The sequence below is a fragment of the Burkholderia sp. S-53 genome, from assembly GCF_025560745.1.
Taxonomy (GTDB): Bacteria; Pseudomonadota; Gammaproteobacteria; order Burkholderiales; family Burkholderiaceae; genus Burkholderia; species Burkholderia pyrrocinia.
In genome coordinates this window covers 112,909-170,579 of sequence record NZ_CP090483.1, presented here as the reverse complement: position 1 = coordinate 170,579, position 57,671 = coordinate 112,909, and the positions used below count along the sequence as shown (strand labels likewise).

At 66.4% G+C, this 57,671-nt stretch carries 45 protein-coding genes (2 of these 45 only partly in view); 9 read left to right on the top strand and 36 right to left on the bottom strand.

Translation table 11 applies throughout. From position 1 onward, the window contains the following. Positions 1 to 730 carry the 3' portion of an RNA-guided endonuclease InsQ/TnpB family protein gene (locus tag LXM88_RS05785; protein WP_262539423.1) on the top strand. It extends 458 nt beyond the left edge of the window, so the window shows 730 of its 1,188 coding nt (coding positions 459-1,188); its start codon lies beyond the left edge, outside the window; the stop codon is at positions 728 to 730. Positions 731 to 875: 145 nt separating this feature from the next. Here LXM88_RS05785 and LXM88_RS05780 read toward each other — a convergent pair whose 3' ends face one another. Then, positions 876 to 2,339, bottom strand: a complete 1,464-nt coding sequence (locus LXM88_RS05780) for a mechanosensitive ion channel (RefSeq protein WP_262539422.1) — start codon at positions 2,337 to 2,339, stop codon at positions 876 to 878. Positions 2,340 to 2,615: 276 nt separating this feature from the next. Between LXM88_RS05780 and LXM88_RS05775 the strand changes: the two genes are divergently transcribed. Beyond that, positions 2,616 to 3,494 carry an AraC family transcriptional regulator gene (locus LXM88_RS05775; protein WP_262539421.1) on the top strand — a complete coding sequence of 293 codons (879 nt, stop codon included), beginning with the start codon at positions 2,616 to 2,618 and terminating at the stop codon, positions 3,492 to 3,494. Positions 3,495 to 3,574: 80 nt separating this feature from the next. On the opposite strand, the gene LXM88_RS05770 is transcribed toward LXM88_RS05775, so the two are convergent. Continuing rightward, the gene (locus LXM88_RS05770; RefSeq protein WP_262539419.1) at positions 3,575 to 3,946 is read right to left on the bottom strand and encodes a zinc ribbon domain-containing protein; all 372 of its coding nucleotides are present in this window, start codon (positions 3,944 to 3,946) and stop codon (positions 3,575 to 3,577) included. A gap of 10 nt (positions 3,947 to 3,956) precedes the next feature. Next, on the bottom strand, positions 3,957 to 6,626 hold the full coding sequence (locus LXM88_RS05765; protein ID WP_441301337.1) for a heavy metal translocating P-type ATPase: 2,670 nt from the start codon (positions 6,624 to 6,626) through the stop codon (positions 3,957 to 3,959). A gap of 81 nt (positions 6,627 to 6,707) precedes the next feature. Here LXM88_RS05765 and cadR point away from each other — a divergent pair, with 81 nt between their 5' ends. Further along, positions 6,708 to 7,139 (top strand): Cd(II)/Pb(II)-responsive transcriptional regulator, encoded by a 432-nt coding sequence (gene cadR / locus LXM88_RS05755; protein WP_011546785.1) that lies wholly within the window; start codon positions 6,708 to 6,710, stop codon positions 7,137 to 7,139. A gap of 68 nt (positions 7,140 to 7,207) precedes the next feature. Beyond that, positions 7,208 to 7,780, top strand: a complete 573-nt coding sequence (locus LXM88_RS05750; protein WP_262539414.1) for a PadR family transcriptional regulator — start codon at positions 7,208 to 7,210, stop codon at positions 7,778 to 7,780. A gap of 45 nt (positions 7,781 to 7,825) precedes the next feature. Here LXM88_RS05750 and LXM88_RS05745 read toward each other — a convergent pair whose 3' ends face one another. The 4 genes from LXM88_RS05745 to LXM88_RS05730 form a co-directional block, all read right to left on the bottom strand. Further along, entirely contained in the window at positions 7,826 to 9,256 is a 1,431-nt protein-coding gene (locus tag LXM88_RS05745) for an FAD-binding oxidoreductase (RefSeq protein ID WP_262539413.1), read from the bottom strand. A gap of 15 nt (positions 9,257 to 9,271) precedes the next feature. After that, positions 9,272 to 10,060 carry an ABC transporter substrate-binding protein gene (locus LXM88_RS05740; protein WP_262539412.1) on the bottom strand — a complete coding sequence of 263 codons (789 nt, stop codon included), beginning with the start codon at positions 10,058 to 10,060 and terminating at the stop codon, positions 9,272 to 9,274. Between the two features lie 54 nt (positions 10,061 to 10,114). Then, positions 10,115 to 11,269, bottom strand: a complete 1,155-nt coding sequence (locus LXM88_RS05735) for a pyridoxal phosphate-dependent aminotransferase (protein ID WP_262539410.1) — start codon at positions 11,267 to 11,269, stop codon at positions 10,115 to 10,117. A 211-nt stretch (positions 11,270 to 11,480) separates the two neighbouring features. Further along, positions 11,481 to 12,149, bottom strand: coding sequence for a TetR/AcrR family transcriptional regulator (locus LXM88_RS05730; protein ID WP_262539409.1), 669 nt, complete (start codon positions 12,147 to 12,149; stop codon positions 11,481 to 11,483). A 120-nt stretch (positions 12,150 to 12,269) separates the two neighbouring features. Here LXM88_RS05730 and LXM88_RS05725 point away from each other — a divergent pair, with 120 nt between their 5' ends. The 3 genes from LXM88_RS05725 to LXM88_RS05715 all read left to right on the top strand — a co-directional run bounded on the left by LXM88_RS05725 (position 12,270) and on the right by LXM88_RS05715 (position 16,638). Next, entirely contained in the window at positions 12,270 to 13,922 is a 1,653-nt protein-coding gene (locus tag LXM88_RS05725) for an acyl-CoA dehydrogenase family protein (RefSeq protein ID WP_262539407.1), read from the top strand. A gap of 41 nt (positions 13,923 to 13,963) precedes the next feature. Then, positions 13,964 to 15,475, top strand: a complete 1,512-nt coding sequence (locus LXM88_RS05720) for a class I adenylate-forming enzyme family protein (RefSeq protein WP_262539405.1) — start codon at positions 13,964 to 13,966, stop codon at positions 15,473 to 15,475. 71 nt (positions 15,476 to 15,546) lie between these two features. Continuing rightward, complete coding sequence (locus LXM88_RS05715) at positions 15,547 to 16,638, top strand: IS630 family transposase (protein WP_262530515.1); 1,092 nt, start codon at positions 15,547 to 15,549, stop codon at positions 16,636 to 16,638. Positions 16,639 to 16,746: 108 nt separating this feature from the next. Here the strand turns inward: LXM88_RS05715 and LXM88_RS05710 are convergent, their stop codons facing one another. The 4 genes from LXM88_RS05710 to hemE form a co-directional block, all read right to left on the bottom strand. Further along, the gene (locus tag LXM88_RS05710) at positions 16,747 to 17,886 is read right to left on the bottom strand and encodes a branched-chain amino acid ABC transporter substrate-binding protein (protein ID WP_034183844.1); all 1,140 of its coding nucleotides are present in this window, start codon (positions 17,884 to 17,886) and stop codon (positions 16,747 to 16,749) included. Between the two features lie 84 nt (positions 17,887 to 17,970). Further along, the gene (putA, locus tag LXM88_RS05705) at positions 17,971 to 21,903 is read right to left on the bottom strand and encodes a trifunctional transcriptional regulator/proline dehydrogenase/L-glutamate gamma-semialdehyde dehydrogenase (protein WP_262539404.1); all 3,933 of its coding nucleotides are present in this window, start codon (positions 21,901 to 21,903) and stop codon (positions 17,971 to 17,973) included. A 377-nt stretch (positions 21,904 to 22,280) separates the two neighbouring features. Next, positions 22,281 to 24,542, bottom strand: a complete 2,262-nt coding sequence (locus tag LXM88_RS05700; protein ID WP_262539402.1) for a primosomal protein N' — start codon at positions 24,540 to 24,542, stop codon at positions 22,281 to 22,283. Between the two features lie 448 nt (positions 24,543 to 24,990). Continuing rightward, complete coding sequence (gene hemE / locus LXM88_RS05695) at positions 24,991 to 26,085, bottom strand: uroporphyrinogen decarboxylase (RefSeq protein ID WP_262539401.1); 1,095 nt, start codon at positions 26,083 to 26,085, stop codon at positions 24,991 to 24,993. Between the two features lie 149 nt (positions 26,086 to 26,234). On the opposite strand from hemE, the gene LXM88_RS05690 reads away from it, so the two are divergent. Further along, the gene (locus LXM88_RS05690; protein ID WP_262539399.1) at positions 26,235 to 27,035 is read left to right on the top strand and encodes a transporter substrate-binding domain-containing protein; all 801 of its coding nucleotides are present in this window, start codon (positions 26,235 to 26,237) and stop codon (positions 27,033 to 27,035) included. Between the two features lie 717 nt (positions 27,036 to 27,752). On the opposite strand, the gene LXM88_RS05685 is transcribed toward LXM88_RS05690, so the two are convergent. From LXM88_RS05685 to LXM88_RS05565, 25 genes are all read right to left on the bottom strand, one after another. Beyond that, positions 27,753 to 29,480, bottom strand: coding sequence for an AMP-binding protein (locus LXM88_RS05685; RefSeq protein WP_262539396.1), 1,728 nt, complete (start codon positions 29,478 to 29,480; stop codon positions 27,753 to 27,755). Positions 29,481 to 29,721: 241 nt separating this feature from the next. Continuing rightward, on the bottom strand, positions 29,722 to 30,147 hold the full coding sequence (locus LXM88_RS05680) for a F0F1 ATP synthase subunit epsilon (RefSeq protein WP_006477288.1): 426 nt from the start codon (positions 30,145 to 30,147) through the stop codon (positions 29,722 to 29,724). A gap of 148 nt (positions 30,148 to 30,295) precedes the next feature. Further along, the gene (atpD, locus tag LXM88_RS05675; protein ID WP_047899458.1) at positions 30,296 to 31,690 is read right to left on the bottom strand and encodes a F0F1 ATP synthase subunit beta; all 1,395 of its coding nucleotides are present in this window, start codon (positions 31,688 to 31,690) and stop codon (positions 30,296 to 30,298) included. A gap of 65 nt (positions 31,691 to 31,755) precedes the next feature. Next, complete coding sequence (gene atpG / locus LXM88_RS05670; RefSeq protein ID WP_047899457.1) at positions 31,756 to 32,631, bottom strand: F0F1 ATP synthase subunit gamma; 876 nt, start codon at positions 32,629 to 32,631, stop codon at positions 31,756 to 31,758. Between the two features lie 69 nt (positions 32,632 to 32,700). Then, positions 32,701 to 34,242, bottom strand: coding sequence for a F0F1 ATP synthase subunit alpha (gene atpA, locus LXM88_RS05665; protein WP_262539389.1), 1,542 nt, complete (start codon positions 34,240 to 34,242; stop codon positions 32,701 to 32,703). A gap of 44 nt (positions 34,243 to 34,286) precedes the next feature. Next, positions 34,287 to 34,826 carry a F0F1 ATP synthase subunit delta gene (locus LXM88_RS05660; RefSeq protein ID WP_014895498.1) on the bottom strand — a complete coding sequence of 180 codons (540 nt, stop codon included), beginning with the start codon at positions 34,824 to 34,826 and terminating at the stop codon, positions 34,287 to 34,289. Positions 34,827 to 34,828: 2 nt separating this feature from the next. After that, complete coding sequence (locus tag LXM88_RS05655) at positions 34,829 to 35,299, bottom strand: F0F1 ATP synthase subunit B (protein WP_006751767.1); 471 nt, start codon at positions 35,297 to 35,299, stop codon at positions 34,829 to 34,831. Between the two features lie 129 nt (positions 35,300 to 35,428). Next, complete coding sequence (gene atpE, locus LXM88_RS05650; RefSeq protein ID WP_006482730.1) at positions 35,429 to 35,698, bottom strand: F0F1 ATP synthase subunit C; 270 nt, start codon at positions 35,696 to 35,698, stop codon at positions 35,429 to 35,431. Positions 35,699 to 35,773: 75 nt separating this feature from the next. Then, complete coding sequence (gene atpB, locus LXM88_RS05645) at positions 35,774 to 36,625, bottom strand: F0F1 ATP synthase subunit A (protein ID WP_047899456.1); 852 nt, start codon at positions 36,623 to 36,625, stop codon at positions 35,774 to 35,776. Between the two features lie 109 nt (positions 36,626 to 36,734). Next, on the bottom strand, positions 36,735 to 37,259 hold the full coding sequence (locus tag LXM88_RS05640) for an ATP synthase subunit I (protein ID WP_262539379.1): 525 nt from the start codon (positions 37,257 to 37,259) through the stop codon (positions 36,735 to 36,737). A 568-nt stretch (positions 37,260 to 37,827) separates the two neighbouring features. Beyond that, positions 37,828 to 38,958 carry an SLC13 family permease gene (locus LXM88_RS05635; protein WP_262539378.1) on the bottom strand — a complete coding sequence of 377 codons (1,131 nt, stop codon included), beginning with the start codon at positions 38,956 to 38,958 and terminating at the stop codon, positions 37,828 to 37,830. A 10-nt stretch (positions 38,959 to 38,968) separates the two neighbouring features. Further along, positions 38,969 to 39,862, bottom strand: a complete 894-nt coding sequence (locus LXM88_RS05630) for a ParB/RepB/Spo0J family partition protein (protein WP_262539376.1) — start codon at positions 39,860 to 39,862, stop codon at positions 38,969 to 38,971. Between the two features lie 31 nt (positions 39,863 to 39,893). After that, the gene (locus tag LXM88_RS05625) at positions 39,894 to 40,673 is read right to left on the bottom strand and encodes a ParA family protein (protein ID WP_262539375.1); all 780 of its coding nucleotides are present in this window, start codon (positions 40,671 to 40,673) and stop codon (positions 39,894 to 39,896) included. Positions 40,674 to 40,724: 51 nt separating this feature from the next. Then, on the bottom strand, positions 40,725 to 41,411 hold the full coding sequence (gene rsmG, locus LXM88_RS05620; RefSeq protein WP_262539373.1) for a 16S rRNA (guanine(527)-N(7))-methyltransferase RsmG: 687 nt from the start codon (positions 41,409 to 41,411) through the stop codon (positions 40,725 to 40,727). Beyond that, positions 41,408 to 43,378 carry a tRNA uridine-5-carboxymethylaminomethyl(34) synthesis enzyme MnmG gene (mnmG, locus tag LXM88_RS05615; protein WP_262539371.1) on the bottom strand — a complete coding sequence of 657 codons (1,971 nt, stop codon included), beginning with the start codon at positions 43,376 to 43,378 and terminating at the stop codon, positions 41,408 to 41,410. The genes rsmG and mnmG overlap by 4 nt, the downstream gene beginning before the upstream one ends. 628 nt (positions 43,379 to 44,006) lie before the next feature. Further along, complete coding sequence (locus LXM88_RS05610; RefSeq protein ID WP_262539369.1) at positions 44,007 to 44,762, bottom strand: ABC transporter ATP-binding protein; 756 nt, start codon at positions 44,760 to 44,762, stop codon at positions 44,007 to 44,009. Next, positions 44,762 to 46,546, bottom strand: coding sequence for a branched-chain amino acid ABC transporter ATP-binding protein/permease (locus tag LXM88_RS05605; RefSeq protein ID WP_262539368.1), 1,785 nt, complete (start codon positions 46,544 to 46,546; stop codon positions 44,762 to 44,764). Before LXM88_RS05605 ends, LXM88_RS05610 begins: the two co-directional genes overlap by 1 nt. Before the next feature lie 4 nt (positions 46,547 to 46,550). After that, positions 46,551 to 47,606, bottom strand: a complete 1,056-nt coding sequence (locus tag LXM88_RS05600) for a branched-chain amino acid ABC transporter permease (RefSeq protein ID WP_174380335.1) — start codon at positions 47,604 to 47,606, stop codon at positions 46,551 to 46,553. Between the two features lie 200 nt (positions 47,607 to 47,806). Next, on the bottom strand, positions 47,807 to 48,964 hold the full coding sequence (locus tag LXM88_RS05595; RefSeq protein ID WP_174380334.1) for an ABC transporter substrate-binding protein: 1,158 nt from the start codon (positions 48,962 to 48,964) through the stop codon (positions 47,807 to 47,809). 1,121 nt (positions 48,965 to 50,085) lie between these two features. Further along, the gene (locus tag LXM88_RS05590; RefSeq protein WP_262539365.1) at positions 50,086 to 51,060 is read right to left on the bottom strand and encodes a branched-chain amino acid ABC transporter permease; all 975 of its coding nucleotides are present in this window, start codon (positions 51,058 to 51,060) and stop codon (positions 50,086 to 50,088) included. After that, a complete protein-coding gene (locus tag LXM88_RS05585) occupies positions 51,060 to 51,944 on the bottom strand; it encodes a branched-chain amino acid ABC transporter permease (protein ID WP_262539363.1) in 885 nt (294 codons plus the stop codon). The genes LXM88_RS05590 and LXM88_RS05585 overlap by 1 nt, the downstream gene beginning before the upstream one ends. Positions 51,945 to 52,072: 128 nt before the next feature. After that, positions 52,073 to 53,272, bottom strand: a complete 1,200-nt coding sequence (locus LXM88_RS05580) for an ABC transporter substrate-binding protein (RefSeq protein WP_262539362.1) — start codon at positions 53,270 to 53,272, stop codon at positions 52,073 to 52,075. Positions 53,273 to 53,348: 76 nt separating this feature from the next. Further along, positions 53,349 to 54,104: an ABC transporter ATP-binding protein gene (locus LXM88_RS05575; protein ID WP_047899444.1), complete on the bottom strand. Its 756-nt coding sequence runs from the start codon at positions 54,102 to 54,104 to the stop codon at positions 53,349 to 53,351. After that, positions 54,101 to 54,880, bottom strand: coding sequence for an ABC transporter ATP-binding protein (locus LXM88_RS05570; protein ID WP_085041272.1), 780 nt, complete (start codon positions 54,878 to 54,880; stop codon positions 54,101 to 54,103). Before LXM88_RS05570 ends, LXM88_RS05575 begins: the two co-directional genes overlap by 4 nt. Before the next feature lie 449 nt (positions 54,881 to 55,329). After that, entirely contained in the window at positions 55,330 to 57,015 is a 1,686-nt protein-coding gene (locus LXM88_RS05565) for a GMC family oxidoreductase (RefSeq protein WP_262539360.1), read from the bottom strand. A 215-nt stretch (positions 57,016 to 57,230) separates the two neighbouring features. Here LXM88_RS05565 and LXM88_RS05560 point away from each other — a divergent pair, with 215 nt between their 5' ends. Beyond that, positions 57,231 to 57,671 carry the 5' portion of a LysR family transcriptional regulator gene (locus LXM88_RS05560; protein WP_262539359.1) on the top strand. It continues 459 nt past the right edge of the window, so the window shows 441 of its 900 coding nt (coding positions 1-441); its start codon is at positions 57,231 to 57,233; the stop codon falls past the right edge of the window.

The following is a 57,671-nucleotide window of genomic DNA, read 5'->3' as shown; positions in this document are numbered from 1 at the left end:
GGTATCGGCCAGCAACGGCAAGTGGCATGTGAGCATCCAGACCGAACGCACAGTCGAACGGCCTGTTCCCAACGGCGGCGCGGTCGGCATCGACCTGGGCATCGTCCGCTTTGCCACCCTCTCGGATGGCACGTTCTACGCGCCGCTGAACAGCTTCAGACGGCACGAGGCGGTATTGCGCCGTGCGCAGCAGGCGATGAGCCGCAAGTTGAAGTTCAGCAGCAACTGGAAGAAAGCGAAAAACCGCGTCCAGCGTATCCATGCCCGGATCGGCAACGCCCGCCGCGACTACTTGCACAAAGCCACGACCACAATCAGCCAAAACCACGCGATGGTGTGCATCGAGGATTTGCAGGTTCGGAACATGTCCAAATCGACGGCGGGTAGTGTCGTGCGACCGGGAAAGAACATTCGAGCCAAGTCCAGCTTGAATAAATCCATCCTCGATCAGGGCTGGTTCGAGTTCCGGCGCCAACTCGATTACAAGCTGGCGTGGAACGGCGGACATCTCATCGCCGTGCCACCGCAGAACACGAGCCGCACCTGCCCGCGGTGCAGACACGTGTCGGCGGGCAACCGGCGGAGCCAAGCACGATTCGAGTGCATGGATTGTGGTTTCGAGGAAAACGCCGATTTGGTCGGCGCGATCAATGTGCTCAGGGCGGGACACGCCCGTTGCGCCTGTGAAGTGAGCGACGCAGCAGGATCGCCAGCAGCAGGAACCCACTGAAGCGAGCTGTCTGCATAGGCAGTCAGACGCCGTAGGAATCCCCCGCCCTCAGGCGGGCGAGGATGTCAAATTTCGCTTACGGAAACGCCAGCTGCGGCTATTGCGAGCGCCATCCGGCCGCGCGAAGCGGCCGGTTCACCGATGCTTACTGGCCGCCGCTGCGCTGGTTGAACCAGCGGTCGAGCAGCTTGCCGGCCGCTTCGCGGCCGCCGAGGCCGAACGACAGCGCGACGGCCACCGCGATCGCGCCAAGCACGAGGCCGAACGCGAGCTGGACGATCTCGTTCGCGATGCCCATCGCGCGCAGCCCCATCGCGAACACGAGGCCGAGGATCGCGAATTGCGCGATGCGCGCGAACAGCACGCTGTGCTCGCGATCGGCCTGCTCGATCACGCGGCGCGCGAGGCCCGCGAGCCACACGCCGATCACGAGGATCACGCCGCCCATCAGCACGTGGCCGCCGAATTCGATGAACAGCGTGACGACGTCGCGCACCTGCGAGAAGCCGAGCCGGTTCGCGGCTTCGACCGACGCGAACAGCATCGCGAAGAACACGATCAGCCGCGCGACCAGCACCGACGGCTGCAGGATCCCCGAGAACACGCGTTCGACGCCGAGCACGGCCGGCAGCCCGTCGGCGCCGGCGGCTTCCAGCAGCTTCTGCGCGAGCGACGCGACGAAGCGCGCGAAGTAGAACGTGACGAGCACGATCACGATCGCCGCGACGATGTCCGGCACCGCGCCGAGGAACTGGTTCAGCATGTTGGTCGCGGGGCCCGAGATCGCGTCGATCTTCAGCGCGTCGAGCGCGGAGATCAGCGTCGGCACGAACACGAACACGTAGACCATCGTGCCGATCAGGCTCGACACGCGCACCGGCGTCGGGCTGTCGAGACGCTGCGTGAGGCGGTCGGCGCCGGCGGCGACGAGCAGGTTCGTCACGAGGCCGCGCAGCACGCGCGCGACGACCCAGCCGACGAAGCCGATCACCGCGGCCGCGAACAGGTTCGGCACGATCGCGAGCAGCTTGTCGACCATCCCCTGCACCGGCGACAGCAGCCCCGACAGCGCGAACGACGCGAGGATCGCCGGCAGGAACATCAGGATCACGAGCCAGAACAGCACGTCGCCGAGATAGCCGCTCATCGGCTGCATGCCCGCGCCTTCGGACAGCTTGTCGTCGATCTTGCTCGCCTTCAGCGCGCGGTTCGCGAGGCTGCGCAGCAGCGACGCGATAAGCCACGCGATCAGCGTCAGCGCCGCGCCGCCGATCAGGTTCGGCAGGTAGTTGACGATGTGCGTGACGAGCAGCGAGAACGGATTGGAGACCGCGTACAGGTTGAGCACGTTGAAGATGCCCACCGCGGTGACGAGCAGCACGAGCCAGAACAGGCCGCCGGCGATGATCCGCTCGACGTATGCGCCCTGGCCGGTGCTTTCGTTGATCCGCTGATCGACCTTCAGCGCGTTGAGCAGGCGCAGCGCGCCGGCCCGCACCACCACCGCGATCAGCCAGCCGATCACCAGGATGCCGATCGCGCCGGCGATCTTCGGCAGATATCCGCCTAGCGTGGTCTGCAGCGACGTGATGAAGCTGGAAGCATCCATTTCTTGTTCTCCCGAAAAGCGTGGCGTTGCGATTGAACATCGACGAACTACCTGCGTACTCCGAAAAACATATGTTGCCGCTCGAGCAACTTACCCGAGAAAAATGACGCCTTCACCCGATTTCACCGTCTTTAACTTTAGTTGTTGATCGCAGGGGGGCAAGACCCCATTTCGATGAAATAAAAAGGGCCCGATTTATCGGCCGCTACGCATTTCCGCAAGATTTATCCATTCGGGCCGTGCTACCGTGGCGTCGGTTCTTGCCCGGACACGTCGATGACAGTCGAAACGAAAACCGACAAACCCGCGTGGATCCGCTATGCGGCCAGCGTGGCACGCGTCCACGAGTACATCCGCGCGCACCTCGACGGCCCGCTCGACCTGAACCGGCTCGCCGAAGTCGCGTGCCTGTCGCCGTATCACTGGCAGCGCGTCTACCGGGCGCTGTACGGCGAGTCGATCGTGCTGACGGTGCGGCGGATGCGGATCGTTCGCGCGTCCGAGGATCTCGTGTGCACGGCGCGGCCGATCGACGAGATCGCGCGGCGCGCGGGCTACGGTTCGACGCACGCGTTCGCCCGAGCGTTTCGCGACGCCTACGGCGTACTGCCCGCGCAGCACCGGCGCACGGGCGTTCACCGGCCCATCTATCCGCTACAGAGAGGAGAGGAAGACATGTTCAAGCATGAAGTCGAGATCCGGCGCCTGCCGGAACTGCACGGCTACGCGGTGGCGCACACCGGCGCGTACATGAAGGTCGGCGACGCGTTCGCGCAGATCGGCGCGTGGGTCGGACAACACGGGCTGATCGGCCCGGGCGCGAAGATGATCGGCATTTTCTACGACGATCCGGACACGACGCCGGAAGCGCAGTTGCGCGCGAAGGCCTGCTTCACGCCGGCCGACGGTGCGCCGGACGTCGAGCCCGTGCCGCCCGTCGAACGCGCGACGGTAGCGGGCGGCGAATACGCGGTGCTGCTGCATACGGGGCCGTATGCGGACCTGAAGACGGCCTACCAGTGGCTCTACGGCGACTGGCTGCGTCACTCGGGCCGCGAAGCCGCCGACGCGCCGCCGTTCGAGCTGTACCTCAACACGCCGATGGATGCGGCGCCGGCCGACCTGCGCACCGAGATTTACCTGCCGCTGCGCTGATCGAAGGGCCGGTGCGCCGGCCCTGAAACGAAACGCGCCGGCCGGCGTTCACCCGCCGCCGGCCCGGATGGCAGGCACGCTCAGGCGGCCTGCGTCCCGCACCCTGGGCAGAAACGCGCGTCGGCTGCCAGCGCTGCGTGGCAGCGGCTGCAAGCCTTGCCGCGCTGCGACGCGCCGCACTGCGTACAGAAACGCGCATCCGCCGCATTGAGCGCGCCGCAGCCCGCGCACGCAAGCTGGCTCAGCGGCACGTTGCCGCCCTGGCCGCCATTACCGTCGGCTGGCGCCTGCCAGCCCCAGCCGTAACGATCGCGGCCGCGCGCGTCGTGGCCGCCGTGCCCGTCCCGGCGCTGCCCGCCGTGATGCCCGCCTCCGCTGCCGCTACCGCTGTTGCCGTGCCCGCCACCATGACCACCGCCGTGGCCGCCCAGGATTCGTTTCAGAAAACTCATCGCACGCTCCTCAACGCGTGGCCTGCGCGCCGCCGAACGCCCCGGAGGACGACAGCAGCCGCAAGCCGTTGGCGACGACGATCAGGCTCGCGCCCGCGTCCGCGAATACCGCCATCCACATCGTGCCGAGCCCCGCGACCGTGAGGCCGAGGAACACGATCTTCACGCCGAGCGCGAAGCCGATGTTCTGCACCAGCACGCGGTGCGTCGCGCGCGACAGCCGCACGAACGCGGGAATCTTGCGCAGGTCGTCGTCCATCAGCGCGACGTCGGCCGTCTCGATCGCCGTGTCGGTGCCCATCGCGCCCATCGCGAAACCGATGTCGGCCCGCGCGAGCGCCGGCGCATCGTTGATCCCGTCGCCGACCATCCCGACCGCGCCCGCGCCGCCGGCCGACAGTTCCTCGACCGCCGCGAGCTTGTCTTCGGGCAGCTGGTTGCCGCGCGCGTCGTCGATGCCGGCCTGCTGCGCGATCGCCTGCGCGGTGTGCGGGTTGTCGCCCGTCAGCATCGCGGTGCGGATGCCGAGCGCATGCAGGTCGGCGATCGCGGCGCGGCTCGTGTCCTTGATCGTGTCGGCCACCGCGAAGATGCCGAGCACGCGCGCGTCGTCGACCAGCACCACGACGCTCTTGCCCTGCCGCTCGAGCGCGTCGAGCTTCGTTTCGAGAGCCGGCGAGCAGCGCTCGAGCTCCTCGACGAGCCGGTGGTTGCCGAGCCAGTAGCGCGCGCCGTCGATCGTGCCGCGCACGCCGCGCCCGACCAGCGCTTCGAAGTCCTGCACATCGGCGAACGCCGCCGTTCCGGCGTCGCGCGCCGCGGCCGCGATCGCCTGCGACACCGGGTGATCCGAGCGCGCGGCAAGGCTCGCGCCGAGGTGCCGGACACGCTCGGCAGCGACGTCGGTCGCATGCGCGTCGAAGTCGGTCTGCACCGGCTTGCCGTGCGTGATCGTGCCGGTCTTGTCGAGCGCGAGCCACGCGAGCTTGCGCCCTTCTTCCAGATAGACGCCGCCCTTCACGAGAATCCCGCGCCGCGCCGCGGCCGCGAGCCCCGACACGATCGTCACCGGCGTCGAGATCACCAGTGCACACGGGCACGCGATCACGAGCAGCACCAGCGCGCGATAGATCCAGTCGTGCCACGCGCCGCCCATCACGAGCGGCGGCACCACGGCGACCAGCAGCGCGACCGCGAACACGATCGGCGTGTAGACGCGCGCGAACTGGTCGACGAAGCGCTGCGTCGGCGCCTTCGCGCCCTGCGCCTCCTCGACCGCGTGGATGATCCGCGCGAGCGTCGAGTTGGCCGCGACGGCCGTCACGCGGTATTCGAACGAACCCGCTTCGTTGATCGTGCCCGCGTACACGGCATCGCCGGCCGTCTTTTCGACGGGCAGGCTCTCGCCGGTGATCGGTGCCTGGTTGACCGTCGAGCGGCCCGCGACGACTTCGCCGTCCAGCCCGATCCGCTCGCCCGGCTTCACGCGCACGACCGCACCGAGCGCGACCTGCGCGGCCTCGATCGTGCGCCACGAACCGTCGGCATCCTGCACGGTCGCGGTGTCCGGCGCGAGCTGCATCAGGCCCTGGATCGCATTGCGTGCGCGGTCGAGCGACTTCGCCTCGATCAGTTCGGCGATCGTGAACAGCACCATCACCATCGCGGCTTCCGGCCACTGGCCGATCGCCATCGCGCCCGTCACCGCGATGCTCATCAGCGCGTTGATGTTCAGGTTGCCGTTGCGAATCGCGATCCAGCCCTTCTTGTACGTGGTGAGCCCGCACGCGAGCACCGCGACGAGCGCGAGCGCCGCCGACAGCCACACCGGCAGGCCGGCCCAGGTCGCCCCCTCGGACGCGATCGCGGCGACGCCCGCCAGCGCCAGCGGCCACCACGGCTTCGCGGGCGCGTCGGCGACGCGCGCCGCCGGTGCGCCGGCCGATGCGGCTTCGGGCGTCATCCCGAGCGTGCGGATCGCGCTTTCGATCGCCGGCTGGGCGCCCGGCACGTGCTCGACGGTCAGCATCCGCTGCATCAGGTTGAATTCGAGCGCCGACACCTCGCTCATCCCGCCGAGCTTCTTGCGGATCAGCGTTTCCTCGGTCGGGCAGTCCATCTGCATGATCCGGAACGCGGAGCGCACGTGGCCCGACGCGGTCGCCTGCGCGACCGGCAGCGGTGCGAGCGTCAGCGCGGCAGGCGCGCAGCAGTCTCCGGCCGCGTGGTCGTGGTCGTGGTCGTGCGCGGCGTGGTCGTGCGAGCACGACGTGCCGTGCACATGCGCGTCGCCGTGCGCATGATCGTGATCGTGGCCGTGATCCGCATCGTCATGCGCGGCATGGTCGTGGGAGCACGCGGCGCCGTGCCGATGCTCATCGCCGTGCGCATGATCGTGGTCGTGGCCCGCATCGCCGCGCGCAGCATCGTCGTGCGAACACGCGGCACCGTGCCGATGCGCGTCGCCGTGTGCATGGTCGTGATCGTGCCCCTCACCGCCGCCGTGGCTGTGATCATGGTCGTGGCCGCGCGATGCGGCGTCGCCGTGCGCGTGCTCGCCGGCCTCCGGCGCCGCGTCGGCAATGGTCGCCGCATGCGTGTCGCGCGTGTCGGCGCAGCACGTATCGGCGCCACCGGCATGACGGTGTCGTGGGTCGTGGGTACGCTGGGCGTCGGTCATGACAACCTCCTTTGTGGCTTGACGGTGTAGAGTTAACACCCTGAAGCCACTACAAGGTCAACCCTTACACGGGAGAAAGGCATGAAGATTGGCGAACTGGCCAAAGCGGCCCGCTGCACGCCCGAGACGATCCGTTTCTACGAGAAAGAGGGGCTGATGCCGGACGCGGAGCGCACCGACTCGAACTACCGCAACTACACCGACGTGCACGTCGAACGGCTGCGCTTCATCCGCAACTGCCGCGCGCTCGACATGGCGCACGACGAGATCCGAGCGCTGCTGCAGCTCACCGATACGCCGGCCGACCGCTGCGATTCGATCAATTCGCTGCTCGACGACCACATCGGACACGTCGACGCGCGCCTCGCGGAACTCACGCATCTGCGCGACCAGCTCACCGAATTGCGCCGCCAGTGTGTCGGCGAGCATTCGGTCGAGGATTGCGGAATCGTGCACGGTCTCGCCACGATGGAAACCGTCGCGCCGGCCGCGAAGCGCTCGCACCTGGGCTGAAACCCTTGTCAAATATGATAGTCTGATTGAGAATAGTTATATTCTTACTAGATATTGAATAACTATTCATGTCAACGAGTCGCCCGTCCCCGCTAGCGCTCGCGGTCCTCGCGACGCTCACCGAAGCACCGATGCATCCGTACGGGATGCTTCAGCAACTGAAGGCCCGCGGGTACGACGAAGTCGTCAACGTGCGGCAGCGCACGAGCCTCTACCAGACGATCGACCGGCTGCTGCGCGACGGCCTGATCGCCGTGCACGACACCGAGCGCGACGGCGCCTTTCCGGAGCGCACGCTGTATGCGCTGACCGAGGCCGGACACACGGCGGGCCAGACGTGGCTGCATGCGCTGCTCGCGGAGCCCGCGCGTGAATTTCCGGTGTTCGGCGCCGGCCTCGCGTTCCTGCCGCTGCTCGACGCAGAAGATGCGCGGCACCAGCTCGAACTCCGGATTGCCCGGCTCGACGCCGAGCGCGAGCGCCTGGAAGCGCTGCGCAACGCCGCGCAGGCCGACCAGGTGCCGCGCCTGTTCCTGCTGCAGAACGAACACGCGCTCGTGCTGCTCAATGCGGAACTCGACTGGGCGCGCAGCGTCGTCGAACACCTGAAGATCGGCGCGCTGCGCTGGGTGGACGGCTGACAAGTCACGAAGGCCGACTCCCGTCATAAACGGGAATCGCCCAGGTCAAAGCACCTTGCCGGGATTCAGGATGCCGCGCGGGTCCAGCGCGGCCTTCAGGCGTCGCATCAGCCCGATTTCCGCGTCGCTGCGCGTGTGCGCGAGATAGGGACGCTTGAGCACGCCGATCCCGTGCTCGGCCGACACCGAGCCGCCCATATCCCGCACCACCGCGTACACGCAGTGATCGAGCGCGTCGGCGTCCGCGTCGGTCATCCCGGCCAGCGACACGCCGATATGCACGTTGCCGTCGCCGACATGGCCGAAGAACAGGCACGTGAGCGCCGGCCAGCGCGCCCGCAACGCCGCCTCGCAGCGCTCGGCGAACGCGCCGAGTTCGCCCGTCGGCAAACTCACGTCGAAGTTGACGAGCTGCGGCAGCGCATCGATCGCGAGGCCTTCGCGCAGCGTCCACAGGTCGCGCGCCTGCCGCTCCGACGTCGCGAGCACCGCATCGTCGACGAGCCCCGCATCGATCCCCGCCGCGAGGCCGGTTTCCAGTGCCTCGTGCGCATCGCCGCCCGGCGCGCTCGTCGCGCACTCGATCAGCACCGCGAACCCGCCGTCGCCCGCGAACGGCGCAGTGACGCCCGGCGTATGACGCGCGACGTAGTCGTAGAACGCCGGCCACATCGCCTCGAAGCTGACGACCTCCGGCAGCATGCGCACGCGGTTCCACAATCCGACCACCGCGTCGTAGTCGCGCACGCGGCAGAGCGCGGTGGCCGGCGCGGCGAGCAACGGGTGCAGCCGCAGCACCGCGCGCGTGACGACGCCGAGCGTCCCCTCGCTGCCGATGAACAGCTGCTTCAGGTCGTAGCCCGCGTTGTTCTTCAGCATCCGGTTCAGCGACGACACGACCGTGCCGTCCGCGAGCACGGCCTCGAGCCCGAGCACCTGCTCGCGCATCATCCCGTAGCGGATCGCGCGCGTGCCGCCCGCATTGGTTGCGAGCATGCCGCCGATCTGGCACGAGCCGCGCGCGCCGAGATCGACGCCGAACGTGAAGCCCGCCGCGTCCGCGGCCTCCTGCACCGTCTGCAGCGGCGTCCCGGCGCGCACGGTCATCGTGCCGGCCGCCGCGTCGAGCGCTTCGATGCCCGCGAAGCGTTCCATCGACAGCACGACCTCGCCGCCGAGCGCGACCGCGCCGCGTGCGAGCCCCGTCAGCCCGCCTTGCGGCACAACCGGCTGGCCGAGCCGCGCGCACAGCGCGAGCGTGCGCGACACGTCGTCGACGCTGCGCGGGCGCACCAGCGCACGCGGCCGCACGCCGGCCGGTTCGTTGTACGCGGTGAAGTAACGCGGATCGATGTCGGCTGCGCGCGTGACGAGCGCGTCGCCCAGTTCGGCGACGAGCGCGGCGCCGAGCGCATCGTCGGACAGCGGCGCGCCGTCCTGTTCGCCGCTCACGGCGGCCGGGTTCGGGTTCGGCATCGCGCGCGGCCCCGCTTACTTCGTCGAGATGTCGATATCGCCGAAATACTTCAGGCCGAGCGACTTCACCGTGCCGTCCGCCTTCAGCTTGTCGATCGCCGCGTCGAGCTTCGCCTTCAGCGCGTCGTCGCCCTTGCGCAGGCCGAACGCGATGCCGCTGCCGAGGATCCGGTCGTCGTGCACGGGCTGGCCGACGAACGAGAAGCCCTTGCCGTCCGGGCGCGACAGGAAGCCGCGCTGGCCGGACGGTGCGAGCACGAGCGTCGCGTCGAGGCGGCCCGCCACGAGGTCCGCATACGCCTGGTTCTGGTCCTGGTACGCGACGACCGCGACGCCGGCCGGTTCCCAGTGCGCCTTCGCGAAGGTTTCCTGGATCGACGCCTGCAGCACGCCGACGCGCTTGCCCTTCAGCGCTTCGGGCGTCGGCAGCAGGCCGCTGCCGGTGCGCGCGATCAGCTGGGTCGGTACGCGATAGATGATCGTCGTGAAGTCGATCGCCTGGCGCCGCTGCTCGGTCGCGTTCATCGCCGAGTTGATCGCGTCGAACTTGCGGCCCTTCAGCGCGGGAATCAGGCCGTCGAACGAAGTCTCGACCCATTTGCACGACAGCTTCGCCGTCTGGCAGACGGCATTGCCGACGTCGATGTCGAAGCCCTGCAGGTCGCCGTTCGGCGCTTTCGATTCGAACGGCGGGTATTGCGCCTCGAGGCCGAAGCGCAGCGTTTGCGCGTCGGCGAGCGCCGCGCCGGAGCCGATTGCGCACGCGAGTGCGAATGCGAGTTTCAGGGTTGCCGTGTGCTTCATCGTGATCTCCTGGGTCGGGTCGATGCGACGTCCTCGTCGCCGGTTTCCGTACGGTTACAGCGAACGCAGCCGCCGCGCGCCTTCGACCAGCGTCGCGTCGTCCTTCGAAAAACTGAGCCGGATCACGCCGGCGTCGGTGCCGTCGGTATAGAACGCCGACAGCGGAATCGTCGCGACACGCGCGTCGCGGATCAGGCGCAGCACGAAATCGCTGTCGCTTTCGTCCGAGAAGTGCCGGAAGCGCGCGAGCATGAAGAACGAGCCTTCGCTCGGCAACAGCTCGAAACGCGAATCGGCCAGCTCGCGCGCGAGCAGGTCGCGCTTGGCCTGGTAGAACGCGGACAGGCCGAGATAGCTGTCCGGCCGCGCGAGGATCTCCGCGAACGCGACCTGCATCGGCGTGTCGGCCGCGAACACCATGAACTGGTGCACCTTGCGGATCTCGTCCATCAGCTCGGCCGGCGCGAGGCAATGGCCGACCCGCCAGCCGGTCACGTGGAACGACTTGCCGAACGACGACACGATCACGCTGCGCTCGGCCAGCTCGCGGTGGCGCGCCACGCTCTGGTGCTGCGCGCCGTCGAATACCACGTGCTCGTAGACCTCGTCGGACAGGATCACGATGCCGGTGTCGCGCGTGAGCTGCGCGAGCCGCTCGAGATCGTCGGCGGAGAACACGGTCGCGGTCGGGTTGTGCGGCGTGTTCACGATGATCATCCGCGTGCGCGGCGTGATCGCGGCAGCCACCTCGTCCCAGTTCACGCGGAAATGCTCGGGCGACAGCTTGATCGCGACCGGCGTCGCGCCCTGCAGCCGCACGATCGGCGCATAGCTGTCGAACGACGGCTCGAAATAGATCACCTCGTCGCCCGGATGCACGAGCGCGCTGATCGCCGCGTACAACCCTTCGCTCGCGCTCGCGATCACCGTGATCTCGGTCGCCGGGTCGTAGCGCGCGCCGTACAGCGCCTCGGTCTTCTCGGCGAGCCGCTCGCGCAGCGCCATCACGCCGGCCATCGGCGAGTACTGGTTGTGCCCGTCGCGCATCGCACGCGCGACGCCTTCGACGAGCGCCGGATCGGGCGCGAAATTCGGCGCGCCCTGCGACAGGTTCAACGCATCGTGTTGCGCGGCCAGCTGGCCGATCACCGTGAAGATCGTCGTGCCGACGTCGGGCAGTTTCGAACGGGGCGCGGTGGCGCTTCGCATGACTCCTCCTTCTGATGTCCTTCGAGCTGGCCCGCGCGACGCGCGCGGCCCTGCATCTGCCGCATGATTTAGCCCCAGCCAATATCGGCGGACAATCGAAAGTTCGTCATGGCGGCCATGCATTTTCCTCATGGCCCAAGGTATGAAGCATGCAGCGACAAGGCCGGCCTGCCGGCCTGACATGCGAATCAGGCATTACCCGTAGGGGATGCTACGCGCCCGCCGCCGCCAGATACGCGAGCAGCACGGCCCGCAGCTCGCCGCGCAACGCGGCGAAGTCGAGCGCGGGCCCGAGCGTCAGCAATGCCTGCGACAGGCCGCCGTAGCAGACCGTGTGCGCCATCCGCGCGAGCCCGTCGAGCCGCGCGGCCGGCGGCGGATCGGCCGCGTGCGCGAGCGCGTCGCGCCACAGCGCGACATACGCGTCGTAATGCCGGCGGTATGCGGCGAGCGGCGACACCTGCCGCTCCAGCGCGAACAGCGCGCCCCACAGCGCCGCGTCGGCGCCGATCGCGTCGACCTGCAGGTCGACGAGCGCCACGGCGAGTTCTGCCCGCGGCGCGCCGCGCAGCCGCTCTGCCGCATCGCGCAGCCGGTCGGCCATCGCCTGCACGTGCCGGTGGATGCAGAGCGCCGCGAGGCTCTGCTTGTCGCCGAAATACTCGTAGAAGGTGCCGATGCTCACGCCCGCGACGGCCGCGATCTCGCGGATCGTCGCCTTCGCGTAGCCGCGTTCGAGCAAAAGCTGAACGAACGCCTGCTGCAGCGCGTCGGAGCTCGCCTGCGCGCGCGACTGGCGCGGCCGGCGGCGCAACGCGGGCGCGGGTTGCGCCGCCGGCTGGCCGGGCGGCGCCGGAACCTGAACATGTCGCGGCGGCATATTTGCTACTCTGGAATTCAGCAGGGAATGCGTTTACCGGGAGCCGGAACCTGCGCCGAAGCGCCACCCGTGCTGCATGACGCCGGCCGCCCGCGAAGCCTGAGACCGGAGACCCTCTCGATGACCGAATCGACTCACGCCGTCACGAACCAGTTCGACGAACTGGTCGACTATAACCTCTTCGCGACGGATATCGCGCTGCGCGACGCGCTCGCCCGAGCGGGCGCCGACTGGGCCGTGCCGCAGCTCGACGCGTACGGCGCGCGGCTCGGCAGCGCCGACACCGCGCAACTCGCCGATGAAGCGAACCAGCACACGCCGGAACTGCACACGTTCGACCGGCGCGGCCGGCGCATCGACCGCGTCGATTTCCACCCGGCATGGCACACGCTGCTCGGCCAGTACCGCCATGAAGGCTTCGTGTCGCTCGCGTTCCGCGACACACGCCGCGGCCGCTGGGCCGCGACCGCGGCCGGCTTCTACCTGCACGGCCAGATCGAGGCCGGCACGCTGTGCCCGGCGACGATGACGCAGGCCGCGATTCCCGTGCTGCAGAAGGAGCCCGCGCTGTGGAACCTGCTGCACGACAAGCTCTACAGCGACGACTATGATCCGCGCGACGTGCCGGTCGCCGACAAGCGCTCGATCTGGTTCGGCATGGGGATGACCGAGAAACAGGGCGGCTCCGACGTGCGCGCGAACACGACGCTCGCGACGGCCGTCGGCGCGGGCGGGCGCGGCGGCGAATACCTGCTGCGCGGCCACAAGTGGTTCTTCTCCGCGCCGATGTGCGATGCGCACCTCGTCGTCGCGCACACCGAAGGCGGCAGCCCGTCGTGCTTCTACGTGCCGCGCTGGCGGCCGGACGGCACGAAAAACGCGGTCGAGATCCAGCGGCTGAAGAACAAGGTCGGCAACCGCAGCAATTCGAGCAGCGAGATCGAGCTGAACGACGCGTGGGGGATCATGCTCGGCGACGAAGGCCGCGGCATTCCGACCATCATCGAGATGGCCACCTACACGCGGCTGAACTGCGTGCTCGGCAGCGCGGCAATGCTGCGCCAGGGCGTCGTGCAGGCGATCGCGTATGCGCGGCAGCGCCACGCGTTCGGCCGCGCGCTCGCGGAACAGCCGCTGATGCGCACCGTGCTCGCCGATCTCGCGCTCGAAAGCGAAGCTGCGCTTGCGCTCGCGATGCGTCTCGCCGACGCGTTCGAACGCGACGACTCGCCGCGCGAACGCGCATGGAAGCGGATCGTCACGCCCGCCGCGAAATTCTGGGTCTGCAAGCGCGCGGTCGAGCTGACCGGCGAGGTGATGGAAGTGTTCGGCGGCAACGGTTATGTCGACGACGGCCCGATCGCGCGGCTGTTCCGCGAGGCGCCCGTCAACTCGATCTGGGAAGGCTCGGGCAACGTGATGTGCCTCGACGTGCTGCGCGCGGTGTCGCGCGAGCCCGACTCGGCCGCCGCGCTGTTCGCCGAACTCGCCGACCTCGGCGCGGGCGAACCGCGCATCCGTGCGGCGCTCGACGCGCTGCGCGCGATGCTCGCCGCGCCGGCCGACACGCTCGAAGCGTCGGGCCGCGTGTTCGCGCAGCGGCTGGCGCTCGTCGCGCAGGCGTGCCTGCTGCGCCGCGATGCGCCGGCGGCCGTCGCCGACGCGTTCGTCGCGACGCGGCTTGCCGCGCCCGACTGGGGCCGCATCGCGGGCGGCTTCGATCCGCACGCGATCGATGTCGCCGCGCTGCTGCAGCGCGCGTACCCGGCCTGACGCGCCCGCCTTCGCCTTCGTTCGCCCCGCCCGGAGCCCTGATGAACCTCGTCGCCGCCCTCGACCGCGCCGCCCGCGCGACGCCCGACAAGCCGTTCCTCGTCAGCGAATCCGCGACGATCACCTATGCCGCCGCGCGCGAGCGCTCGCATCGCGCGGCGGCCGTGCTGAGCGCGCTCGGCATTGCAGCCGGCGACCGCGTCGCCGCGATGTGCTTCAACACGCCGGCCTTCGTCGACCTGATGTTCGGCGTGTGGCGGCTCGGCGCGACGTTCGTGCCGGTCAACCACAAGCTGCAGGCGCCGGAAGTCGACTACGTGCTCGAACACAGCCGCAGCAAGGCGCTCCTGTTCGACGTCGCGCTCGCGCCGGTGGTCGAACGCCTCGTGCATCCGGCGCGGCGGCTCGTGACCGAAGGCGAACTCGACGGCATCCCGTGCTTCGACACGATGTGCGCGACGATGGACGGCCTCGCGGGCATCGAGCCCGCCGACGGCGACATCGCGCAGATCCTCTATACGTCCGGCACGACCGGCCGCCCGAAAGGCTGCGTGCACAGCCACCGCACCGTGACGCTCGCCGCGATGTCGGCGGCGCTCGCGACCGGCATCGGCCGCAATGAGCGCACGCTGATGGCGATGCCGATCTGGCATTCGTCGCCGCTCAACAACTGGTTCGGCGGCACGCTGTACGCGGGCGGCACCGTCGTGCTGCTGCGCGAATACCATCCGCTGCGCTTCCTGCAGGCCGTCGAGCGCGAGCGCGTGACGCTGTATTTCGGTGCGCCGGTGTCGTACACGCTGCCGCTCGACACGATCGACGGCTTCGCGGCGTACGACCTGTCGAGCGTGCGCGCGTGGCTGTACGGCGGCGGCCCGATCGGCGCCGCGCAGGCCGAACGGCTCGCGCGTGCATATCGCAGCGACGCATTCTTCCAGGTGTACGGGATGACGGAAACGGGGCCGGCCGGCACGACGCTGTATCCGGACGAGCAGATCGCGAAGGCCGGTTCGATCGGCCGCCACGGCGGCCCGGGCGTCGACCTGCGCGTGGTGCGGATGGACGGCGTCGATGCGCAGCCGGGCGAGACCGGCGAAATCTGGCTGAAGGCCGACAGCATGATGCTCGGCTATCTCGACGACGCGGCCGCGACGCGCGCCGCATTCGCGCCGGGCGGCTGGTATCGCAGCGGCGACATCGCGCGAATCGATCAGGATGGCTACCTGTTCATCGTCGACCGGCTGAAGGACATGATCGTGACCGGCGGCGAGAACGTCTATTCGAAGGAAGTGGAGGACGTGCTCGGCGCGCATCCGGACATCGTCGAAGCGGCCGTCGTCGGCGTCCCGCATCCCGACTGGGGCGAGACGGTCGTCGCGCACGTCGTGATGCGCGCGGGCGCGGTGCCCGACGCGGACGCGCTGCGCGCGTTCTGCGGCGAGCGGCTCGCCGCGTACAAGATCCCGCGCGAGTTCGCGTTCGCGCAGGCGCTGCCGCGCACGCCGACCGGCAAGCTGCAGAAGTTCCTGCTGCGCGTGCGCAAGGACGACTAGTGTCCTGTTCTGTTGTTAACTGATCTATGTTCACGTAGCATGTTGACGTCAACGGAACGGGAGACGTCAGCATGGCGATGGGACGACCGAAGGCGGAACTGGTGCTGAGCGAAGACGAGCGCTCTCAGCTGATGTCGATAGCACGTTCTCGTTCGATTTCGGCTGCGCTGGTCGCGCGGGCGCGCATCGTGCTGGCGGCTGCTGACGGCGAACCCAACAGCGCGATCGCGCAACGCCTGCAACTCACGCGTGCCACGGTGGGCAAGTGGCGTCTGCGGTTTCTGGAGCAGCGAATCAACGGACTCTATGACGAAGTACGCCCCGGCAAGCCACGCACGATCGACGACGAGCGGCTGGCTCAACTGATTCATAAGACCCTGCACACGAAGCCAGCAGATGGCTCCACTCACTGGAGCGTGCGCACGATTGCCGCCGAAACTGCCATCTCGCCAACGAGCGTGCACCGTTACTTCAAGCTGCTGGGTCTGCAACCGCATCGCAGCGAAAGCTTCAAGCTCTCGACCGATCAGTTCTTCATCGAGAAGCTGCGCGATGTGGTCGGCTTGTACTTGAGCCCACCGGAGAACGCCCTGGTGCTGTGCGTGGACGAGAAGAGCCAGTGTCAGGCGCTCGAGCGCACGCAACCGATGCTGCCGATGGGTTTCGGCTACGTCGAAGGCGTCACGCACGACTATGTTCGTCACGGTACCACCACGCTGTTTGCTGCACTGAACGTGCTCAATGGCGCCGTGCTCGCGACCTGCAAGCCACGTCATCGACACCAGGAATTCCTGTCGTTCCTGCGTGAAATCGACAAGGCTGTCCCGGCTGATCTCGACGTGCACTGCATCGTGGACAACTACGGCAGTCACAAGCATCCGAAGGTCAAGGCGTGGCTGGCAGCCCGCCCCCGCTGGCACATGCATTTCATCCCCACCTACAGTTCGTGGCTTAACCAGGTCGAACGCTTCTTTGCGCTGATCACTGACAAAGCGATCCGCAGAGGCTCGTTCAGCTCGGTCAAACAACTGATCAACCGTATCGATCAATTCGTCTCCCACTACAACGAAAACTGCAAACCGTTCGTCTGGACCGCGTCAGCCGATTCCATCCTCGAAAAGCTGCACAGACTTTGTTCGCGAATCAGCGGAACAGGACACTAGCGCCCGCCCGCGCAGATGAAAAAAGCCACCGAGCCGTCGGGCCCGGTGGCTTTTTCGCTTGATCGACCGGGCAGCGACACGCGCCGCCGCCCGCGATTCAAAGGCTGCTTACTTGCCGCCGATGCTCTTCAGCGGCTTCCACTCGCCCTTCTCGACCTTGTACATCGTGATGCCGCCGTTCTTCAGGTCGCCCTTCGCGTCATACGCGACGTGCGTCGACGTGACGCCCGCCATGTCGCTCTTCGCGAGCACCGGCAGGTACTTCGCCGGATCGGTCGAATCGGCCTTCTTCATCGCGTTGAGCATCGCCATCGCGCCGTCGTATGCGTACGGCGAGTAGGTCTGCACTTCTTCGCCGAAGCGCTTCTTGTACTTGTCGGCGTATGCCTTGCCGCCGGGCATCTCTTCGAGCGGGAGACCTGCCAGCGAAGCGATCGTGCCTTCCGACGCGTTGCCCGCGATCTTCAGGAACGTCGGCGTCTTCACCATTTCGCCGCTCATCAGCGGTGCCGCGATGCCGAGCGCCTTCATCTGCTTGACCATCGGCGCTGCCTGCGAATCCGCGCCGCCGTAGTAGACGAGATCCGGCTTGGCCGCCTTCAGCTTGGTCAGGATCGCCTTGAAGTCGACAGCCTTGTCGTTCGTGAACTCGCGGTCGACGATCGTCGCGCCGCCGGCCTTCGCGGCCTTCTCGAACTGGTCGGCGAGACCCTGGCCGTAGGCCGTGCGGTCGTCGACGATCGCGATCTTCTTCATGCCGAGATCCTTCGACGCGAACGCGCCGGCCACGGAGCCCTGCTGCGTGTCGGACGTCATCATGCGGAAGGTCGTCTTGTAACCTTGCTGCGTGTATTCCGGCGCCGTCGCCATCGCGATTTCCGGAATGCCCGCGTTCGCGTAGATGCGCGATGCCGGGATCGTCGTGCCCGAGTTGAAGTGGCCGAGCATGCCCTTGATGCCGTCGTCGACGAGCTTCTGCGCGACCGTCGTGCCCGTGCGCGGGTCAGCCTGGTCGTCCTGCGTGCTGAGCACGAACTTCACGGGCTTGCCGCCGATCTTCGGGTTCGTCGCGTTGAAGTCTTCCAGCGCGAGCACGATCCCGTTCTGCATATCCTTGCCGTAGTGCGCCTGCGCGCCCGTCATCGGCCCTGCGTAACCGATCTTCACGTCATCCGCATGGGCCGTCCCCGCCAGCGACATGACCGCGACGAACGTCGCGCCTGCCACCTTTTTCATCGTGTGTTGCATAGCATCTCCTTGGTACCAGGGTAAATGGAGCGGCTTCGGGATCGCCTTGCCGCTTCCTTTGTTTGATCCGAACGGCAAGGATGGTCAGCCGATCGTCATCAAATTCGCATTGCCGCCCGCCGCGGCCGTATTCACGCTCACCGAGCGCTCGGTCAGCAGCCGCTCGAGCGCGTAGTCTTCCGCATCGCCGTTCTCGAATGCACCCACCGACACGCCCTGCACCGACACGATCGGGCCCGGCCGCTGCGCGACGTCCTTCACGAGCGTCTGCAGTTCGTCGCTGTCGCCTTCGAACAGCACCGCGTCGAACGCCACGTCCGCCTGCTTGCGCACGGCCGCGTGCGCTTTCAGCGACGCCGGCAGCGCGGCGACGAGCGCCTCGCCGGCCGCGCCGGCGAACAATGCGCGGTTGGCCGTAGCCAGCACCGCCGCGAACTGCGCGCGCGCACCGCCCGGCGTCGCCGCGACACACAGCACCGTGCCGCGCGGGCCGAGTGTATACGTGTTTCGCTCGCCCGTCGGGCCGGTCAGCACCGCGGTCGCGCCGGCCGGCACCTGCGCGAGATAGCCGTCGCAACGCGCGGCCAGCACCGGCTCGCGCTGCTCGATCAGCCAGTCGCGCAGCGTCGTGAGCGCCGCCGCCGGATTGCCGCGCGCGTCGCCTTCGACCGCGCCGTCCGCCATCAGCGTCTGCGCGAGCGAGCGCGGCAGGCCCGACGGACGCGTCGCGAGCAGGCGCTGCAGGTACAGCGCGCCGCCGGCCTTCGGGCCCGTGCCCGACAGCCCTTCACCGCCGAACGGCTGCACGCCGACCACCGCGCCGATCACGTTGCGGTTCACGTAGATGTTGCCCACGTGCGCGTTCGAGATCACGTGCGCGATCGTCTCGTCGATCCGCGTGTGGATGCCGAGCGTCAGGCCGTAACCCGTTGCGCGGATCTGCTCGAGCAGCTTGTCGAGCTGGCTGCGGCGATAGCGCACGACGTGCAGCACGGGGCCGAACACTTCGCGCTTCAGCTCGTCGATGCTGCCGATCTCGACCAGCGTCGGCGGCACGAACGTGCCGTGCGCGCACGCATCGGGCGCCGGCAGTTGCGTGACCGCGTGGCCCTTGTCCTTCATCGCCGCGACGTGCGTGTCGATCGTCTGCTTCGCTTCGCCGTCGATCACCGGGCCGACGTCCGTCGACAGCCGGTCGGGGTTGCCGAGCGCGAGTTCGTGCATCGCGCCCTTGAGCATCGTCAGCGTGCGGTCCGCGACATCGTCCTGCAGACACAGAACGCGCAGCGCCGAACACCGTTGACCGGCCGAGTCGAACGACGACTGCATCACGTCCGCGACGACCTGCTCCGCGAGCGCCGACGAGTCGACGATCATCGCGTTCTGGCCGCCCGTTTCCGCGATCAGCGGGATCGGCTTGCCGTCCGGATCGAGGCGCGCGGACAGCGTCTTGTTGATCAGGCGTGCGACTTCGGTCGAGCCCGTGAACATCACCGCACGCGTGCGCGGATCGGCGACCAGCGCCGCGCCGACGGTTTCGCCGTCGCCCGGCAGTAGTTGCACCGCGCCGGCCGGCACGCCGGCCTCGCGCAGCAGGCGCACCGCTTGCGCGGCGATCAGCGGCGTCTGTTCGGCCGGCTTCGCGAGCACCGTGTTGCCGGCGGCGAGCGCCGCCGCCACCTGGCCCATGAAGATCGCGAGCGGGAAGTTCCACGGGCTGATGCAGACCACGGGCCCGAGCGGACGGTGCGTGTCGTTCGAGAATTCGTCACGGATCTGCGCGGCGTAGTAGCGCAGGAAGTCGACGGCTTCGCGGATCTCGGCGATCGCGTTCGGCAGCGACTTGCCGGCTTCGCGCACGATCAGGCCCATCAGCGTGTGCATCTGCGCTTCGAGCAGGTCGGCGGCACGCACCAGGCAATCGGCGCGCGCGTCGACCGGCGTCGCCTGCCAGATCGGCGCGGCGGCCACCGCGTGCGCGAGCGCCGCGCTCACGTGTTCGGCCGTCGCTTCGCTGACCGCGCCGACCGTGTCGCGCTGGTCGGCCGGGTTGCGCACGTCGCGGGCCGGCGCGGCGGCGAGCGCGTCGTCGGCGAGCATCGGCGCCGCGCGCCACGGGAAATGCGCGCTCGCGAGCAGCGCGGACGACAGCGACGCGAGGCGGTGTTCGTTCGACAGGTCGAGGCCCATCGAGTTGGGACGCTCGTCGCCGTACAGGTTGCGCGGCAGCGGGATCTTCGCGTGCGGCGCGCCGAGCGGCACGACCTTCATCGCTTCGTCGACCGGATCGGCGACCAGCTCCTTCACCGGCACGGTCTTGTCGGCGATGCGGTTCACGAACGACGTGTTCGCGCCGTTTTCGAGCAGGCGGCGCACCAGGTACGCGAGCAGCGTCTCGTGCGTGCCGACCGGCGCGTAGACGCGGCACGGACGGTTCAGCTTGTCGCGGCCCGTGACTTCCTCGTACAGCGGCTCGCCCATCCCGTGCAGGCACTGGAATTCGTACTGGCCCGGGTAGTAGTTCTGGCCCGCGAGCTGGTAGATCGCGGCCAGCGTGTGCGCGTTGTGCGTCGCGAACTGCGGATAGACGGCGTCGGGCGCCGCGAGCAGCTTCTTCGCGCATGCAAGGTACGACACGTCGGTGTAAATCTTGCGCGTATAGACCGGATAGCCTTCGAGGCCGTCGACCTGCGCGCGCTTGATCTCGCTGTCCCAGTACGCGCCCTTCACGAGGCGGATCATCAGGCGGTGACGGCTGCGGCGCGCGAGATCGATCAGGTAGTCGATCACGAACGGGCAGCGTTTCTGGTAGCCCTGCACGACGAAGCCGATGCCGTTCCAGCCCGCGAGATCCGGATCGAAGCACAACGCCTCGAGCAGGTCGAGCGACAGTTCGAGACGGTCGGCTTCTTCCGCGTCGATGTTCAGGCCGATGTCGTAGCGGCGCGCCAGCAGCGCGAGCGCGCGCACGCGCGGCAGCAGCTCGCTCATCGTGCGGTCCTGCTGCGAGCGCGAGTAGCGCGCGTGCAGTGCCGACAGCTTGATCGAGATGCCCGGGCCTTCGTAGATGCCGCGGCCGCCGGCCGCCTTGCCGATCGCGTGGATCGCCTGCTCGTACGACGCGTAGTAGCGCTGCGCGTCCTCTTCGGTCGTCGCCGCTTCGCCGAGCATGTCGTACGAGTAGCGGAAGCCGCGCGCTTCGTATTTGCGGCTGTTGGCCAGCGCTTCGGAGATCGTCTCGCCGGTGACGAACTGCTCGCCCATCAGGCGCATCGCCATGTCGACGCCCTTGCGGATCAGCGGCTCGCCGCCGCGGCCGATCAGGCGCGTGAGCGCCGACGACAGCCCCGCTTCGCTGTTGGTCGTCACGAGCTTGCCGGTGATCATCAGCCCCCAGGTCGCCGCGTTCACGAACAGCGACGGCGCGTGGCCGACGTGCGAACGCCAGTCGCCCTTGCTGATCTTGTCGCGGATCAGCGCATCGCGCGTCGCGCGATCGGGAATGCGCAGCAGCGCTTCGGCGAGGCACATCAGCGCGACGCCTTCCTGGCTCGACAACGAGAACTCGTGGATCAGCCCTTCGACGCCGCCGCCCGAGCTTTTCTCGCGCAGCGCCTCGACGAGCTTCGTCGCGAGCGCCTGCACGTCCGCCTGCAGGTTCGCGGGCAGGCGCGCCTGGCCGAGCAGGAACGGCACGCATTCCGGCTCGGGGCGGCGATACGCGGCCGTGATCGCCGCGCGCAGCACCGATTGCGGCTGCACGTTCTGCGCGAACTCGAGGAACGGATGCGGCGAGTTGTCGTCGTCGCCGTCCGCAGCCTGACCGTCGGCGAGCTCCGTGACACCGCTGTGGCCCGACAGCTCCGGCGGCAGCTGGCCGTGCTCGATCCGCTCGAGATACGCGAAGATCGCCTGCTTGATCAGCCAGTGAGGAGTGCGCTCGAGACGCGCGGCTGCGTCCTTGAGGCGCGAGCGGAGGAGGTCGTCGACTTTGACGCCGAGAGTCGTGCTTGCCATGGTGGGTTCGTGCGCCGGTGCGAGCCCGGCAATGTGGTGTGAGAGGATGCGCGAAATCCTACGGCACGCAATAAAAAGGTGCAACCAAATTGAGAGATGGGTTGCACCCTCAGGTTAGTCAATATAATCAGCCACTTAGAAGGTTGCAACCTAGGGGTTGCCCGTGGTCGGAGGATCGGTGTTTTCCCTGATCGGGCCGATTCGACATGCGCGTGCAACCTCCGGCGCATATGGAAGCGGACGGAAACGGGTTGCACTGGGTGTGGCGGCGAGCGTGCCGCCGGGGTATGCGCGCGTGACGACAGACAGTTAGGAGAGGCCCGGCGCCCCGGGATTCAACGCAACGACGCGCCGCGCGACGGTTGCGCAGGCGCCGTTCAGATATCCAGCGGATCGACTTCGACGCTCCATCGCAGCACGCCCTTCAGTGCGCGCAGCTCCGGCTGCCATGCGCGCAGCGCATGCTGCAGCGCCGCCCGCGACGCGCTTTCGAGCAGCAACTGCGCGCGGTGGACGTTCGCGACCTTGACGATCGTCATCGGCACCGCGTCGTACACGGTCACGCGATCGGCGCCCGGCAGCCCCGGCAACGCGGCCGCGGCCTGCAGCAGGAACGCGAGCGCCGCGTCGAGCGTGCGCCCTTCGGCGCGCAGCAGCGCCTGGTAGACGAACGGCGGCAGGTGCGCATCGCGGCGCTCGCCGAGCGTCGAATTCGCGAAGCCGACGTAATCCTGCCGCCCGAGCGCGTGATACAGCGCGTGACGCGGGTAGCGTGTCTGCACCATCACCTCGCCCGGCAGCCCGGCGCGGCCCGCACGGCCGCTCACCTGCATCAGCTGCGCGAACAGCCGCTCGCTCGCGCGGAAGTCGTGCGAGAACAGCGCGGTGTCGGCGTTGAGCACGCCGACAAGCGACACGCGCTGGAAGTCGTGCCCCTTCGCGATCATCTGCGTGCCGACGAGGATGTCGACCTCGCCCGCGTGCACGTCGGAAAAGAGCGCCTGCGCGCTGCCCTTGCGGCGCGTGCTGTCCGCGTCGATCCGCAGCACGCGCGCGCCCGGCACGGCCTCGGCGAGCGCCTCCTCGATGCGCTGCGTGCCGCGCCCGAGCGGCGCGATGTCGACGTTCCCGCACTCTGGGCACGACCGCGGAATGCGCGCCTCCCAGCCGCAGTGGTGGCAGCGCAGCGCATGCTCGGGCTTGTGCAGCACGACGTACGCGCTGCAGCGCGGGCAGCCCGCGACCCAGCCGCATGCGTCGCACGCGAGCTGCGGCGCGTAGCCGCGCCGGTTCAGGAACACGAGGCTTTGTTCGCCGCGCTCGAGCCGCCCCTTCAACCCGGCGACGAGCGGCCCCGACAGCCCGCCCAACGACGCGCGCCCGCGCCGCCGTTCCTCTTCGAGATCGATCAGCCGCACGGTCGGCAGCGTCGCGTCGGCCACCGCGCGGCGCGACAGCGTGACGCGCGTATAGCGGCCCTGCTCGGCCTGCCACCAGCTTTCGAGCGACGGCGTCGCCGAGCCGAGCACGACCGTGATGCCGAGCTGCTTCGCGCGCCACACGGCGAGATCGCGCGCCGAATAGCGCAGCCCTTCCTGCTGCTTGTACGCGGGCTCGTGCTCCTCGTCGACGACGACCAGCGCGAGCGTCGGCATCGACGCCAGCACCGCGAGGCGCGTGCCGAGCACGATCCGCGCGCGGCCCGTGTGCGCGGCGAGCCAGTTGCGCGCGCGCTCGCCCTCGGCGAGCCCGCTGTGCAGCGTGACGATCGCGTCGTCGGCGAGCGCACCCGCGAAGCGCGCGCGAAACGCGGCCTCGAACTGCGGCGTCAGGTTGATTTCGGGGACGAGCACGAGCGCCTGCGCGTCCGGCCGCGCATCGAGCAGCGACGCGAGCGCATGCAGATAGACCTCGGTCTTGCCGCTGCCCGTCACGCCATGCAGCAGGAACGGCGCGAAGCCCTGCGCGGCGCGGATCGCGTCGAGCGCCTCGGCCTGCTGGTCGGTCAGCGCCGGCGGCACAGCTCGTCCACCGGTTGTCGACAGGTTATCCACAGCTTTGGGCACAGGCGCGTCGGCCCAGCCGATCTCCTCGACGTCGACCCAGCCGCGCGCCGCCCAGTCGTCGAGCGTCGCGGCCGCCTTCGGATGCAGCGCGCGCGCATCGGGCAACCCCAGCGAGCCGGTGTCGACGAGCGCCTGCGCGAGCCGTCGCAGCGCTGCCCCGCGTGCAGGCAACGCATCGGGCAGCGCCGCGCGGCCGGCTTCCGTCGGCCGGTAGCGGACCTCGGGCGCCAGCAGCCGCCCCCAGCGTCCGGCGTCGCGCAGCGCCTGCGGCAGCGCCGGCAGTGCAACCTCGCCGCGCCCGCGCTGATAGTAGTCGGCCGCGAACGACACGAGCGCGAGCCAGTCCGCCGACAGCGGCGGCAGGTCGGTACAGATCGCGTCGATCGCGCGCAGCCGCGACGGCGGCACGTCGGTGTGAGTCGTCACTTCGCAGACGAGCCCGACGGCCTGCCGCTTGCCGAATGGCACCTGCACGAGCGTGCCGGGCACGGGCGCCGGTTGCGCATCGCAGCGGTAGTCGAACAGGGTCGCGAGCGGATGGTCGAGTGCGACGCGCAGGTAGGTGCCGTCCATCACGGTGCTCCGGCAGCGGTACGCGCCGCGTGGACGGCCTGCATCCGCGCCCGCATCACGGCAGCGGACTTAAAGTAAAACTTCAGATTCGGCGCTAAGTTTTGGATTCGCATTAGGAATCGCCGTATACCCTGCCCAGCCTGTGGATAACTTTGTTGAGAACTCGCCGTTCAATGGCCGCAACGCGCGCGGGGCCGTGCTTTCCGCTGTTTTCCGCCGCTTGCGGCGGTGCCCCGCGGAGCCTTATTCCATAAGGCTGCTATTCAAATTACCAAACCATAGCCAGACAATTTGACCGATACGGGGCTCTACCGCGCTGCAACGTGGAAAATGTGTATAAGTCAAGTCTTGACAAGCAACGAATCGGCAACCGGTGCGGGGTTGCGCCCTGTTTAGTACCAATAGCGAAACGCTGTCACCCCGCAGTGCAGCATGACAGCGCTTGCGTTCAGCCCGCGGCTCCGCTACGGATTGCGCGGCTGTGGTTGTGCACCTCGTCGACGAGTTCGGCCACGTGATCGGGCGACGTAAATTGCGAGATGCCGTGCCCGAGGTTGAACACGTGGCCCGGGTGGTTGCCGTAGCTGTCGAGCACCGCGCGCGCCTGTTCGCGCACCGCGGCCGGCGGCGCAAACAGGATCGTCGGGTCGAGGTTGCCCTGCAGCGCGACGCGCCCCGCGACGCGCTCGCGCGCGGTGCCGAGATTGACCGTCCAGTCGAGCCCGACCGCATCGACGCCGGTCGACGCGATCTCCTCGAGCCACAGCCCGCCGCCCTTCGTGAACGTGATCACCGGCACGCGCTCGCCGTCGTGCTCGCGCTTGAGCTGCGCGACCACGCGACGGATGTAGTCGAGCGAAAAGCGCTGGTACGCGCCGTCCGCCAGCGCGCCGCCCCATGTATCGAAAATCATCACGGCCTGCGCGCCCGCTTCGATCTGCGCGTTCAGGTACGCGGCCACCGCCTGCGCGTTCACGTCGAGGATCCGGTGCATCAGGTCGGGGCGCGAATACGCCATCGACTTCACCGTGCGGAAATCGTCCGACCCGCCGCCTTCGACCATGTAGCACGCGAGCGTCCACGGGCTGCCCGAGAAGCCGATCAGCGGCACGCGCTGGCGGCCCTGGCCGTCGGTCAGCGCGCGGCGGATCTCGCGCACGGCGCCGGTCACGTAGCCGAGCGTGGCTTCGATGTCCGGCACCGCGAGCTTCGCGACATCGGCCTCGGTGCGCACCGGATGCGCGAACTTCGGGCCTTCGCCGACCTGGAAGTCGAGGCCAAGGCCCATCGCGTCCGGAATCGTCAGGATGTCCGAGAACAGGATCGCGGCGTCGAGCGGGAAGCGCTCGAGCGGCTGCAGCGTCACTTCGGTCGCGTAGTCGGGATTCTTCGCGAGACCGAGGAAGCTGCCGGCGCGCGCGCGCGTCGCGTTGTATTCGGGCAGGTAGCGGCCGGCCTGGCGCATCAGCCAGATCGGCGTGTAGTCGGTCGGCTCGCGCAGAAGCGCACGCAGGAAGGTGTCGTTGAGCAGGTTATGGGCCACGGTAGGAGCGACGATGCGAAGGCAAAGCGGCATTTTACCGGACAGCCGCCTTCAGGCTGCGCATGCCGATGCGATGGCGGCCATATGACGCGCGCGATGGCTCCGTTATGATCGGACGCTCATATCGAACCAAACGAAGGAGGAGACCGATGAAACCATTCGCCACGCTCGCCGCGGCCGCGTTGCTCTGCTGCGCCGCCGCGCACGCGCAGACCGGCGCGGGCACCGCTGCAACCGCGCCGGGCGCCGGCTCGCGGCTCGACGACGTGCTCGCGCGCGGCACGCTGCGCGTCTGCACGACGGGCGACTACAAGCCGTATTCGTACTACCGCGCGGACGGCCGCTTCGAAGGCATCGACATCGACATGGCCGAATCGCTCGCGAAGTCGCTCGGCGTGAAGACCGACTACGTGAAGACCAGCTGGCCGAACCTGACCGGCGATTTCGTCGCGAAATGCGACATCGCGGTCGGCGGCGTATCGACGACGCTCGAGCGTCAGAAGCGCGTGTTCTTCACGCAGCCGTACGTCATCGACGGCAAGGCGCCGATCGTGCGCTGCGCGGACGCCGACAAATACCAGACCGTCGCGCAGATCGACCGGCCCGAAACGCGCGTGATCGTGAACCCGGGCGGCACCAACGAACGTTTCGCGAAACAGTACTTCACGCACGCGAACCTGAGCGTCTATCCGGACAACGTGACGATCTTCAAGCAGATCCTCGCGGGCAAGGCGGACGTGATGGTGACGGATGCGTCCGAGACGCTGCTGCAGCAAAAGCTGAATCCGGGGCTGTGCTCGGTGCATCCGGACAAGCCGTTCCAGTTCGGCGAGAAGGCGTACATGGTGCCGCGCGGCGATGTCGCGTTCCAGCAGTACGTCGACCAGTGGCTGCATCTCGCGCTGTCGACCGGCGAATACCAGGCGATTTCGGACAAATGGCTGAAGTAAGCGGGTCCGTATGCGGCGGCCGATAACGGGCATCGACCCCGTGTCGGCTGCCCGCTGACATCGCTGAGCGACGGCGGCCGACCTGCCGCCGTTACATATCGGCGCCGCACGCCGACGACCCGCTGCCGGCGCGAAATCCCCCGAATCGGCCGAACGGCCGACTTCCGCGCATTCCGATCACGTTTCAAAATCTTTCCGACGAATGAATCGTCATGCGCGGTATCTGCCGCGCGGCGCACTTTCTCGCGTGTAATTCGGCAATTCATCGTGCCCGATACGCATGAAAAACGCGTCGTGCGCATGCGCTGAAAACGCTGCGGAAAATATGGGTAAAAATGACCTTTTTCAGGGCCCCGAAAACAGCAAAAAATCCCGGAAAGCCTTATCTGGCGGGCGTTACAACCTGAAACACTTTGTTACCGCGACGGGTCATTAATTCGCCCACAATGGCCTCAACGGTTTCAACACGGATGCGGTCTCGTGTGCCAAGTGTGAGCGGACGCGAAGCGCTGCGAGCCAGTCGGTCACGTACCGAAGCCCTTCCCAGGGGCATCCCTGTTGGAGTCGTTTCCGGCCCCCCGCCGGATCCGGTTTCATCTTTGGTCTCCTCGCGCTAACCCCGTAGCGTGTGGTTTTTAGCGGGCTAATAAGCCCGCTTTTTTTCGTCCATCGAAAACGCAACGGCCCGCGGGCCGCCGCGTTCGTCCCGCCGACGCGTCATGCGGTCTTCTGCACGTCGAGCTTCAGTTCCTCGATCATCCGGTCGCGCATCACGAACTTCTGCACCTTGCCCGTCACCGTCATCGGCAGCTCGTCGACGAAGCGGATATAACGCGGAATCTTGTAGTGCGCGATCTGCCCGTTGCAGAACGCGCGCACGTCGTCCTCGGTCATCTGCTCGTCCGCGCGCAGCACGATCCACGCGCACAGCTCCTCGCCGTATTTCGCATCGGGCACGCCGAACACCTGCGCGCTCTGGATCTTCGGATGCCGAAACAGGAATTCCTCGATCTCGCGCGGATAGACGTTCTCGCCGCCGCGAATCACCATGTCCTTCAGGCGCCCGACGATGTTGCAGTAGCCGTCCGCGTCGAGCGTCGCGAGGTCGCCCGTATGCATCCAGCCATCGACCAGCACCTCGCGCGTCTTCGCGTCGTCGTCCCAGTAGCCGAGCATCACCGAATAGCCCTTCGTGCACAGCTCGCCTGTCGCGCCGACCGGCACGATGTCGCCGTTCGGGTCGACGATCTTCACTTCGAGATGCGGCTGGATGCGCCCGACCGTCGTCGTGCGCTTCTCGAGCGGATCGTCGGTCGAGCTCTGGAACGACACGGGGCTCGTCTCCGTCATCCCGTACGCGATCGTGATCTCCGACAGGTGCATCTGCGACACGACGCGCTTCATCGTCTCGATCGGGCACGGCGAGCCGGCCATGATCCCGGTGCGCAGCGTCGACAGGTCGAATGTCGGGAACTCGGGATGATCGAGCTCCGCGATGAACATCGTCGGCACGCCGTGCAGCGCGGTGCAGCGTTCGTCGGCCACGGCCGCGAGCGTCGCGACCGGGTCGAACGCTTCGCCCGGGAACACCATCGCCGCGCCCGTCGACACGCACGCGAGCACGGCCAGCACCATCCCGAAGCAGTGATACAACGGCACCGGAATGCAAAGCGAATCCTGCTCGGTGAAACGCATCGCCATCGCGATCGAGCGCGCGTTGTTGACGACGTTGCGGTGCGTGAGCGTCGCGCCCTTCGGGCTGCCCGTCGTGCCGCTCGTGAACTGGATGTTGATCGCGTCGGTGGCCTTGAGCGTCGCGCCGATCGCATCGAGCAGCGCGGGGTCGACGGCCTGGCGGCCGCGCGTCATCACGTCCGCGAAGCGGAACATGCCGGCCGGCGCGACGTCGCCCATCGATACGACCGTGCGCAGGCTCGGCACGCGCGCCGCATGAAGGTCGCCCGGCGTCGCGGTCGCGAGCTCCGGCGCGATGGTCTGCAGCATCTCGACATACGCCGACGACTTGAAGCGCTCGGCCGCGATCACGGCCTTGCAGCCGACCTTGTTCAGCGCGTATTCGAGTTCCGACAGCCGGTAGGCCGGATTGATGTTGACGAGCACCGCGCCGATCCGCGCGGTCGCGAACTGCGTGAGCAGCCATTCGCTGCGGTTCGGCGACCAGATGCCGACGCAGTCGCCCTTCACGATCCCGAGCGCGGCGAGGCCGGCCGCGAGCACGTCGACCTCGTTCGCGAATTCGCGCCAGGTCCAGCGTACCTGCTGCTCGCGGAACACGACCGCCGGACGATCGGGAAAGCGGCCGGCGGTATCGCGCAGGAACCGGCCGATCGTCGCTTCGGACAGCGGCACGTCGGTCGCGCCGCGCACGTACGACAGTCCGTTTTCGGGCGCGATCAGCGCCCCCACGCCAAGGTCTGCTGCCATGAATGTCTCCGTCTTTTGGTCTGATCGGCGCGCGTGCGCCTGCGGCGCCCGCCTCCGTCGCCGCAATCGCGACGGGCGGCCTCAGCGCAGATGATGACGCGCTCCGCTGACGACACTCTGACATCGAATCGCGGCGGACGGACGAAATAGCACGACCGGACGAAACACCATGGCACGCAAACGACAGACGAAAAAAAAGCAGCCCGAAGGCTGCTTTCTTTCGCGGGATACGCGGCGCGGCTCAGTGCCGGCTGCGAATCTTCGCCAGACGCTGGATCGCCTCGAGCTGCGCCATCGCGGTCGCGAGCTCGGATTGCGCCTTCGCGAGGTCGAGATCCGACTTCGCGTTCTGCAGCGTTTCCTCGGCGCGCTTGCGCGCTTCCTCGGCTTTCGCCGCGTCGAGGTCCTTGCCGCGGATCGCGGTATCGGCGAGCACCGTCACGGCGCCCGGCTGCACTTCGAGAATGCCGCCCGCGACGAATACGAATTCGTCGTTGCCGCCCTCGACTTCGATGCGCACCGCACCCGGACGAATCCGCGTGATCAGCGGCGTGTGGCCCGGCAGAATACCCAGCTCACCCGTTTCGCCCGGCAGCGCGACGAATTTCGCCTCGCCCGAGAAGATCTGCTCTTCCGCGCTGACGACGTCTACTTTGATGGTTGCCATATCGACTCCTGTCGGCGGGAGTTAGTGCTTCAGCACTTACTCCCGCCCCATGCCGCGGTTGGCAAGAGTTGGCGCTTCAGCGCTTACTCTTGCCCTGCGGCGGTCGACGGGAGTTAGCGCTTCAGCGCTTACTCCGATCACGTGACCCTTACTGGATCTTCTTGGCCTTTTCGAAGGCTTCGTCGATCGTGCCGACCATGTAGAACGCCTGTTCCGGCAGGTGGTCGCACTCGCCGTCGACGATCATCTTGAAGCCGCGGATCGTTTCCTTCAGCGGCACGTACTTGCCCGGCGAGCCCGTGAACACTTCAGCAACGTGGAACGGCTGCGACAGGAAACGCTGGATCTTACGTGCGCGCGCGACCGACAGCTTGTCTTCCGGCGACAGTTCGTCCATGCCCAGAATCGCGATGATGTCGCGCAGTTCCTTGTAGCGCTGCAGCGTCTGCTGAACGCGACGCGTGATCGAGTAGTGCTCTTCACCGATCACGTTCGGGTCGATCTGGCGCGACGTCGAGTCGAGCGGGTCGACCGCCGGGTAGATACCCAGCGAAGCGATGTCACGCGACAGAACGACGGTTGCGTCAAGGTGGCCGAAGGTCGTAGCCGGCGACGGGTCGGTCAAGTCGTCCGCAGGGACGTACACGGCCTGGACCGACGTAATCGAGCCCTTCTTGGTCGACGTGATGCGCTCTTGCAGCTTGCCCATTTCTTCAGCCAGCGTCGGCTGATAGCCCACTGCCGACGGCATACGGCCGAGCAGTGCCGACACTTCGGTACCGGCCAGCGTGAAACGGTAGATGTTGTCGACGAAGAACAGCACGTCGAGGCCTTCGTCACGGAAGTGCTCGGCCATCGTCAGGCCGGTCAGCGCGACGCGCAGACGGTTGCCCGGCGGCTCGTTCATCTGGCCGTACACCAGCGCGACCTTGTCGAGAACGTTCGAGTCCTTCATTTCGTGGTAGAAGTCGTTCCCTTCACGGGTACGCTCGCCCACGCCCGCGAACACGGAGTAACCGCCGTGCTCCTTCGCGATGTTGTTGATGAGCTCCATCATGTTGACGGTCTTGCCCACGCCGGCACCGCCGAACAGGCCAACCTTGCCGCCCTTTGCGAACGGGCAGATCAGGTCGATGACCTTGATACCCGTTTCGAGCAGTTCGGTCGACGGCGACAGTTCGTCGAACGCCGGAGCCTTCTGGTGGATCGAGCGCGTCGTTTCGCTCACGATCGGGCCAGCTTCGTCGATCGGACGGCCGAGCACGTCCATGATCCGGCCGAGGGTCGGCTTGCCGACCGGCACCGAGATCGGATTTGCCGTGTTCTTCACGGTCAGACCGCGGCGCAGGCCGTCGGATGCACCCAGACAAATGGTACGGACCACGCCGTCACCCAGCTGCTGCTGGACTTCGAGCGTCAGTTCCGAGCCATCGAGAATGAGCGCGTCGTAGATCTTCGGCATGCTGTCGCGCGGGAATTCCACGTCGATAACGGCGCCGATGCACTGTACGATCTTGCCTTCTACCAAAGCAGCAGTACTCATCGCTTTTCCTTTAAATACCTGATTCTTTACTCGCGCAAAGGCGCAGTTGTCGTCCGGGCGCGCGCTTAAACAGCGGCTGCGCCGCCGACGATCTCCGACAGTTCTTTCGTAATCGCGGCCTGACGGCTCTTGTTGTACACGAGCTGCAGTTCGCTGATCACCGTCTTCGCGTTGTCGGACGCGGCCTTCATCGCGACCATCCGCGCCGATTGCTCGGACGCCATGTTCTCGGCGACGGCCTGGTACACCAGCGCCTCGACGTAACGCACGAGCAGTTCGTCGACGACTGCCTGCGCGTCCGGCTCGTAGATGTAGTCCCACGACGTGGCCGGCGTACCGTCATCGGCTTCGAAGTGTTCCGACGACAGCGGCAGCAGCTGCTCGATCACGGCTTCCTGCTTCATCGTGTTGACGAAGCGCGTGTAAGCGATATAAACCGCCGACAGCTTGCCTTCGGAGTACAGGTCGAGCTGCGTCTTCACCGCGCCGATCAGCTTGTCCAGATGCGGGGTGTCGCCGAGGTGCACGACCTGCGACAGCACCTTCGCGCCGAAGCGGTTCAGGAAACCGAGGCCCTTGCTGCCGATCGCCGTGGCTTCGACCTTCTGGCCCTTCTCTTCCAGCTCCTTGAACTTCTGCACCGTCGCACGCAGCACGTTGGTGTTCAGCCCGCCGCACAGACCCTTGTCCGTCGTGACGAGGATGATGCCGGCCGTGTTCGCGCCGTCGTTCGCCACCATGAACGGGTGGCGGTACTCCGGGTTCGCGCGGCTCATGTGCGCGGCGATGGCACGGACCTTGTCCGCATACGGACGAGCGGCGCGCATGCGTTCCTGCGCGCGGCGCATCTTCGATGCGGCCACCATCTCCATCGCCTTCGTGATCTTGCGCGTGTTCTGCACGCTCTTGATCTTGCCGCGAATTTCCTTCATTCCAGCCATAGCTTGCTCCTTGACCGAAGCGGCGCGGGCGCATCAGCACCCGCGCGGCCTCAGTGTGTCACTCGCGGATCAATAGGCACCGGACTTCTTGAAGGATTCGATCGCCGAGCGCAGTGCGCCTTCGTCGTCCTTCGAGAGATCCTTGGTGTCTTCGATGCGCTTGATGAGGTCAGCGTTGCTGGTCTTCAGGCTTTCGCGCAGGCCCTTCTCGAACGACAGCACTTGCTTCACGTCGAGGTCGTCGAGGTAGCCGTTGTTCGCGGCGTACAGCGACACGGCCAGTTCCCACACCTGCAGCGGCTGGTACTGCGGCTGCTTCAGCAGTTCCGTCACGCGGCGGCCGCGCTCGAGCTGCTTGCGGGTCGCTTCGTCGAGGTCCGATGCGAACTGCGCGAATGCGGCCAGTTCACGGTACTGCGCGAGGTCGGTACGGATACCGCCCGACAGCTTCTTCACGACCTTCGTCTGAGCGGCGCCACCGACTCGCGACACCGACACGCCGGCGTTGATTGCCGGGCGGATGCCTGCGTTGAACAGGTCGGTTTCCAGGAAGATCTGGCCGTCGGTAATCGAGATCACGTTCGTCGGAACGAATGCCGTCACGTCGCCAGCCTGCGTTTCGATGACCGGCAGTGCCGTCAGCGAACCGCTCTTGCCCTTCACTTCGCCGTTCGTGAACTTCTCGACGTACTCTTCCGACACGCGAGCCGCACGCTCCAGCAGACGCGAGTGCAGATAGAACACGTCGCCCGGGTACGCTTCACGGCCCGGCGGGCGGCGCAGCAGCAGCGAGATCTGGCGGTATGCCCAGGCCTGCTTGGTCAAGTCGTCATAAATGATCAGCGCGTCCTGGCCGCGGTCGCGGAAGTATTCGCCCATCGTGCAGCCGGCGTACGGTGCCAGGTACTGCATCGCGGCGGAATCCGATGCCGTTGCGGCGACGACGATCGTGTATTCCATCGCGCCCGTTTCTTCGAGCTTGCGAACCACGTTCATGATCGACGAAGCCTTCTGGCCGATCGCGACGTAGATACAGATCAGGTCCTTGCCCTTCTGGTTGATGATCGCGTCGAGCGCCACCGCGGTCTTGCCGCACTGACGGTCGCCGATGATCAGCTCACGCTGGCCACGGCCGATCGGCACCATCGCGTCGATCGACTTGATGCCCGTCTGCACCGGCTGCGACACCGACTTACGCCAGATCACGCCCGGGGCGATCTTTTCGATCGCGTCGGTCAGCTTCGCGTTGACCGGGCCCTTGCCGTCGATCGGGTTGCCGAGCGCATCGACCACGCGGCCGACGAGTTCCGGACCAACCGGGACTTCCAGGATGCGGCCCGTCGTCTTGACGATGTCGCCTTCCGAGATGTGTTCGTATTCGCCGAGAATCACCGCGCCGACCGAGTCGCGCTCGAGGTTCAGCGCGAGGCCGAACGTGTTGCCCGGAAACTCGAGCATTTCGCCCTGCATCACGTCCGACAGGCCGTGGATACGCACGATACCGTCGGTCACGGAGATCACGGTGCCCTGGTTGCGAACGTCTGCGCTCGCTTCAAGGCCCTGGATCCGGCTCTTGATCAGCTCGCTGATCTCAGAGGGATTGAGTTGCATTATTCGCTCCTGATAGTCAATTCTGTTGCGTGCCGGCGTGGCGCTCAGGCGGTCAAGGCAGCCTGCATCGATGCGAGACGCGCGCGAACCGAGGTGTCGAGCACTTCGTCGCCGACCGTCACGCGCACGCCGCCGATCAGCGACGAATCGACTTCGACCGTCGGTTTCAGCTTGCGCTTGAACTTGCGCTCGAGGCCCGAGACGAGACTCTCGAGATCTGCGCCGTTCAGCGGGAACGCGCTCACGATCTCGGCGTCGGCTGCACCTTCACGTTCGTTCTTGAGCGCCTCGAACTGCTCGGCAATTTCCGGCAGCAGCGCGATGCGGTGATTGTCGACCAGCATCTGCACGAAGTTCTTCGCTTCGGCGCCGGCCGCGACGGGCGACTTCACCGCAGCAAGCAGCAACTCGGCTACTTGCGTGCGCGTCACCTTCGGGCTCGACGCGACCGACAGCACTTCCGGCAGACGCGCAACCTGGGCCAGCTCTTGCACGAGCGTGGACCAGGCGGCGATGTCACCGCCCTCGGCCACGCGGAACAGCGCTTCTGCGTAAGGGCGGGCGATGGTTGCAAGTTCGGCCATGATCAGAGCTCGGCTTTCAGTTGATTCAGCAGTTGGGCGTGGGCCGTTTGATCGACTTCGCGCTTCAGGATCTGCTCGGCGCCCTTCACGGCCAGCGAGGCGACTTCGCCACGCAGCGCTTCGCGCGCCTTCACGATTTGCTGTTCTGCTTCCGCCTTCGCCTGGGCGACGATGCGGGCGGCTTCAGCCTGGGCGTTGGCCTTGATTTCCTCGGCGACCGCCTGGGCACGCTTTTCAGCGTCGGCGATGCGCTGCTGGCCGTCGTTGCGGGCCTGCGCGAGTTCCTGGTCCACGCGCTTGTGCGCTGCGTCGAGTTCCGCCTTGCCCTTTTCCGCGGCGGCGAGGCCGTCGGCGATCTTCTTCGAACGTTCGTCGAGGGCGTTGATCAACGGCGGCCACACGAACTTCATCGTGAACCACGCGAGGACCAGGAACACGACCATTTGCGCAAACAGAGTTGCGTTGAGATTCACGGTGTTTCCTTATCTGCTATTCCGGAAAAATGAAACGGTAAGGCGCTCATCGAGTTGCATTCGATCAGCGCCCCAAGTCTCCGTTCCGCCCTGCGCCGGCTTGCGCCGGACGCAAATTTCCGAGGAACCTTAGCCTGCGAGCTTCGACAGGAGCGGGTTCGCGAACGCGAACAGCATTGCGACACCAACGCCGATCAGGAATGCAGCGTCGATCAGACCAGCCAGCAGGAACATCTTCGTTTGCAGCGGGTTGATGAGTTCCGGCTGACGTGCGCAGGCTTCGATGTACTTGCCACCCATCAGCGCGATACCGATACAGGCGCCGATTGCACCCAGGCCGATGATGATGCCGATACCGATGGCGGTCAGACCCTGGATGTTGGCGATGTAAGCTTGCATGATCACTCCTTTGTGAAAAGACTTGGAACTGAGATTTAAAAAATTAAAACGAAGACTCTTTCTTGCACGCCGCGCTTAGTGCGTGTCGTGCGCCTGGCCGAGATACACCAGCGTCAGCATCATGAAAATGAATGCCTGCAACAGAACAATCAGGATGTGGAAGATTGCCCAGACGCTACCCGCGATCACGTGACCAACGAAGCCGAGGAACGTTGCGTCGCCACCGAAGCTCCACATGCTGCCGAGCAGGGCGATCAACAGGAACAACAGCTCACCCGCGTACATGTTGCCGAACAGCCGCATACCGAGGGAGACGGTTTTCGCGAGATATTCGACGATGTTGAGCGCGAGGTTCGGGATCCACAGCAGCGGGTGGGCGCCAAACGGGGCCGACAGCAGCTCATGCACAAAGCCGCCCGCGCCCTTGATCTTGATGCTGTAGTAGATCATCAGGACGAACACGCCGAGCGCGATGCCGAGCGTGCCGTTCAGGTCGGCCGTCGGGACGATGCGATGGTGGGAAATCACGTCCGACAGACCGAGCAGGCCGATCACGCGGCCCGGCAGGTCGACCGGGAGGAAGTCGAGGGAGTTCATCAGCGCGACCCACACGAACACCGTGAGGGCGAGCGGAGCGATGAAGGTGCGATTGCCGTGGACGATGGCCTTCGACTGGTCTTCTACCATTTCGACGAGCATCTCGATCGCGCACTGGAAACGGCCCGGCACGCCCGACGTCGCCTTGCGGGCGGCCAGACGCAGCAGGAGGACCGTGACGACGCCGCATACGATCGACCAGAACAGCGTGTCGAGATTCCAGACGTGGATGTCGAAAATCGACGTCTGATGCGAGGTGGAGAAATTCTGCAAGTGGTGCGCAATGTACTCGGACGGATCCGGACCGCGCGTGCCTTCGCTAGCTGCCATATCGTTAATGCCACCCAAATTGTCGAAAATCGTTTTGCCTGTTCCGCAACACGCTATTGCGGGAACGGGCCGGTGCGGTTCGTTGTCGAAACCGCACGCTGCTTGTTGCTTACCGCCAGGCCAGCGCGATCCAGTACGTCTTCAGCACGACGAGGTACGTGACGAGGAACGGCACCCAGTGCACGCCGGACCAGCCGAACGCCACTGCTGCGAACATCCCGACCGTCAGGCCGAGCTTCAGGGCTTCGCCCATCACCCAGCTCATCACGGTGGCCGAACCACCTGCCTTCAGTCGTGCCACGAACAACGCACTTGGCACCCAGCCAATCGCTCCGCCCAGAAACGCGGATTGCGCAGCGGCGCCCGGCGACTTCGAAAACAGCCACCACGCCAGCGTTGCAACCAGGGACAAGACCACTTGCGCGATCACCACCTTGGAGGGGGTCACGCGCGAGGGCTTGCTCACGTCCGGACCGAACAGCCTCTCGGCTTCTGTCCGTGTGAGCGGAACGATGTTGTTATCTTGTTGCTCGGCATCCCAGTCATCGTCGGATTCGCGCCGCTCGCCGGCCGCCGAAGCGGTGCGTTGCGTGCGCTGATCGTCGTGCCTTTCGTCCGGCGCCTGACCCGCCATCGCAATCTTCCGCAAAATCCTTGAACCCGGCCCCAAGCTTTCTGAAAGCTTTCAGGGGTGCCTAGCTAACAAATCCGGGCGATTGTAAGCGATAGTTGCAAGTGATTCAAGGCTTTAGACGCGACAAAAACCTGCGTAAAACGACGCGTCATCATGTGGAAAAACACGCGATTCGACGACGTACGACGACAGTTGTAAGGTCGGTTTTTTGCACCGGTATTTCTTGCCCGAAAAATGTCCGGCGATGGTGGATGGCGTGGAAACGACGCCCGACGCGGGCTCGAACGGAGCGGCACGATCGCCGCCGAAAATTCGCTGTGAAGCAGTCGCCCGGAACGACTCGGCGCGACACCCCAGGACAAGCAGAACACTGTGGCCAGTCAGCGGCACCCGATGCACGAAATTCGAGAGGATGCCGGCGCGTCGAATCGTCCAATCAGTTGTCGCGCCGCCACAGGCGATTGACTGTGAATCGCAGCACTTATCAACAGCATCGCAACCACCGCAAACGCTGTGCCCCCTCCCCGCCGCTCGAACCTCACACCTGTGCCGCACGCATCCGCATCGCTCAACCGTGCACGAGCAGCGATGCGCCGAGTGCCGCGCTCACGAGCGCGAACGGAATCGAGACCAGGTGGAACGGCAGCCACATGCGCGGCTCCTTCGCGAGACGCACCGCGATCAGGTTCGCGAGCGAACCGATCGCGAAACCGAAGCCGCCGACCGATACGCCGAACGCGAGCGCGCGCCAGTCGTGCGTGAATTCCGACAGCAGGATCGCCGCCGGCACGTTGCTGATCCCCTGCGACAGTACGGCACCGGCCGCAAACACGCGCAGCGGCGAATCGAGATGCGCGCGCGCGATCGCGTCGTGCACGACGGGCAGCGCAGCCGCGCTGCGCAATACGACGAACATCAGCACGAAGATCAGCAGCAGCAGCCAGTCGATCTTCAGGACTGCGTCACGTTTTACGACGAACAGCACGATCGCGACAGCAACCAGACCCGGCAGCGGATGGTGCGCATCGGCGAGCAGCACGAATCCCGCGAACAGCACCGCCGCAATCAGTGCGTGCATGCGCTGCACCGGAAGTGCGACGACGTCTCCGGACAGGTCCAGCGGTTTCGCGCGAAACGCGCACGCGGTCAGCGCGAGCAGCAGCACCATCAACGCGATCGCGAGCGGCCCGAGCGTGACCACGAAGCGGCCGAACGACACGCCGCTCAATTGCCACAGGAAAAGATTCTGCGGATTGCCGAGCGGCGTCGCGACGGATCCCGCGTTGACGGCCAGCGCGACGACGATCACGAGCCGCCGGAACGGCAGCGGCGTCAGCGCACGCAGCGACACCATCAACGGCACGACGACGAACAGCGCGACGTCGTTGGTCAGCCACATCGACAGCACCGCCGCGAACACGACGAGCAGCATCGCGAGCCCGCGTTCGGAATGCACGTGATGCACGATGCGGTGCGCGAGCCACATCAGGCAGCCGGACAACTCGAGTGCCTTGGTCAGCATCAGCAGGCCCGCGAGCGTCGCGACCGTCTGCCAGTCGACGCGACCGGCGAGTACGGAAAATGGTTGCGGACGCACCCATTGCAGCACAATCAGGCCAAGCGCAAGCACCGACAATACAGGTTCCTGCGCAAGCCATCCGAGCCACCGGCGCGGCGCCGGTGCGCCCGTTTTCTCCATCGTCAGCCCGTTACTCTTCGGTCGCTACGTTGCCGCGCAGCCGCACGAGAATGCCCTCGAGTGCATCGAGGTTGCCGAAGTCGATCATCACCTGCCCTCGCCCGCGGCGGCCGAGCTTGATCTTCACCGTCGACGCGAGCAGGTCAGACAACTCATCCTCGAGACGGCGCGTGTCGCGGCCGCCGTCGTCCTTCGCGCGCGCCTTCACGGCCGGCACTTCCTTCGTCGTGTGCGCGACGAGCTTCTCGGTCTCGCGCACCGACATGCGCTTGTTGACGACCTGATGGGCGAGCGTGATCTGCGTGGCCGCGTCGACGGCGAGCAGCGCGCGCGCGTGCCCCATGTCGAGATCGCCGGCCAGCAGCATCGTCTGCACCGGCGATGCGAGGTTCAGCAGGCGCAGCAGGTTCGACACCGCGCTGCGCGAACGGCCGACCGATTCGGCCGCCTGTTCGTGCGTGAAACCGAACTCGTCGAGCAGGCGCTGGATGCCGTGCGCTTCTTCGAGCGGGTTCAGATCCTCGCGCTGGATGTTCTCGATCAGCGCCATCGCCGCGGCAGCCTGATCGGACACGTCCTTCACGAGCACCGGCACTTCGTCGAGGCCGGCCAGGCGCGCAGCGCGGAAACGCCGCTCGCCTGCGATGATCTCGTATTTGTCTGATGAAATGGGCCGTACCAGGATCGGCTGCATCACGCCCTGCGCGCGGATGCTTGCCGCGAGTTCCTGCAGGCTGCCTTCGTCCATCCGCGTTCGCGGCTGGTACTTGCCGGCCTGCAGCTTGCCGAGCGCGAGCGTGTTCGGTGCCCCTTCGATCTTCACCGCTTCGGTGATATCGGCACTGCCGCCGAGCAGCGCTTCGAGGCCACGTCCCAAGCCCTTCTTCTTTGGTACCGCGTTCATGTCTTTCTTCCTCGCTTCGCTCATGTCCGGATCACGACACCTCGAACGCGCGGACGCGTTCGATCATCTCGGCACCAAACTGGAGATACGCTTGCGCACCGCGCGAGCTGCGGTCGAACACGACGCCCGGCAGCCCGTAACTCGGCGCTTCCGCCAGGCGCACGTTGCGCGGAATCACCACGTCGAACACCTTGTCGCCGAAGTGCGCTTTCAGTTGATCGGAGACTTGCTGCTGCAGCGTGATGCGCGGATCGAACATCACGCGCAGCAAGCCGATGATCTTCAGGTCGCGGTTCATGTTCGCGTGAACCTGCTTGATCGTGTTGACGAGGTCCGACAACCCCTCCAGTGCGAAGTATTCGCACTGCATCGGGATCACGACGCCGTGCGCCGCGCACAGCCCGTTCAGCGTCAGCAGCGACAGCGTCGGCGGGCAATCGATCAGCACGAAATCGTAGTCGTCTGACACGTGCTCGAGCGCGGCCTTCAGCCGGCGCTCGCGGTTGTCGATGCTGATCAGTTCGATCTCGGCACCGGACAGCTCGCGGTTCGCGGGCAGCACGTCGTAGGTGACGCCGTCCGGACGCACGCGTGCATCGGTCACCGACACGCCGTCGACCAGCACCTCGTACACGGTCGATTCGCACGCGGCCTTGTCGATCCCGCTGCCCATCGTCGCGTTGCCCTGCGGGTCGAGATCGATCAGCAGGACTCGTTGCTCCTGCGCTGCAAGGCTTGCGGCGAGATTGACCGATGTCGTCGTCTTGCCGACGCCCCCCTTCTGGTTCGCAACGCAGAAGATCTTTGCCATCGTTGGTGTGTTCCCTTTACCTTCAAACAAACGGCGCGCTGCTGCGCGCCTTCAATTCGCCGCGTCGACGACCACTTCGATCAGATGCCGTTCGGCATCGAGCATCGGCACCGTCAGCCGCATCGTCTGCTTCACGCGACTGCCTTCCGGCAACCGTGCAATCTCGTCGTCCGGATGTACACCCTTCATTGCCCAGATCGATCCGCCCGGTGCGACCAGATGTCGAGCAAGTTTAACGAAGTCGGACAGATCAGCGAAGGCGCGGGATACGATCATGTCGAATTTTTCCGGCACCTCGACACCCGGCTGCAGCGATTCGACCCGCCCGGTGACCACCGACAGGTTCGCGAGCTTCAGCTCCGCGCGCATCTGCGTCTGGAATGCAGACTTCTTCTGCACGATATCGTTCAGCGTGACCTGCCAGTCCGGCTCGACGATCGCCAGCACGATACCGGGCAAGCCGCCGCCCGAGCCGACGTCGAGCACGCGAGCCGACGCACGGCCGCGCAGATGCGGGACGATCGAAAGCGAATCGAGGATGTGCTGAATCAGCATCTGCTTCGGGTCACGGATCGCGGTCAGGTTGTAGACCGCGTTCCACTTGCCGAGCAGCGCGACATAGTCGAGCAACTGGTTGCGTTGTGCATCCGTCAGCGTGAGGCCGAGTGCCGTCGTGCCATCGACGAGCATCCCTTCCAGTACGTCCCGATTAACCGCCGGCGCGCGACGCGCCGTCATTGTTGCGTCGGGACGGCGCCGTCCCCCTGCTCCGTTGCCTCTGCGGCAGTGCCATTACGACGGCCCAGGCCGCGGCGCTTCAGGTGCACCATCAGCAGCGAGATCGCCGCCGGCGTGACGCCCGAAATGCGCGATGCCTGCCCGATCGTTTCCGGCCGGAACTCGTTGAGCTTCTGGCTCACCTCGAACGACAGGCCGCGAACTTCGCGGTAATCGATACCGTCCGGCAGGCGCGTGTTCTCGTTCGCGTCGTTACGTTCGATCTCGGATGCCTGGCGCTCGATATAACCCTGATACTTGATGCCGATCTCGACCTGCTCCTTGATCTGTTCGAGCATCACCGGATCGTCGGCCAGCGGCTCCGCAGGGCCACATTCGCCACCCTTCAGGCCGCATACGCCGTCGTAACTGATACCCGGGCGGCGCAGCAACTCGGCGAGGCTGTATTCGTGATCGATCGCCTTGCCGAGCAGCGCGGTCGCCTCTTCCGACGGCAGCGTCTTCGGCGTGACCCACGTCGACTTCAGGCGTTCGGTTTCACGTGAAACAGCGTCGCGCTTCCGGCTGAATGCGTCCCAGCGCACGTCGTCGACGAGGCCCAGTTCGCGGCCGATCTCGGTCAGTCGCATATCGGCGTTGTCTTCACGCAGGCTCAGCCGATATTCGGCACGGCTCGTGAACATCCGGTACGGCTCGGCCACACCGCGCGTCACGAGATCGTCGACCAGCACGCCAAGGTATGCCTGGTCGCGGCGCGGGCACCATGCGTCCTTCTCCTGCACGTAGCGGCCCGCATTGAGGCCGGCCAGCAGGCCTTGCGCGGCGGCTTCTTCATAGCCGGTCGTGCCATTGATCTGGCCCGCAAAGAACAGCCCGTTGATCGCCTTCGTCTCGAGCGATGCCTTCAGCACGCGCGGGTCGAAGTAGTCGTACTCGATCGCGTAGCCGGGGCGCAGGATATGCGCGTTTTCGAGGCCGCGCATCGAATGCACGAGTTCGAGCTGGACATCGAACGGCAGGCTCGTCGAGATCCCGTTCGGGTAGAACTCGTTGGTCGTCAGCCCTTCCGGCTCGAGGAAGATCTGGTGCGATTCCTTCGATGCGAACCGGTGGATCTTGTCCTCGATCGACGGGCAATAACGCGGCCCGACGCCTTCGATCACGCCTGTATACATAGGCGAACGGTCGAGGCCACCGCGAATGATGTCGTGCGTGCGCTCGTTCGTATGCGTGACCCAGCACGGCAACTGCTGCGGATGCTGCTCCGCGCGGCCCAGGAACGAGAACACGGGGATCGGATCGAGGTCGCCCGGCTGCTCGTCCAGCTTCGAGAAGTCGATCGTACGGCCGTCGATACGCGGCGGCGTACCGGTCTTCAGGCGACCCTGCGGCAGCTTCAGCTCCTTCAGGCGCGACGACAGCGACACGGCCGCCGGATCGCCCGCGCGACCGCCCGTGTAGTTGTTCAGGCCGACGTGGATCTTGCCGTCGAGGAACGTCCCGGCCGTCAGCACGACTGCACGCGCACGGAAGCGGATGCCGATCTGCGTGACGGCGCCCACCACGCGGTCGCCTTCGACCATCAGGTCGTCGACGGCCTGCTGAAACAGCCACAGGTTCGGCTGGTTCTCGAGCCGGTGGCGAATCGCGGCCTTGTACAGGATGCGATCGGCCTGCGCACGCGTCGCACGCACAGCCGGGCCTTTCGACGAATTGAGGATCCGGAACTGAATACCGCTCTCGTCCGTCGCGGCGGCCATCGCGCCGCCCAGCGCGTCGACTTCCTTGACCAGATGGCCTTTGCCAATGCCGCCGATCGACGGATTGCAGCTCATCTGCCCGAGCGTTTCGATGTTGTGGGTCAGCAGCAGCGTCTTCGCGCCCATTCGGGCGGACGCCAGCGCGGCTTCCGTGCCGGCGTGACCGCCACCGACGACGATGACGTCAAATTCTGTGGGAAAAAGCATGGTGGATTCCGTACGCAGGCGTGCGCACGAACCTATCAGAGAAATGTATGGGCCGAATTATAGCGGGTTCGCTTTTCACCCGAAGGCCGTCCGAACGGTAGAGTCGGTTCATTTCGTCGTTTTTTCGGCTGCGGATGGATGAATCCGTGGCGTCGAGCCTGCTCCAGCAATGTTCCCGGCCGGATCGCCGCACATCGTTGTGTCTGTGCAAAAAATCGATCGCCAGGAAAGTGGCCTGCTGGGGACAGACCGGCATCGATTCCTGTGGCTGGCACGACAACCTCGACGCCACACCCTGTGCCCCCTCTCATCCTCACAGACTTTCCCATTGTTGGCCCGGCACTTATCCCCCGAGACCCAACACATCGTCAGCCTGTGCAGAGATCCGCGCACCAGGAAACCAATCTGTGGAGCAAGCCACGATCAACTGCCGAGCGCGACGAGCAATCATCACCCGTGCTGTGGACAGTTATCCTCCGCTGTCACACAGAACTTCCGACTATTCCCCAGACACTTATCCCCTGACCGCGAACCATCGGGCTATCGAGACATTGCTCCAACCCCACAAACAAAAACGGCGTGTTTCACGTGAAACACGCCGTCCGTTTCCCGCCGACCGCCCCAACTTTCAAGCCGTCTTCTTCGCCAACCCGAGGTAGGTTTCGATCACACGCGGATTCTGCGCAAGCTCGGCCGCCGGCCCTTCCAGGGCAAACTCGCCCGTCTCCAGCACATAACCGTAGTCGGAGATCTGTAACGCTGCCCGTGCGTTCTGCTCGATCAGCAGCGTCGCAACGCCGGTGCCGCGCAACGCACTGATGATATGAAAGATCTCCTTCACGATCAGCGGCGCGAGCCCAAGGCTCGGCTCGTCGAGCATCAGCAGGTCGGGCTTGCCCATCAGTGCGCGGCCGACTGCGAGCATCTGCCGCTCGCCGCCCGACAGTGTGCCGGCCGCCTGCTTGCGGCGCTCCTTCAGCCGCGGAAACAGCGCGAACACGTGATCGAGCTGGTCGAGGAAGTTCGATTCACCGGCCTGCTTGCGCCGGTACGCACCCAGCACGAGGTTGTCCTCGACCGTCATCGTGCTGAACAGCTCGCGCTTTTCCGGTACGAGGCACATCCCGCGCGCGACACGCTGCTCGATCGGCAACGCGCCGACGTCGTTGCCGCGATACACGACCGCGCCCGACGCATGCCCGGTTACCGGCAGCGCGCCCATGATCGCGTTCAGCAGCGTCGATTTGCCTGCCCCGTTCGGGCCGATCACGCTGACGATCTGCCCCGCACCGACCTTGATCGCCGCGCCGTGCAGCGCCTCCACCTTCCCGTACCGGACCGCCAGCCCGCGCACTTCGAGAATCGGCATCGTCGTGTCCGTCATCACTCCACCCCGCCCAGATACGCTTCGAGCACCGCCGGATCCTGCTGCACGTCCTGCGGCAGCCCTTCCGCGATCCGCGTGCCGAATTCCATCACCACCAGCCGGTCGGTGAGGTTCATCACGAAGTCCATGTCATGTTCCACGAGCAACACGCTCATGCCTTCCGCCTTCAGTCGCCGCAGCAGGTCGGCGAGTTGCTGCTTCTCCTGGTAGCGCAGCCCGGCGGCCGGCTCGTCGAGCAGCAGCAGCGTCGGGTCGCAGCACAGCGCGCGCGCGATTTCGAGAATCCGCTGCTGGCCGAGCGCGAGGCTGCCCGCTTCGTCGTACATGTGCTTTTCAAGCCCGACGCGGCGGATCTGCCGTGCGGCTTCGGCCAGCAACTGCGCTTCCTCGTGTGCATTGAGCCGCGCGATGCTGCGCCAGACACCCGTATGGCCGCGAAGATGCGCACCGATCGCGACGTTCTCGAGCACCGTCATCGCCGGCAGCAGCTTCACGTGCTGGAACGTGCGGCCGATGCCGCGGCGGACGATCTGGCGCGACGTGAGCCCGTCGATGCGCTCGCCTCGGAACGCGATCGTGCCGCCGGTCGGCTTCAGCACGCCCGTCACGAGGTTGAACGTGGTCGACTTGCCGGCCCCGTTCGGGCCGATCAGCCCGATGATCTGCCCCGCTTTCACGTCGAAGCTGACGTCGTTGACGGCCACGAGCCCGCCGAACTGCTTGCGTGCGTTGTCGACGACGAGCAGCGATTCGCCGGCCGCAGGCTTCGCGCGCTGCGGCAACGGCTCGGCGTGCTCGGGCACATGCGCGCGCGGCCCGCGCGGGAACAGCCTCGCGACGAACGGCCACACGCCCTGGCGCGCGTACTGCAACAGCAGCACCATCAGCACGCCGAACACGATGATCTCGAAGTTGCCTTCCGAACCGAGCAGCTTCGGCAGCAACGTCTGCAAGTAGTCCTGCAGCACCGTAAGGATCGCTGCGCCGAGCACCGCGCCCCACACGTGCGACACGCCGCCGACCACGGCCATGAACAGGAATTCGATCCCGTGGTTCAGGCCGAACGGGGTCGGGTTCACCGCGCGCTGCAGGTGCGCGTACAGGAAGCCCGACACGGCCGCGAGCACGGCCGCGTAGACGAAGATCACGACGCGCATCCACGCGGTGTTCACGCCCATCGCCTCGGCCATCACGCCGCCGCCGCGCAGCGCGCGGATCGCGCGACCCGGCCGGCTGTTCAGCAGGTTCTGCACCGACACGATCGCGGCCAGCACGACGGCCCAGATCAGCACATACAGGCTGCGACCGCTGTTGAGTTCGATGCCGAACAGGTTCAGCGCCGGAATCCCGTTGATCCCGTCGTACTTGCCGAGCAGTTCGAGGTTGCCGAACAGGTAGAACAGCGCGAGGCCCCACGCGATCGTGCCGAGCGGCAGGAAGTGCCCGGACAGTCGCATCGTGACCGCGCCGAGCACGAGCGCGACGAGTGCCGTCAGCACGACGCCGACGATCAGCGCGAGCCACGGCGACACGCCGTAGCGCGTCGTCAGGAACGCGGTTGCATACGCGCCGATGCCGACGAACGCGGCCTGCCCGAAGCTCGTCATCCCGCCGACGCCCGTCAGCAGCACGAGCCCGATCGCGACGATCGCATAGAGGCCGATGTAATTCAGCAGCGTGATCCAGTACTCCGGCACGTGCAGCGCGCCGGGCAGCACCGGCAGCGCGAACAGCACCACGAGAAACACCCAGAAGGTCTTGTTGCGTACCATCGTCTTCATCGCGTCACTCCTCTTCCTCTTCCGCATGCGGCGTCACGAAGCTCCGCCACAGCAGCACCGGAATGATCAGCGTGAACACGATCACCTCCTTGTATGCGCTCGCCCAGAACGACGAATACGATTCGAGCACGCCGACGAGCAGCGAGCCGGCGGCCGCGAGCGGATAGCTGACGAGCCCGCCGATGATCGCGCCGACGAAGCCCTTCAGGCCGATCAGGAAGCCCGAGTCGTAGTAGATCGTCGTCAGCGGGCCGACGAGGATCCCGGACAGCACACCGAGGCCCGCCGCGAACGTAAACGCGAGCCGCCCTGCTTCGGTCGTGCCGATGCCGACGAGCTGCGCGCCGAGCCGGTTCACCGACGTCGCGCGCAGCGCCTTGCCGGCGATCGTGCGGCCGAAATACACGTACAGCGCGCCGATCAGCACGAGCGCGGTGACGACGACCAGGATGCTCTGCACCGACACCGTCATGCTGCCGATCGACAGCGACGCATCCGAGAATCCGTTGGTGCGCGAGCCCTCCGCACCGAACATCACGAGCCCGAGGCCGACCATCGCGAAATGGACGGCGACCGACACGATCAGAAGCAGCAGCGTCGTGCCTTCGGCGATCGGCTGATACACGAGCCGGTAGACGAACGGCCCCATCGGCACGACGATCGCGAGCGTCAGCGCGATCTGCGCGAGCATCGGCATCGGCTGCGCGGCAAAACTGCGCGTGATCGCGAACACCGCGAGCGGCAGCAGGATGTAGCGGCTGCCGAGCGTCGCGAGCGTGCGGCCGAGCTGATGGCGGCGTTCGCGATGCCGGATCAGGCCGCCGACTTCGAGCAGGAAGCACGCGACGCCCATCACGAACAGCAGCCAGCAGGTGGCGGGAAATTTCTGCGCCTGCAACGCCGCAAGCGTCAGCGCACCGTAGGCGACGAATTCGCCCTGGGGAATGAAGATCACCCGCGTGACGGAAAACACCAGCACGAGCGCCAGCGACAGCAATGCATAAATGGCGCCGGTCGTGATGCCGTCTTGCGCGAGGATCGCCGCAATCGAGAGATCCATACGTGTCTTGTATCGAGAATGCTGCGGAGAAACGGCGACGGGAACGGCCGGGGCACACGGACGGCAAGATCGGAGCGTCAGGCGCCACCCGGCGGGCCCCGGTGGTTCCATGCGGCGCGGGCGCGGCCCGTCAGGTCCGGCGCCCTGCCGACGGCGGGTACGGCGCCGTTCGCGCCGCGCCCGCCGGTTTCACGTGATGCTTACTCGGCCTGCAATTTCCACTTGCCGTCGACGATCTGCACCATCACGCGCGCACGCGTATCGAAGCCGTTGTGATCGGTCGCCGTCATGTTGATCACGCCGTGCGACACGGGCAGGTCCTTCACGCTTTCGAGCGACGCGCGCAGCGCTTCGCGGAACGCCTCGGTGCCCGGCTGGCCCTTCTTCAGCGCGTCCGGAATCGCGCGCTGCAGCAGCAGCCCCGCATCCCATGCATGGCCGCCGAACGTCGCCAGCGAGCCCGCGCCGTAGGCCTTCTCGTACGCGGCCTTGTAGCCGAGCGCCGCCTTCTTCACCGGGTTCGAATCCGGGAGCTGGTCGGTCACGAGCACCGGGCCGGCCGGCAGGATCTCGCCTTCGCAATCCTTGCCGCACACGCGCAGGAAGTCGTTGTTCGCGACGCCGTGCGTCTGGTACACCTTGCCCTTGTAGCCGCGCTCCTTCAGCGTCTTGGCCGGCAGCGCCGCCGGCGTGCCGGAGCCGGCGATCAGCACCGCGTCGGGATTCGAGCCCAACAGCTTCAGCACCTGCCCCATCACCGATGCGTCGGTACGGTTGAAGCGCTCGTTCGACACGAGCTTCAGGCCGTTCTTCTCGGCCGCCGCGCTGAACGTCTTGTACCAGCTGTCGCCGTACGCATCGGCGAAGCCGATGAAGCCGACCGTCTTCACGCCGTGCTTCGCCATGTAGCCGGCGATCGCGTCGGCCATCAGCTGGTCGTTCTGCGGCACCTTGAACATCCACGCCCGCTTCGCGTCCATCGGCGCGATGATCTGCGCGCTCGCCGCGAGCGAAATCGTCGGCGTCTTGCCCTGCGACACGGGGTCGAGCATCGCGAGCGAGTTCGGCGTGACGGACGAGCCGATGATCGCGTCGACGTGGTCTTCGTCGATCAGCTTGCGCACGTTCTGCACCGCGCGGCTCGTGTCGGATGCGTCGTCGAGCACGATGTACTGCACGCTCTTGCCCGCGATTTCCTTCGGCAGCAATGCGATCGTGTTCTTTTCCGGAATCCCGAGCGAGGCGGCCGGCCCGGTGGCCGACAGCGTCACGCCGATCTTCACCTGCGCCGACGCCGTAGCCGCCGCGCACACGAGGCCCACGGCAAGCACGGCCTCCATCCATCGATTCATCTTCATTTACGTTGTCTCCAAACGCTGCTCGAAAAATCCGCGGGTCGCTCGGGCGGCTCCCGTTCCCCAAACAAGTTAATAATTTAACTATCTCGTCTTGCCGCGCCTACGCTCGTTTTCCCGTGAAACGCCGCCAGCGCGGCAGGATCCCGACGGTGCGGCGCATGCGCATGCAACGCGGCCGATACGCTCGTTCGACCGCCACGATGCGCAGCAGCAATGTCGTCAGGATGAAGAAGGCGAAGAAATGCGGGATCGTGCGGGCGATCGATGCGTGCGCAACGATCGCCGGAAAGTGCGCCGACCTGGCTCGGCCCGGCCCCGCGCGCCGGCGGCACAAGATCGGAAAAGCGGCGGTTCATGCGGAGACGGGTGCGAGCGCAACGACCGGCGAAGGCACCGTGCCGGCAACCCGTGCCTGAACGCGCGTACCGGCCGCAGGACGGCTCGGGAAGGCCGGGAAGTACGAATGCGCGTCCAATGACGCACGAGCGGCGCCAGCCGCCCTTCCTGCCCCGATCCATCGTCCTGCGCTGCTCATCCAACCGTACTCCCTCTTCTGCATTCTGCTTGTAGGAGAACTGCCGACCGATTTTCCCGACCGCGCGGTCGGCGAAAGCCAAGTGTAACGGACGCATTTCGCGCACGCCAACCGGGTAAGCCCGGACAGCCTGCACAGCGCAGCGCGCCGTCAGCGAACGAATGGCGGGAAAGAGAAACAGAAAAACGGGGGACGCGGCGAAGCGCGGAAGGAGCGCAGTGCGAACGCAAGCGCGGGATACGGCAATTGCGCAGGCCGATGCACCATCGGTGGATATCCGTGCACGCAAATGAAAAAGCGCTGTTGGATTCCGTCCAACAGCGCTTTGGGGTCCGGGCACTTTGTGCCTCGATTGTCTCCTCGTTCTCCACCTGCAAATTCGTTTCGCGGTGCATCAGAACTGAAACGAATCTTAAAGAGGCTTAAGCACCACGGCAACTTAGCATTTACCCCTATGGTGCATCGCCGCACGAAAATGGGGCACCTGCCTGCCGCGCGGCGCCGGCCCGAGCCCGCTGCGACGCCCTTCCGGAGCGCGCCGGATGGTGCTTCGCATCAACGTGCACGCGACGCGCGCGGCACGCGCTCACGACGCCCTGAGCGGCTTGATCCGCGCGACCATCTCGCCGACGATGCCGCGCCGGAACGCGAGCACGCACGCGATGAAGATCAGCCCGGTGACGATCGTCGCCGATTCGCCGAGCGAATGGAACCACGCGACGCCCGTCGTCGACGCGAGCCATTCGCCGATGTCGCCGAGCCGGTCTTCCAACGCGACGATCAGCGCCGCACCCAGCAGCGGCCCGAACAGCGTGCCCATCCCGCCGACGAGCGTCATCAGCACGACGAGGCCCGACATCGTCCAGTACGCATCGGAGAGCGTCTCGAAGCCGAGCACGAGCACCTTCAGCGAGCCGGCCAGCCCCGCGAGCCCGGCCGACAGGATGAACGCGAGCAGCTTGAAACGGTCGGTGTCGTAGCCGAGCGAGATCGCGCGCGCCTCGTTCTCCTTGATCGCGACGAGCACCTGGCCGAACGGCGAATGGACGACCCGCACGATGAACGCGCACGCGGCGACGACCACCGCCAGCACGACGTAGTACAGCGCAACGTCGTTCGACAGGTCGAGCAGCCCGAACAGGTGGCCGCGCGGCACGCCCTGCAGGCCGTCCTCGCCGTGCGTGAACGGCGCCTGCAGGTAGATGAAGTAGACCATCTGCGCGAACGCGAGCGTGATCATCGCGAAGTAGATGCCCTGCCGACGGATCGCGAACAGCCCGACGACGAGCCCGAGCAGCGTCGCGGCGACGGTGCCGACGAGCACGCCGAGCTCCGGCGTGAAACCGAGCGTCTGTATCGAATAGCCGGTCGCGTAGCCGGCGGTCGCGAGGAACATCGCATGGCCGAACGACAGCAGCCCCGTATAGCCGATCAGCAGGTTGAACGCGGCCGCGAACAGCGCGAACGTGAGCACCTTCATCACGAACACCGGATACGCGCCGATGAACGGCGCGGCGAGCAGCAGCGCGAGCAGCACGCCGTAAAGCACTTTTCTCTGCATCATTTTTCCTTGCCGAACAGGCCCGCCGGGCGGAACAGCAGCACGATCGCCATGATCACGAACACGACGGTGGCCGACGCTTCCGGGTAGAACACGCGCGTGAAGCCCTCGATCACGCCGAGCATCAGGCCCGTGACGATCGAGCCGAGGATCGAGCCCATCCCGCCGATCACGACCACCGCGAACACGGTGATGATCATCGGCTGGCCCATCAGCGGCGACACCTGGATCACCGGCGCGGCCAGCACGCCCGCGAACGCGGCGAGCGCGACGCCGAAGCCGTAGGTGAGCGTGATCATCATCGGCACGTTCACGCCGAACGCCTCGACGAGCTTCGGGTTCTCGGTGCCCGCGCGCAGGTACGCGCCGAGGCGCGTCTTCTCGATCACGAACCACGTCGCGAGACACACCGCGAGCGACGCGACGACGACCCACGCACGGTAGTTCGGCAGGAACATGAAGCCGAGGTTGGTGGCGCCGGAAAGCTGCGACGGCACGTCGTACGGCTGGCCGGACGATCCGTAGATCGACCGGAACACGCCTTCGACGACCAGCGTGAGGCCGAACGTGAGCAGCAGCCCGTACAGGTGATCGAGCTTGTACAGCCAGCGCAGCATCGAGCGCTCGATCGCAATCCCGAACGCGCCGACGACCAGCGGCGCCAGCACGAGCATCGCCCAGTACGGCAGCCCGAAATACGACAGGCCCATCCACGCGAGCATCGCACCCAGCATGAACAGCGCGCCGTGCGCGAAGTTGATCACGTTGAGCAGCCCGAAGATCACCGCGAGCCCGAGGCTCAGGATCGCGTAGAACGAGCCGTTGACGAGCCCGAGCAGCAACTGGCTCAGCATCGCCGGCAACGGAATGCCAAAGATTTCCATCGACTTAGCCGTCAGAATGAGTTTCGTTGCGCGCGCAACCTTCATGCATTGCGCACGCGGGCGGCGCAGCGGGCACATCGCCGCAGCCGCCACTGCGCGGCGCGCCCGCGCGCGCCGCTACGTTTCGCTTACTTCCACAGCGCGCAGCGCGTCTCCTGCTTGGTCCCGAACGCCTGCTCGCCCGGAATCGTCGCGAGCACCTTGTAGTAGTCCCACGGCTCCTTCGATTCCGACGGCTTCTTCACTTCCATCAGGTACATGTCGTGGATCATGCTGCCGTCCGTGCGGATGTAGCCCTTCGCGTAGAAGTCGTTGACCTTGATCTTCTTCAGCTCGGCCATCACCTTGTCGGAGTCGGTCGTGCCGGCAGCCTGGACGGCCTTCAGGTAGGTCGTCACCGACGAGTAGTCGGCCGCCTGCAGGCTCGACGGCATCTTCTTCATCTTGCCGAAGTAGCGCTGCGCCCACTGGCGCGAGGCCGCATCGCGGTTCCAGTACCAGCTGTCGGTCAGCACGAGGCCCTGCGTCGTCTCGAGGCCGAGGCTATGCACGTCGTCGATGAACATCAGCAGCGCGGCGAGCTTCATCGTCTTCGTGATGCCGAACTCCTTCGCGGCCTTGATCGAGTTGATCGTGTCGCCGCCGGCGTTCGCGAGACCGAGGATCTGCGCCTTCGACGATTGCGCCTGCAGCAGGAACGACGAGAAATCCGACGCGGACAGCGGGTGGCGCACCGTACCGAGCACCTGCCCGCCGTTCGCCTTCACGACATCCGACGTGTTCTTCTCGAGCGCCTTGCCGAACGCGTAGTCGGCCGTCAGGAAGAACCACGACTTGCCGCCCTGCTTCACCACCGCCGAACCGGTGCCCTTCGCGAGCGCCATCGTGTCGTATGCGTAGTGGACCGTGTACGGCGTGCACTGCTCGTTGGTCAGCGTGTCGGCGCCCGCGCCGATGTTGATGTAGACCTTCTTCTTCTCGGCCGCGACCTGGTTCATCGACAGCGCGGTGGCCGAGTTCGTGCCGCCGACCAGCAGGTCGAGCCCGCCGCGGTCCATCCACTCGCGCGCCTTCGATGCAGCGATGTCGGCCTTGTTCTGGTGATCGGCATAGACGACCTCGATCGGCTTGCCGAGCACCTTGCCGCCGAAGTCGGCGACCGCCATGCGGATCGCCTCGAGGCCGCCCTGCCCGTCGATGTCCGCGTAAAGCCCCGACATGTCGGTGATGAAGCCGATCTTCACGGTATCCGCGGCATGCGCGGCGCCGGCAGTGAACGCGGCGGTCGCGAGCGCGAGACAGGCGTGTGCGAGGGTCTTCATTTTCATTGACGTCTCCTGTTGTTCTGATGCGTTGTGGTTATTCGAGGCCGCCACGGCTAGCGGCAAAGGAAACGGGGCGGCGTCACACCCCGAGCAGGTCGTGCAGCGTCGGCATCTTGCTTTCCAGTTCGGCCGCGCGGAAATGCTCGACGATGCGGCCGTGCTCCATCACGTAGAAGCGGTCGGCAAGCGGCGCGGCAAAGCGGAAATTCTGTTCGACCATCACGATCGTGTAGCCGCGCGCCTTCAGCGCGACGATCATCCGCGCGAGCGTCTGCACGATCACCGGTGCGAGGCCTTCGGAAATCTCGTCGAGCAGCAGCAGGTTCGCGCCGGTGCGCAGGATCCGCGCAACCGCGAGCATCTGCTGCTCGCCGCCGGACAACCGCGTGCCCTGGCTCTGCCGGCGCGACGCGAGGTTCGGGAACATCGCGTAGATCTCGTCGAGCGACATCGCGTGCTCGCGCGGCCCGATCGGCGGCGGCAGCATCAGGTTCTCCTCGCACGACAGGCTCGAGAAGATCCCGCGCTCCTCCGGGCAGTAGCCGATGCCGAAATGCGCGATGCGATGCGTCGCGAGGCCGATCGTCTCGTTGCCCGCGACCTTGATCGACCCGTTGCGGCGGCCCGTGAGGCCCATGATCGCGCGCAGCGTCGTCGTGCGGCCCGCGCCGTTGCGGCCGAGCAGCGTGACGACCTCGCCGCGATGCACTGTCAGGTCGACGCCGTGCAATATGTGGGATTCCCCGTACCAGGCCTCCAGGCCCGTGATCTCCAGCGCGGGCGTACCGCTCTCGACGCCGCTCAATTCGCGTTCCTCCCGTTCGCTGTGCTTCATGCGTGCGCCCCCGCGAGCGCCGCGTCGGCACTGCCCATGTAGGCCTCGATGACGAGCGGATTCTTCGACACTTCCGCGTAAGAGCCTTCGGCCAGCACCTCGCCGCGTTGCAGGACGGTGATCGTGTCGGAGATGCCCGCGATCACGTTCATGTTGTGCTCGACCATCAGGATCGTGCGGCCGCTCGCGACCTTCTTGATCAGCGCGGTCACGCGGTCGACGTCCTCGTGGCCCATCCCCTGCGTGGGCTCGTCGAGCAGCATCAGTTCGGGTTCCATCGCGAGCGTCGTCGCGATCTCGAGCGCGCGCTTGCGACCGTATGCCAGCTCGACGGTCGGCACTTGCGCGAAATCGGTGAGCCCGACCTGCGTGAGGAGATCCATCGCGCGATCGTCGAGCCGCTTCAGCGTGCTTTCGCTGCGCCAGAAATGGAATTCGGTGCCGAGCGCGCGCTGCAGGCCGATGCGCACGTTCTGCAGCGCGGTCAGGTGCGGGAACACGGCCGAGATCTGGAACGAGCGGATGATGCCGCGCCGCGCGACCTGCGCGGGCCGCTCGTCGGTGATGTCGATCCCGTTGAACACGATCTGGCCGGCCGTCGGTGTCAGGAACTTGGTGAGGAGGTTGAAGCAGGTGGTCTTGCCCGCGCCGTTCGGCCCGATCAGCGCATGAATCGCGCCGCGACGCACACGCAGGTTGACGCCGTTCACGGCGGTGAAACCCCTGAATTCCTTCGTCAGTCCGCGTGTTTCCAGAATCGTGTCGCCGAGAATCATGTTCCCTTCCGTACGAAGTCAGGCGAAGCACCGGGATGCGAGGTGCAAGCGACCGCGAACAGGTCAGCGGATCAGCCGGCTGCCCCCGGGCGCCGTGGTACGCCTCGAGGGTGGTCTCCCGCGCCGACGCGTATGCACATTGCGCAACATTGTCGCGCCGTTGGTGCAGTGCAATCATCGGGATTTGCACTTATAGGGCTGGCCGCCATGCCGCATGCGGCTATGCATGGTTTTGCGCCACGTTTTTTTGACACGTGCATCATCGCCGGTTGACCGCCCGCATGGCCCGGCACACACGCAACAAAAAAGCCGCGCGAATGCGTGGCTTGCATCGATCTTGCCGTTCGAACCGCGACAACCGGCATGGTCGTGACAACGACAGCTTGTTTCGCATATCGAATCAGCGGGCGCCACTATGACGGCCCGCTGTCGCGCGTGTCAGCGTTCCGTCACGCGGCCGTCACCGTGGCCTCCGTTCGCACCGGCGTCGCATCGCGTGCCGCGCGGCGATCGGCACGGATCATGTCGCTCGCGCGCTCGGCGATCATCAGCGTCGGCGAATTGGTGTTGCCCGACGTAATGAACGGCATCACCGATGCATCGACGATCCGCAGCCCGGCGATGCCGCGCACGCGCAGCCGGCTGTCGACAACCGCGCGCTCGTCATCGGCACGCCCCATCCGGCAGGTGCCGACCGGATGGAAGATCGTCGTGCCGACGGCGCCGGCCGCGTCGATCAGTTCGGCCTCGGTCCGATACTGCACGCCCGGCAGGATTTCCTCGGGACGATAGCGCGCAAGCGCCGGCGCGGACGCGATCCGGCGCGTGAGGCGCAGCGCGTTCGCGGCGACATGGCGATCGTGGTCGGTCGACAGATAGTTCGGCGCGATCGCGGGCGCGATGCCCGGATCGGCGCTCGTGACATGCACGCTGCCGCGCGACGTCGGCCGCAGATGGCAGACGGACGCAGTGAACGCGTTGAAGCTGTGCAGCGGCTCGCCGAAGCGTTCGAGCGACAGCGGCTGCACGTGGTATTCGAGATCGGGGCGCGTGAGCGCGGGATCGTCGGGATCGGATTTCGCGAATGCGCCGAGCTGCGACGGCGCCATCGACATCGGCCCGCGCTGCAGCAACGCATATTCGGCGCCGATCATCAGCTTGCCCCACCAGTGCGCGGACAGCGTGTTGAGCGTGCGCACGCCTTCGACGCGAAACGCCATCCGCAATTGCAGGTGATCCTGCAGGTTTTCGCCGACGCCCGGCAGATCCTGCACGACGTCGATGCCGAGCGCCTGCAGCCGATGGCCGTCGCCGACGCCCGACAGTTCGAGCAGTTGCGGCGAATTCACGGCGCCGGACGTCAGCAGCACTTCCGCCCGCGCCCGCGCGACATAATCGGTGCCGCCGCCGTGATACTCGACGCCGACCGCGCGTCGCCCGTCGAAGATCACGCGCTGCGCGTACGCGCCGGTGATCACGGTCAGGTTCGGGCGCGCCATTGCGGGCCGCAGGAACGCCTTCGACGTATTCCAGCGTATGCCGCGCTTCTGGTTCACCTCGAAATAGCCGACCCCGGAATTGTCGCCACGATTGAAATCGTCGGTCGCCGGGATGCCCGTCTGCTGCGCGGCCTGCGCGAACGATTCGAGGATTTCCCAGCGCAGCCGCTGTTTCTCGACGCGCCAGTAGCCGCCCGCGCCGTGCGCGTCGCTCGCGCCCGCATGGTGATCCTCGCTGCGCTTGAAGATCGGCAGTACGCTGTCCCACGACCAGCCCGCATCGCCGGTTTCCTGCGCCCAGCTGTCGTAATCCTCGCGCTGGCCGCGCATGTAGATCATCCCGTTGATCGACGAGCAGCCGCCGAGCACGCGGCCGCGCGGATACGACAGCGCGCGGCCGTTGAGCGCCGGTTCCGGCTGCGTCTTGTACAGCCAGTCGGTGCGCGGGTTGCCGATGCAATACAGATAGCCGACCGGGATATGGATCCAGTGATAGTCGTCCTTGCCGCCCGCTTCGAGCAGCAGTACGCGGATGTCGGGATCCTCGGTCAGGCGGTTCGCGAGCACGCAGCCCGCGGTGCCCGCGCCGACGATCACGTAATCGAATTCGCCTTCGAGCGTGCGTTGAGTACTCACTGTGTGTCTCCAGTCGAGCCTGGTTAGCGCGTCAGCGCTTCCTCCGGCCCATCGAAATCTCGTTGTTGTGTGCCGCGCGTCATTTCCAGCATAGTGCGTCGCGGGCCGCGCTTGTGGCCCCGCGCGACGCGACCGATGAAGCGTACTCCGGCTGCCGGCCGCCGATCCAATGAGTTATGCTGAACTGCGTTATAAGCAGCGCTCATATCACGACGATGGATCTCACCCTGCTCCGCGCGTTCGCGACGGTCGCGCGCGAAGGCAACCTGACGCGCGCCGCCGCGCAACTGCACCTGACGCAGCCGGCCGTCAGCCTGCAGATCAAGCATCTGCAGGAAACGCTCGGCGTTGCGCTGTTCACGCGCACGTCGCGCGGGCTCGCGCTCACGCGCGACGGCCAGACGCTGCTGCCGCATGCGGAACGCGCGCTCGCGGCGGCCGCCGACGTGCAGCGCGCCGCTGCTGCGCTGCGGCACGAGGTGCGCGGCCGGCTGCGGATCGGCACGATCCTCGATCCGGGCTTCCTGCGGCTCGGCGGCTTCCTGCGCGCACTGGTCGAGACCCATCCGCAGATCGAGACGGCGTTGCGGCACGGGATGTCGGGCTGGGTGATCGACCAGGTGCGCACGCAGACGCTCGACGTCGGCTACTACATC

What these genes read in the sequence shown, in the direction of transcription:
- LXM88_RS05780 (WP_262539422.1), bottom strand. Translation starts at nt 2,339, where the DNA reads ATGGATGCTTCCAGCTTCATCACGTCGCTGCAGACCACGCTAGGCGGA.
- LXM88_RS05775 (WP_262539421.1), top strand. Translation starts at nt 2,616, where the DNA reads ATGACAGTCGAAACGAAAACCGACAAACCCGCGTGGATCCGCTATGCG.
- LXM88_RS05770 (WP_262539419.1), bottom strand. Translation starts at nt 3,946, where the DNA reads ATGAGTTTTCTGAAACGAATCCTGGGCGGCCACGGCGGTGGTCATGGT.
- LXM88_RS05765 (WP_441301337.1), bottom strand. Translation starts at nt 6,626, where the DNA reads ATGACCGACGCCCAGCGTACCCACGACCCACGACACCGTCATGCCGGT.
- cadR (WP_011546785.1), top strand. Translation starts at nt 6,708, where the DNA reads ATGAAGATTGGCGAACTGGCCAAAGCGGCCCGCTGCACGCCCGAGACG.
- LXM88_RS05750 (WP_262539414.1), top strand. Translation starts at nt 7,208, where the DNA reads ATGTCAACGAGTCGCCCGTCCCCGCTAGCGCTCGCGGTCCTCGCGACG.
- LXM88_RS05745 (WP_262539413.1), bottom strand. Translation starts at nt 9,256, where the DNA reads ATGCCGAACCCGAACCCGGCCGCCGTGAGCGGCGAACAGGACGGCGCG.
- LXM88_RS05740 (WP_262539412.1), bottom strand. Translation starts at nt 10,060, where the DNA reads ATGAAGCACACGGCAACCCTGAAACTCGCATTCGCACTCGCGTGCGCA.
- LXM88_RS05735 (WP_262539410.1), bottom strand. Translation starts at nt 11,269, where the DNA reads ATGCGAAGCGCCACCGCGCCCCGTTCGAAACTGCCCGACGTCGGCACG.
- LXM88_RS05730 (WP_262539409.1), bottom strand. Translation starts at nt 12,149, where the DNA reads ATGCCGCCGCGACATGTTCAGGTTCCGGCGCCGCCCGGCCAGCCGGCG.
- LXM88_RS05725 (WP_262539407.1), top strand. Translation starts at nt 12,270, where the DNA reads ATGACCGAATCGACTCACGCCGTCACGAACCAGTTCGACGAACTGGTC.
- LXM88_RS05720 (WP_262539405.1), top strand. Translation starts at nt 13,964, where the DNA reads ATGAACCTCGTCGCCGCCCTCGACCGCGCCGCCCGCGCGACGCCCGAC.
- LXM88_RS05715 (WP_262530515.1), top strand. Translation starts at nt 15,547, where the DNA reads ATGGCGATGGGACGACCGAAGGCGGAACTGGTGCTGAGCGAAGACGAG.
- LXM88_RS05710 (WP_034183844.1), bottom strand. Translation starts at nt 17,886, where the DNA reads ATGCAACACACGATGAAAAAGGTGGCAGGCGCGACGTTCGTCGCGGTC.
- putA (WP_262539404.1), bottom strand. Translation starts at nt 21,903, where the DNA reads ATGGCAAGCACGACTCTCGGCGTCAAAGTCGACGACCTCCTCCGCTCG.
- LXM88_RS05700 (WP_262539402.1), bottom strand. Translation starts at nt 24,542, where the DNA reads ATGGACGGCACCTACCTGCGCGTCGCACTCGACCATCCGCTCGCGACC.
- LXM88_RS05690 (WP_262539399.1), top strand. Translation starts at nt 26,235, where the DNA reads ATGAAACCATTCGCCACGCTCGCCGCGGCCGCGTTGCTCTGCTGCGCC.
- LXM88_RS05685 (WP_262539396.1), bottom strand. Translation starts at nt 29,480, where the DNA reads ATGGCAGCAGACCTTGGCGTGGGGGCGCTGATCGCGCCCGAAAACGGA.
- LXM88_RS05680 (WP_006477288.1), bottom strand. Translation starts at nt 30,147, where the DNA reads ATGGCAACCATCAAAGTAGACGTCGTCAGCGCGGAAGAGCAGATCTTC.
- atpD (WP_047899458.1), bottom strand. Translation starts at nt 31,690, where the DNA reads ATGAGTACTGCTGCTTTGGTAGAAGGCAAGATCGTACAGTGCATCGGC.
- atpG (WP_047899457.1), bottom strand. Translation starts at nt 32,631, where the DNA reads ATGGCTGGAATGAAGGAAATTCGCGGCAAGATCAAGAGCGTGCAGAAC.
- atpA (WP_262539389.1), bottom strand. Translation starts at nt 34,242, where the DNA reads ATGCAACTCAATCCCTCTGAGATCAGCGAGCTGATCAAGAGCCGGATC.
- LXM88_RS05660 (WP_014895498.1), bottom strand. Translation starts at nt 34,826, where the DNA reads ATGGCCGAACTTGCAACCATCGCCCGCCCTTACGCAGAAGCGCTGTTC.
- atpE (WP_006482730.1), bottom strand. Translation starts at nt 35,698, where the DNA reads ATGCAAGCTTACATCGCCAACATCCAGGGTCTGACCGCCATCGGTATC.
- atpB (WP_047899456.1), bottom strand. Translation starts at nt 36,625, where the DNA reads ATGGCAGCTAGCGAAGGCACGCGCGGTCCGGATCCGTCCGAGTACATT.
- LXM88_RS05640 (WP_262539379.1), bottom strand. Translation starts at nt 37,259, where the DNA reads ATGGCGGGTCAGGCGCCGGACGAAAGGCACGACGATCAGCGCACGCAA.
- LXM88_RS05635 (WP_262539378.1), bottom strand. Translation starts at nt 38,958, where the DNA reads ATGGAGAAAACGGGCGCACCGGCGCCGCGCCGGTGGCTCGGATGGCTT.
- LXM88_RS05630 (WP_262539376.1), bottom strand. Translation starts at nt 39,862, where the DNA reads ATGAACGCGGTACCAAAGAAGAAGGGCTTGGGACGTGGCCTCGAAGCG.
- LXM88_RS05625 (WP_262539375.1), bottom strand. Translation starts at nt 40,673, where the DNA reads ATGGCAAAGATCTTCTGCGTTGCGAACCAGAAGGGGGGCGTCGGCAAG.
- rsmG (WP_262539373.1), bottom strand. Translation starts at nt 41,411, where the DNA reads ATGACGGCGCGTCGCGCGCCGGCGGTTAATCGGGACGTACTGGAAGGG.
- mnmG (WP_262539371.1), bottom strand. Translation starts at nt 43,378, where the DNA reads ATGCTTTTTCCCACAGAATTTGACGTCATCGTCGTCGGTGGCGGTCAC.
- LXM88_RS05610 (WP_262539369.1), bottom strand. Translation starts at nt 44,762, where the DNA reads ATGACGGACACGACGATGCCGATTCTCGAAGTGCGCGGGCTGGCGGTC.
- LXM88_RS05605 (WP_262539368.1), bottom strand. Translation starts at nt 46,546, where the DNA reads ATGAAGACGATGGTACGCAACAAGACCTTCTGGGTGTTTCTCGTGGTG.
- LXM88_RS05600 (WP_174380335.1), bottom strand. Translation starts at nt 47,606, where the DNA reads ATGGATCTCTCGATTGCGGCGATCCTCGCGCAAGACGGCATCACGACC.
- LXM88_RS05595 (WP_174380334.1), bottom strand. Translation starts at nt 48,964, where the DNA reads ATGAAGATGAATCGATGGATGGAGGCCGTGCTTGCCGTGGGCCTCGTG.
- LXM88_RS05590 (WP_262539365.1), bottom strand. Translation starts at nt 51,060, where the DNA reads ATGCAGAGAAAAGTGCTTTACGGCGTGCTGCTCGCGCTGCTGCTCGCC.
- LXM88_RS05585 (WP_262539363.1), bottom strand. Translation starts at nt 51,944, where the DNA reads ATGGAAATCTTTGGCATTCCGTTGCCGGCGATGCTGAGCCAGTTGCTG.
- LXM88_RS05580 (WP_262539362.1), bottom strand. Translation starts at nt 53,272, where the DNA reads ATGAAAATGAAGACCCTCGCACACGCCTGTCTCGCGCTCGCGACCGCC.
- LXM88_RS05575 (WP_047899444.1), bottom strand. Translation starts at nt 54,104, where the DNA reads ATGAAGCACAGCGAACGGGAGGAACGCGAATTGAGCGGCGTCGAGAGC.
- LXM88_RS05570 (WP_085041272.1), bottom strand. Translation starts at nt 54,880, where the DNA reads ATGATTCTCGGCGACACGATTCTGGAAACACGCGGACTGACGAAGGAA.